Genomic DNA, 56912 nt, shown 5'->3' on the forward strand with positions numbered 1-56912 from the left:
CGGAAGGCGCCCTGCCCGGTGGCGTCGGCGAGCCGCTGGGCGACCCCGAGGGCGGCGGCGGTCAGTGCGGCGACGCCCTCCGGCTCGACGCCGGAGGTGTCCTGGGCGAGGACCAGCCCGTCGACGCTGGCCGCGAGCGCCCCGGTGACCTGGGGCACCCGGACTCTCAACCGCTGTAGTTCGCCGAGGACTTCGGCCTCGTCCGCCATCGGCGGTCTCCCTTCGGAGAGGTCGGAGGATGCTGCGGGGCCCCTGGTGCTGCGGCGGAGGCGGATCACAGGGCCTCCAGGGCGTTGCGAAGACGGCGCAGCAGGGCCACGTCGGGGTCGTCGACGGCGGCCTTCGCCAGCCACTCGGGCGGGGCGGTGACGGCGGCCGGTGCCGGGGGCGCGGTGGTGACCAGACCGCCCGCGGCGAGCCGGCGCAGGTCCACCAGCGTGTGGAAGGCGGGCCGGCCCAGGGTGAGGGCGATCTGGGAGGCGGTGCGCTCGCCGTCCACCAGATCGAGGACGCGGCGCCGGCGCGGCGGCACCCGGATGTCCTGGGCGCCGGCCCGGGTGAGCGGCGCGGTGTCGGTGTCCGGCTCGGGCCAGATCCGCTGGAGCAGATCGCGGCGGCGCAGCGTCTCCCGCTCGACGGAGGCCACCGGCACCGGGCGCACCACGCCGAACCAGTGCGAGACCCCGTAGCGGAACCGGGTCGGGCCGCTGCTCGGGGCGAGGGTGAAGTACGCGGCGTCGAACAGGGCGCCCAGATGGCAGAGTTCGAGCGCGCCGTCGCTCAGCCCGCCGTGCTCGACGAGATACCGGCCGACGCCGCTCCGGGCCCCGGCCCGGTCGACCGCCTCCCACCAGCCGTCGGCGTGCACGGCACCGCCCGCGGTGAGCAGGACGTCCATCCCGGGTGTCGCCGGGGACTCCGCGTGCACGATCCGGCCGTCGGCGAGGTAGAGGGTGCCGTGCTCCCGTATCAGGGCTCCGGTCGCCTGTTCGGCGGCGAGTCTGCTGAGCATCGGGGAGACGCCGGCCGGCGCGGGAGCGGTGGTCATCCCAGGACCAGGCGGTCGGCGAGGTCGGCCAGGCGTATGCGGGACAGGGCGAGATTGCCCTCGTCGCGATCGAGCCACAGGTGCAGGAAGACGCTGCTGTCGAAGGTGGTCGGTACGAAGCGCAGCAGGTGGTAGCCGTCACGGCTGGTGACGATGACGTCCTCGACCGGCGGGGACTTGTCGCCGGCCGTGGCCTGGGTCCAGTCGTTGCCGTCGGCGGGGGCGAAGGCCCGGTGCTCGGCGGCGAGCCGGGCCAGCTCCGCCGCTTCGGTGGCGGTGGCCTCGTGGTCGCCGTTGGGCGAGTCCCCGATGGTGCCCAGCGCGAGCCCGCTGGTCCAGTCGACGACGGAGGCGCCACGCGCCCCCGGCAGCCGCATGGCCTCGAGCAGGCACTCGTCGATTCCGGGCACGCCAGAAACCCCCCACCTTCGCCGCGTTCTTGTACCGCTGATGCGTGTGTGACGAAGACGCTACGCACGGTACGGCGACCTGGTGAGCGTTCTGGCAATTTCCGGTGGAACATTCGAAGACGGTCTAGAATCCGCCAACCCGCCCTGAACGAAGCGGTGTTCCGCCCGCGCCCGCGACTCAGAGATCGAGCAGCGCGGAGCGCAGGGCACCGCCGGACTCCGCGACGATCTCCGCGGCCGTCTGCGGCTCCCGTACGGTCGCGAACCGGACAGCGCCGCCCGGGTCCGCGGTGAACCCGTAGATCCCGGGCCGGGCCAGCGAGTTGTACGCGTAGTGGTGCGCGAAGCCGTAGGCGCCGGTGTCCAGCGCGGCCACGTGGTCGCCCGCCGCGAGCAGCGGCAGGGTGCGGTCCGCGGCGAGCAGGTCGCCCGCGAAGCAGGCGGGCCCGGCGACGTCCTGCGCGACCTCGGGTTCGTGCGACGGCCGGCCCTGTGCGTCGTACGCGGCGATCCGCAGCGGCCACGCCTCGGGCAGGTACACGGTCCGGGTGGCCACCTGGACCCCGGCGTGGGTCACGGCGATCGGGCGCCCGCCGCTCTCCTTGGCGTACTCCACCCGCGCGAGCGTCGTGCCGTGCTTGGCGAGCAGGGAGCGCCCGAACTCGGTCACCAGGCCGTAGCGCCCGTCGAAGAGCCCCGGCACCCGCTCGGCGAGCAGCCGCGCGTACCCGGCGTGGTCCGGGACGTCCTCGTCGGAGCCGAAGTTCACCGGGAGGCCGCCGCCGATGTCGAGGGTGTCGATCTGGCGGCGGCCCGCCCGCCCGTTGATCTCCTCGGCGAGTTCGTACGCCGCGCGCACCCCCTCGGCCAGCAGCTCCAGAGGGACTCCCTGTGATCCGGAGTGCGTGTGCAGGCGGGTCAGCCACGGCCGGTCCAGGTACGCCTGAACGACCCACGGGCGGGCCCCCTCGTCGCGCAGCGCCACCCCGAACTTGGAGGTGGCGGTCGCGGTGGAGGTGGCGCCGATGGAGCCGGCCCCGGTCTGCGGGTTCACCCGCAGGCCGAGCGGGGAGCGGGTGGGCGCGGAGGAGACGAGGGTGTCGAGGCGGGCCAGCTCCTGCGGGTTGTCGGCGTTCACGGCGATGCCGAGGGCGAGCGCCTCGCGCAGTTCGGCGCCGGTCTTGGCGGGGGAGTCGAGCACGGTGCGGGCGGGCGGCACCCCGGCGGCGCGGGCCAGGGCCAGCTCGCCCGGGCTCGCCACCTCGGCGCCGAGACCGGCGCGGTGCAGCAGCCGCAGCACCGGCACGAGCGGGGCGGCCTTCACCGCGAAGGCGTGCAGGATCTCGGTGCCGGGCGCGGCGACGGCCTCGAAGGCGGCGTGCAGCGCGGCCGCGGAGGCGCGGATGCCGGTCACGTCGAGCAGCCCCGCCACGGGGGCGCCGGGCCCGACGAGGCCCTGCTCGACGGCCGCGCGCACGGCCCGGTCGCGATCGCGCGCGCGACGGTCGGGGAGTCCGGGCAGGGGAACGGTGGACGCGTCCGTGGATGCCATGGGTCCAGGCAACCACCGGAGCGCCGCCCGGGTGAGGTGTTGACTAGATCTATTCAGGTGGCCAGGATGTGAATAGAGAATTCACCGGGTACGCGGACCGGGGAGCGCCCGATGCGAGAGGACGACAGTCAGTGAGCACTCAAGCCCCGTCGGGGGCGCGGGACGGTGGTTCGGGCTTCCTGGAGATGTGGCGGGACCTCCTCCCCGTCGGCCGGGACAAGGACACCCGCGGCTACCGCCGGCACGCCTGGACGGGCGCCGACGCCGACTGCCGCGCCTGGTTCGAGGAGCAGGCGCGGTCCCGCGGCCTGACCTACGAGCTGGACCGCAACGGCAACCAGTGGGCCTGGCAGGGCGACCCGGAGGCCGGCGGCGCCGTCGTCACCGGCTCGCACCTGGACTCGGTCCCCGACGGCGGCGCCTTCGACGGTCCCCTCGGTGTGGTCTCCTCCTTCGCCGCCCTGGACGAACTCCGCCGCAGGGGAGCGGAGTTCACCAAGCCGTTCGCCATCACCAACTTCGGCGACGAGGAGGGCGCCCGCTTCGGCCTGGCCTGCGTCGGCTCCCGCCTCACCGGCGGCCACCTCACCCGCGAGGCGGCACACCGGCTCACCGACGCCGACGGCGTCACGCTCCCGCAGGCGATGGAGCGGGCCGGGTACGACCCCGACGCGATCGGCCCGGACCCCGAACGCCTCGCCCGGATCGACGCGTTCATCGAACTCCACGTGGAGCAGGGCCGCGCCCTGGACCTGTCCGGCGACGCGGTCGGCATCGCCAGCTCCATCTGGCCGCACGGCCGCTGGCGCTTCGACTTCGCGGGCGAGGCCAACCATGCGGGCACCACCCGCCTCGTCGACCGCCGCGACCCGATGCTGCCCTACGCGGAGACGGTGCTCGCCGCCCGCCGCGAGGCCCGCCTGGCGGACGCGGTCGCCACCTTCGGCAAGATCTCCGTCGAGCCGAACGGCGTCAACGCCATCCCCTCCCTCGTCCGCGGCTGGCTCGACTCCCGCGCCGCCGGACAGGACGCCCTCGACCGGACCGTCACCGCGATCGAGAAGGCGGCCCGGGAGTACGCCGACGCGCACGGCATCGACGTCACGCTCACCCGCGAGTCGTTCACCCCGGTCGTCGAGTTCGACCACGCGCTGCGCGGCGAGCTGTCCCGCATCCTCGGTCTGGAAGCGGGCCTTGACGTGCCTGTCCTCGGCACCGGAGCGGGACACGACGCCGGAATCCTCGCCTCGTCGATCCCCACCGCCATGCTGTTCGTGCGCAACCCGACGGGCGTCTCGCACTCCCCGGCCGAGTCCGCCGCCGAGGACGACTGCCTCGCCGGGGTGCGCGCACTGGCCGACGTACTGGAAGGGCTGGCCTGCAAGTGACGACGACGTACTGGTTGGAGCACGCCTGGCTGGGCACGCACGTCGAGCCGAACGTGGCCGTCGACGTGACGGTGGCGGACGGCACCGGCCGCATCACGGCGGTCCGCACGGACGTCACCGCCCCGCCGCCCGGCGCGACGGTCCTGCGCGGCCTGACCCTGCCCGGCCTCGCCAACGCCCACAGCCACGCCTTCCACCGGGCGCTGCGCGCGACGGTGCAGGTCGGCTCGGGCACGTTCTGGACCTGGCGCGAGGTGATGTACGGGGTCGCGGACCGCCTCACACCCGACACCTACTACGCCCTGGCCCGCGCGGTGTACGCGGAGATGGCGCTGACCGGCATCACGGCCGTCGGCGAGTTCCACTACGTGCACCACGCGCCCGGCGGCACCCCCTACGCCGATCCGAACGCGATGGGCGAGGCGCTGATCGCGGCCGCGGCCGACGCCGGGATCCGCATCACGCTCCTCGACACCGCGTACGTCTCCGCCGGTTTCGGCAAGGAGCCCGACCGGCATCAGCTCCGCTTCTCGGACGGCACCACGCACGGCTGGGCCGAGCGCGCCTCCCTGCTGACCGACCGGCCGCACGCCCGCATCGGCGCGGCCGTGCACTCCGTGCGGGCGGTTCCGGCGGACCAGCTGGCGACGGTCGCCGAGTGGGCCGCCGACCGGGGCGCCCCGCTGCACGTCCACCTCTCCGAGCAGACCGCGGAGAACGACGCGTGCCAGGCCGCCCACGGCTGCACCCCGACCCGGCTCCTCGCCGATCACGGGGTGCTGGGCGAGCGCACCACCGGAGTCCACAACACCCACCTCACCGAGGCCGACATCAAGCTGATCGGCGGCTCGTCCACCGGCACCTGCATGTGCCCGACCACCGAACGCGACCTGGCCGACGGCATCGGCCCCGCCGTCCAGCTCCAGCAGGCGGGTTCGCCGCTCTCGCTCGGCTCGGACAGCCACGCGGTGATCGACCTCTTCGAGGAGGCGCGCGCGATGGAGCTGAACGAGCGGCTGCGGTCCCGTACCCGGGGGCACTGGACCGCGGCCGCGCTGCTGCGGGCCGCCTCCGCCGACGGGCACGCGGCGCTGGGCTGGCCCGACGCCGGCGCCATCGAGCCCGGCGCCCTCGCCGACCTGGTCACCGTCACTCTCGACTCGGTCCGCACCGCGGGCGCGCTGCCGCGGCTCGGCGCCGAGACGGCCGTGTTCTCGGCGGGCGGCGCCGACGTCTCCGACGTGATCGCGGGTGGTCGGGTCGTGGTCCGCGACGGCGAGCATCTGTCGGTCGGCGACGTGGCTTCGGCCCTGACGGAAGCGATTGCGGCGCTGAGGTAGGGCTTCGTCGCCGGGTGCGCCCCTGAGGCATGCGCTGACGCGCGGCCTCCCCTGGATGCCGCAGGCATCTCAGGGGCGCGGGGAACTGCGCGACCAGCTCCCACCGGGCCGCACTCTCGAAACAACCGTCCCACCCCCCCGGAGAGGACCCATGACGAACACCACGGCCATCACCAACATCGGCACCCTGGTCACCAACAACCCCGACCTCGGCGCCGGCCCCCTCGGCCAGATCAAGGACGCCGCGCTCGTCATCGAGGACGACAAGATCGCCTGGGCGGGCCCGACGGCCGAGGTCCCGCCCACCGACACCACCCAGGACGCCGAAGGCAGGGCCGTGATCCCCGGCTTCGTCGACTCCCACTCCCACCTGGTCTTCGCCGGCGACCGCACCGAAGAGTTCAACGCCCGCATGTCCGGCCAGAGTTACCGTGCCGGAGGCATCCGCACGACGGTCGCCGCCACCCGCGCCGCCACCGACGCCGACCTCGAGGCGAACCTCACCCACTACCTCGCGGAAGCGCTCCGCCAGGGCACGACCACCTTCGAGACGAAGTCCGGCTACGGCCTCACCACGGCCGACGAAGAGCGCGCCCTGCGCATCGCGAAGGCCCACACCGACGAGGTCACCTACCTCGGCGCCCACATCGTGTCCCCCGACCACGCCGACGACCCGGCGGCCTACGTCGCCCTGGTCACCGGCGAGATGCTGGACGCCTGCGCCCCGCACGCCCGCTGGATCGACGTCTTCTGCGAGAAGGGCGCCTTCGACGGCGACCAGGCGCGCGCGATCCTCACGGCCGGGAAGGCCAAGGGCCTGCTCCCGCGCATCCACGCCAACCAGCTCTCCTACGGCCCCGGCGTGCAGCTGGCCGTCGAGCTGGACGCGGCGAGCGCCGACCACTGCACCCACCTCACGGACGCCGACGTCGACGCCCTCGCGAACAGCGACACGGTGGCGACGCTGCTGCCCGGCGCCGAGTTCTCCACGCGCGCCGAGTGGCCGGACGCCCGCCGCCTCCTCGACGCGGGCGCCACGGTGGCCCTGTCCACGGACTGCAACCCGGGCTCGTCCTTCACGTCCTCGGTGCCGTTCTGCATCGCCCTCGCGGTACGGGACATGGGCATGACCCCCGACGAGGCGCTCTGGTCGGCGACGGCGGGCGGCGCGAAGGCGCTGCGCCGCACGGACGTCGGCCACCTGGCGCCCGGGGCGCGGGCGGACCTGGCGTTCCTGGACGCCCCCAGCCACGTACACCTGGCGTACCGGCCGGGCGTGCCGCTGGTGTCGCAGGTCTGGCGGGCCGGGGTCCGCGTGGCCTGACCCGCCGCGGCGGGCTCAGCGGTGCCCGAGGTAGAACCCCAACGCCCGCTGCAGCACCCGCCCCTGGGGCCCGACGGGCAGCTCCCACTCGCCCAGGTACTCCACGGCCCGCCCGCCGGCCCCGGTCTTGAAGCGGAGACGGCCGAGCAGCCGGTTGTCCTCGGTGAGGAGCGGACTGACGGCCCGCAGGTCGTAGCTGTCCGCGCCCGCCGCCCGCGCCACGCCCAGCATCCGCCACAACAGGGCGTGGTCGGAGTGCACTTCACGCCCGCGGGAGCCGGACGCGGCGTACGAGTGCCAGAAGCGCTGCCCGACGGAGATCATCAGCGCGGCGGACAGCGGCTCGCCGTCGCGCTCGGCGAGATAGAGCCGCAGCCGGTCGCCGTCGTCCGTGTTCAGCGCCTGCCACATCCGGTCGAAGTACGCGGCGGGCCGGGCCTTGAACCCGTCCCGGGCGGCGGTCTCGACGTACAGCCGGTGGAAGGCGGGCAGGTCGGCGACGGAGCCCCAGGTCACCCGGACCCCGGCCGCGTCGGACGCGTCCAGCGCCTCCTGCCAGTGCGGCGCGAGCCCGGAGAGCACCGACTGCGCCGACCGCTCGGCGAGCGGCACCCGGCACCCGTACCGCGGCTGCCCCACGCCGAACCCGGCGTCGTCGCCGTCGGCGCACGGCCGCCACCCGAGCCGCCGCAGCCGCTCCCCGACCTCCAGGGCGGTGCCGTCGATGTGGTCGGCCGCCATGCCGTGCAGATGCCGTACGCCGCCGTCGGCGATGCCCTCCGCGACGGTGGCCGGCTCCCACTGCCGGACGACGAGCGGCGGGCCGATGCGCAGCGAGAACGCCCCGCGCCGCGTCACGTGCGCGACCAGCGGCTCCAGCCACCGGCCGAGCCGCGGGTCGCTCCAGTCGATGGACGGTCCGTCGGGCAGATAGGCGAGCGTGCGCCGGGTCCCGGGCAGTGCCCGGTACAGCACCAGCGCCGCCGCCACCCTGCTCGGCCCCTCGAACCATCCGACGCTCTCCGCCTCCCAGTCGGGCTTCACGGCGCCCCACTCGGGGATCTGGAGGTGGCTCACCCCGGGATACAGGGTGCGGTGGGCCAGATGCTCCGCTCGGGAGACGGCGCGCACGGAGAGCGCGGGCGGGCTGGTCATGGCAGGTGACGGCTCCTGTTCTGCGGCGGCCAGCCTAAGCCCTCCGGAGCGTTCACTGTCATTCATTGCAATGAATGTGATAGCTGCATTGCATTAACCGCAAGCTCAGTTGCAACGAAATGTGTTGCGTGAGCTGGGAGTTCATCGATCAGTAGCAACAAAGGCGTTGAGTAATCCATGAACGCAACGTAGCGTTTCACTCATCGGAAATTGAACTTCCAAGGAGAGCATCATGCAGACCTTCACCACCCCCGCCCCGATCGCCGCCGTCCTCGCCGTCCCCGCCGCCCGCATCGAGATCGTCGCGTCGGACCGCGCCGACACCACCGTCGACGTCCGGCCCGCGAACGCCACCAGGGGCCGCGACGTGACGGCGGCCGAGGAGATCACCGCGGTCTACGCCGACGGGGTCCTGCGCATCACGGCCCCCGAGGCGAAGAACCAGGCCTTCGGCCCGTCCGGCTCCGTCGAGATCACCGTGGAACTGCCCGCCGGGTCCGGCGTCGAGGTCACCGCCGCCGCCGGCGAGCTGCGCGGGTCCGGCCCGCTCGGCGACGTCGTCGTCGAGAGCGCGCAGGGCCCGGTCGTGCTCGCCGAGGCCGCGAGCGCCCGGATCGGCCTCCAGGACGGCGCCGTCACGGTCGGCCGCCTCGTGAACGGCGGCGAACTCGCCACCCGGCGCGGCGACCTGACCGTCTCCGAGGCCGTCGGCGGCACGCTCGCGCTGACCACGCAGAAGGGCGACATCACCGTCGCCGCGGCCGCCGGCACCTCGGCGGCCCTGGACGCGAACACCGCCTACGGCCGGGTCGGCAACACCCTCAAGAACGACGGCACCCCCGCCCTGACCGTCTCGGCGACCACGTCCTACGGCGACATCACCGCCCGCAGCCTCTGAGGCACCACCGCCGACCGCACGCGAAACGGGTCCGTCTCCCGGGGATCAGGGAGACGGACCCGTGCGCACGAGGAACCGTAGTAAGGGGCCGGAGGGCGGGCTCACTCCTCCACCGTCAGCCCCTTGCGCAGGCGTACCAAGGTGCGCGACAGCAGTCGCGACACGTGCATCTGCGAGATTCCCAGCTCTTCGCCGATCTCCGACTGGGTCATGTTCGCCACGAAGCGCAAGGACAGGATCTTGCGGTCGCGCGCCGGGAGTTCGGCGATCAGCGGCTTGAGGGACTCGACGTACTCGATGCCCTCCAGACCGTGGTCCTCGTACCCGATGCGGTCCGCGAGGGCGCCCTCGGAGTCGTCCTCCTCGGGCTGCGCGTCGAGCGAGCTGGCGGTGTAGGCGTTGGACGCCGCCATGCCCTCGACGACCTCTTCGTTCGACAGGCCCAGACGCTCGGCGAGCTCGCTCACCGTGGGCGCGCGGTCGAGCTGCTGGGCGAGCTCGTCGCCCGCCTTGGCGAGGTCGAGACGGAGTTCCTGAAGGCGCCGCGGTACCCGCACCGACCAGGAGGTGTCGCGGAAGAAGCGCTTGATCTCACCCACGATGGTTGGCATCGCGAAGGTGGGGAACTCGACGCCTCGGCTCAGCTCGAAGCGGTCGATCGCCTTGATCAGGCCGATGGTGCCGACCTGGATGATGTCCTCCATCGGCTCGCTGCGGGAGCGGAACCGGGAGGCCGCGAACTTCACCAGGGCGAGGTTGAGCTCGACCAGGGTGTTGCGGACATAGGAAAAGTCGTGGGTGCCCTCTTCGAGGGACTCGAGACGCTCGAAGAGCGTCTTGGAGAGCGCTCGGGCGTCGAGAGGGGCGACTTCGTCGTACGGGGGGATCTCCGGCAGGCCGTCGAGCCCTTCCAGGGAGTCCGTCGCGGTGCCGGAAGCGTCCGAAGCGGTGGCGTCGGCGTCGGCGCGGGGTTCCGGGGGGAGAGTCGACGACGCCTGGTCAGTACGCGATGCGTCGAGCCGGGGTGACATGATGTCCTCCATCGTTCTCGGCATATGGCTGCCGATGCCAATACGTGCACTGTGCGGTGTGCGGCGCCTCCAAAGCCGGCCGTGTCGATTGGTGTCCTTACTAGGCCTACCCGTTTTCCACATCGAGCCGCAAGTGCGCTTGATGGTGAAATGTCCGTTTCTTAGGGGTTGTTCGGGTACCGGGGCACGTAGGGAAGGCGTAGTGTTCGAGGGCGTCAACCGCACGTCGTAAGCAGTGCAGAGCTTGAGCGGGAGAGGGTCGTCATGGACCGCGGGACAGTCGGCAGCGCCAACAGGGGCCGGCTTCTGGTCGAGGTGCGGCAGGAGGGTGCCAGCGCCGTGGTGACGCCGGCGGGTGAGTTGGATCACCACACGGCCGATCTGCTGCGTGAACCCCTGGATGAATGCCTCACGAACGGACTTTCCCGGCTGATCGTCGACTGTTCGCGCCTGGAGTTCTGCGACTCGACCGGGCTGAACGTGCTGCTCGGTGCCCGTCTCAAGGCCGAGGCCGCGGGCGGCGGAGTCCATCTGGCCGGGATGCTGCCGGTGGTGGCCCGGGTCTTCGAGATCACCGGTGCGGAGGCCGTTTTTACCGTGCACGAATCACTGGAATCGGCGCTCGCCGCGGAGTGATGCGAAGGCTCCGAAAGGGTGCGCGCGCCCGAGACGCAGAAGTTACGCTCCGGTTGTCCGTACGTGATCGAGGCGTTACCAGCGTCACAAGGTCTCCATCCGGGTAAGGGGTGTTCCCACCGCCCCTCCGGGCAGGAGACCCCCGACCGAGAACACGGCGTATCCGACAGGGACGTCCCGACCCCACTTTTTGAACTTTGAAGCTGACATTGGTGAATCGGTGAGGTGAAGTGCTGATGAGCACCACCCGGCCTTACTCGCCGGGCGACCACGGCCCCGGGTCCGGCGACGAGCCGGACGCTGGGGGCCGCCGGGTCCGCAGGCTGAGCCTGGGCGGTGAGAGCGGCATCGTGCCGCTGGCCCGCGACTTCACCCGGGAGGCGCTGCACGCCTGGGGCTGGCTGCCGGCCGCGACCGCGGACCGTCGCGCCGCCGCGGAGGACGTTCTGCTCGTCGTCTCCGAGCTGGTCACCAACGCCTGCCTGCACGCCGAGGGTCCGGACGAGATCGCCCTGTTCTACGGGGACTCCCCGGCCAACAAGGTGCTGCGCATCGAGGTCACCGACCACGGCGCGGGCCAGCCGGCCCCCCGCACCCCGCACCGCGCGGGCCGCCCCGGCGGCCACGGCATGTTCATCGTCCAGCGCCTCTGCCTCGACTGGGGGGTCGTGCGCACCCCCGGGGTCACCGGCAAGACCGTGTGGGCCGAGGTCGGCGCCCCCGCCTGACCCGCCGAGCGGGCCCGTCCCGTCCGTGTTTCCGAGCACGCCGGATCGTCTTCGATCCGGCGTGCTCTTTGTCTTCCCTCGGCAAGGTCCCCGGCGTACCTTGAGCCACCCGCATCTGATGAACCGTCAGTAATGGTTTGGCTGAAGGGATTTCGAGGTGTCGTACCGGACGTACCAGAAACGAACCGCCGCGTTCGCGCTGAGCGCGGCCCTGGCCGGCTCGGCGGTGCTGATGGCCGCCCCCACCGCTTCCGCCACGGTGCAGGACGTCAACTATCAGTGCAAAACGCCGATCGGCAACAAGGGGGCCGTGTCCCCGATCGACATGAAGTCGGTCAAGAGCGGCAGCGGCTACAAGATCACGATGTCCTTCCAGAAGGGCGTCTCCTCCAGCCCGGTCGAGCTCGGCAAGGGCGCCATGAAGCCGAGCGCCGTCATCAAGCTGGGCGGCGCGGAGACCGGACAGCTGGCCGTCTCCGGCGCGCCGAACGCGGAGGCGATCCCCGCCAACTCGCCGATCAAGATCAGTGACCTGAGCGGCACGTACACGCCGAAGAAGAGCGGCAAGGTGACGTTCACGGCGGGCGTGCTGACCATCAAGGCGCTGGGCACGACGACGACCTGCACCCCGTCGAACAACCCGAAGCCGTCCCTGGAACTGGACGTCAAGGCCGCGGGTGGCGGCGGCGGTTCGGGTTCGACGGGCTCCACAGGCTCCACGGGTTCGACCGGCTCCTCCGGCTCCGGATCGTCCTCGTCCTCCTCGGGCGGCTCCTCGCTTCCCCAGACGGGCCCGGAGGACTCGGCGGTCGCGCTCGGCACCCTGGGCGGCACGGTGCTCCTCGCCGGAGCGGCCGGCGCACTGTGGCTGACCCGTCGCCGCCAGCAGGCGCCCCGGTAGGGGCGCGGGGAACTGCGCGAGCAACCACATATGAGCCGCACTCGCAGACGAAACCGAGGCTCCTACGGCACGTGGGCGCTCATGGGTGCTGCCTTACTGGTGTGGGGCGGCACCGCGGCCCCGGCGGCGATGGCGGCCCAGCCCCGCTGGACCATCGCCCCGTCGGCCGGCGGCGGCACCCGCCCCGCCGCCGACGACGGCCGCCCCTACATCTACGCGGAGGGCACCCCCGGCACCGTCCTGGAGGACAAGGTGGCCGTCACCAACCCCACCACCGAGCCGCTGCGCGTCACCCTGCGCGGCGCCGACGCCGACAACAGCGCCGACGGCGCCCTCGACCTGCGCGAGAAGGCCGAGGACACCGGCGCCTGGATCACGTTCGCCGAGCGGAGCGTCAGGATCCCGGCCCGCACCCGCGCCGAGGTCCCCTTCACGGTGACCGTCCCCGCGGGCGCCACCCCGGGCGACCACCCGGGCGCGATCGTGGCCAGCGGCGGCGGCCGGGACGCCGGGGTCAGCGTCCGGCTGCGGGTCGCCGGGCCCACCCTCGCCGCGCTCACCGTCGAGCACGTCCGCGTGAAGGACGGCGACTCCATCGCGTACGACGTCGTGAACCGCGGCAACACCACCCTCACCCCGCGCCTGACCGTGCGCGCCGACGGCGTCCTCGGCACCGTCCTGGACCGCCGCGCCCGCACCCTGCCGGTCGAACTGCTCCCGGGCCGCCGCGTCACGCTCACCGAGCCCTGGCCCGGCGCGCCCGCGCTGGACTCGGTCGACGTGAAGGTGACGGTCACCGCGGGCGGCGGCGCGGCGGACTCGGCGACGACGACCGCCCGGTTCGTGCCGTGGGGCGTGCTCGGCGGCGCCCTGGCGGTGCTCGCGGGCGCCGGGTGCGCCGCCTTCTGGTACGTACGCAACCACAGGGACCGAAGGGGATCGACATGAACCGCCGCAGCGCCCGCGCACCGCGGCTGCTGACCGTCCTGGCCCTCGTCGCCGCGCTGGTGGCGGGCGCCGCTCCCTGGGCGTCGGCCGCCGACGGCAAGCCCACCGTCACGCTCTCCAAGTCCCAGGCGGGGACCGGTGGTTCGATCACCGTGAAGGGCAAGGGCTGGGGCCCGAAGGCGCTGCTGATGCTGCTGGTCTGCGGCCGGGCGACCCCCGAGCGCGGGGTCGTCGGCGGCACCAACTCCTGTGCCAACGCGGACGGGCTCGCCGTCACCACCGACGCCTCCGGCACGTTCAGCAAGAAGCTGCCGGTGGCCGAGCCGCCCGCCGCCTGCCCCTGCGTCGTGCACGTGGCGACCGCGACCGGGCCGAAGGCGCAGGCGGACGCCGCCTTCCAGGTCGCCGGGCATCCGGTGAAGCCGCTGCCGAAGGAGTCCGGCACCGGGCGGCTGTCCATGGTCGCCGACACCCGGCTGGACGGTTCGAGCGGCATCCTCACCTGGTTCGGGGCGCCGCCCTCGCGCTCGTTCGTCTTCACGGTCGGCAACGTCGGCTCGACCCCCGTCAAGGACCCGGTCTTCCAAGTCGGCACCTCCCACGGCGTGTTCGCGCCGCAGTGGGAGGAACAGCAGTGGCGCGGCACCGTCGAGCCGGGCCGCAAGGCACGGATCGAGCTGCCCGTCGAGCTGACGGCCGGCGCCCACGGCAGCTATCTGGTGTCCCTGAAGTACGGCGGGAAGGTCCTCGCCGAGCAGCCCTGGGGCGTGGGCCGCCCGTGGGGCGTGACGCTCTTCTGGATCCTGCTGTGCGTCGTCGTGCCCGCCGCCGTCTTCCGGATCGGCATGGCGGTCGTGGACCGGATCAGGCCGCGCGACCGGTACGGCGCGCAGGGCCGCCACCGCGGGCGGCGGCCGGCCGATCCCACCGGCCGCAGGCCGAGGCCGAGCCTCCTCCAGCGCACACCGCCGCCGGTCGAACGGCACCCCGGGACGCCGGCGGACACCACCACGAACACCCTGCCCTGGTTCGCCCCGGACACCGGTCCCGGCGCTCCGGAGGCCGGGCAGCTCTCCGCACCGTCCGACAACAGCCCGACGACGAAAGGAAACCCGTGACCACCCAACGGAGAGTGAGCGCGGCCGGCGTCGCCCTGATGCTCGGCGGGGCGGGACTGCTGTTCCTCGCATCCCCCGCGCAGGCCGCCGACGTCTCGTACAAGACCGAGTGCGTTCCGCCCCCGATCTCCGGCCTCGATCCCGTCGAGGGCACCACGCAGGTGGAGATCACCGCGCCCGCGACGGCGAAGGTCGGCGACGAGGTCGACGTGACCTGGAAGTTCGTGCAGGCCGCATCCAAGAACCCGGACGTCCTCGACCTCGACGCGAACACCGTGCAGCCCACCGGCACGCTGAAGGCGGCCGGGGCGCAGACCTCCGACATCGCGATGCAGGGCCCGCGGGAGAACCCCGCGATCCCCAAGAACAGCCCGATGCAGCTGTCCACCATGAAGGGCAAGGTCAAGCTGACCGCGGCCGGTGATGTGACGCTGACCCCGGGCGCGTACAACATCAACGTCAACAAGCCCATCTCGACGGACACCAAGTGCACGCCGAAGGAGACCGTGAAGCCCGGCGCGACCATCAAGGTCACGGAGGGCGGCGGGAGTTCGGACGGCGGCACCACGAGCGGGTCCGACGGCGGCGCCACCGATTCGGGCGGGACCACCGACTCCGGGGGCACCACGGACAACGGCGGCACGACGACGTCCGGCTCGACGGGCTCCACCGACTCCGGCGGCACGACCGGCGGCTCCGGTGGCCAGACCGACTTCACCGGCAAGGAGGTCTCCGTCCCCTACGCCTGCAAGACCCCCATCGGTGACAAGAACGCCACGTCCCCGGTGCAGATCAACGCCAAGAAGGACGGCGGCAACTACGCCCTGACGGTCCAGTTCAAGAAGTCCGTGATGGACAGCCCGGCCGACATCCCGGCCGACTCGGTCAAGCCGTCGATGGAGGTGAAGCTGGGCGGCGCCGACAAGGGCACCGTCCACGTCGAGGGCCCCACCAACAAGGAGGCCATCAAGTCCGGCGCCCCGATCGCGATCCCGGATCTGACCGGCACCTACAAGCCGGGCGCCGACGGCAAGTCGACGCTGTCCCCGGGCGTCCTGATCGTGGAGGCGCTGGGCACGACCACGACCTGCACGCCGACCACGAACGCGGTCTCCCTGGAGATCGACACCACGGCCGTGGAGGGCGGCGCCTCGGGCTCCGGCTCGGGCTCCGCGGGCGGCTCGGCCTCCGGCTCGGCGGGCGGTTCCGCCGCGAGCGGCGGCCTCGCCGAGACCGGCGCCTCGAACGACGGCGCCCTGCGCGCCCTCGGCCTGGTGGCCGGCACGGTGATCCTGCTGGGCGGCGCGGTCTTCACGTTCCTGCCGCGGCGCCGGGCGGCCCGGAGGTAGGAGGAGGTCCGACGGCAGAAGGGGCCCGGTCCGCATCGTGCGGACCGGGCCCCTTCGGGTGCGGGTCGGGTCAGTTGACGGAGCCCATCAGCTTCTTGACCTTGCCGCGGTACATCCAGAAGCCGAGACCGGCGATGACGGCGATGAGCACCTCGGCCCCGACGGCGCCCTTGGTGTTCAGGTTCACGCCGGCGGTGGAGAGCAGCGCGGTGATCGAGTCGCCCGCGGTGACCGCGAGGAACCAGACACCCATCATCTGGCCGGTGTACTTGGCCGGGGCCATCTTGGTCGTGACCGACAGGCCGACCGGGGAGAGGCACAGCTCACCGACGGTCTGCACGAAGTAGATCGCGACCAGCCACATCGGGGAGACCTTGCCGCCGTTGGTGGCGGTGTCGATCAGCGGGATCAGGAAGACGGCGAAGGAGATGCCCATCAGCACCAGCGACGACGCGAACTTGACCGCCGTGCTCGGCTCCTTGCCGCGCTTGTTCAGCCACAGCCAGATCGAGGCGACCACCGGGGCGAGCGCCATGATCATGATCGGGTTCAGCGACTGGTACCACGAGGTCGGGAAGTGGAAGCCGAGCAGCGTGTTGGTGGTCGACTCCTCACCGAAGATCGACAGCGTCGAGCCGTTCTGGTCGTAGATCATCCAGAAGATGGCGGCGACGACGAAGAACCAGATGTAGCCGGAGACCTTCGACTGCTCGTCGTCCGTCAGGTCCTTGTCGCGCTTCATGCGCGCCAGGACCAGGACCGGGATGACCAGGCCGATGACGGAGAGCGGGACCAGGATCCAGTTCAGCGTGTAGTGGCCGGTGCCCACGACGATCAGGTAGAAGACGGCCGCGCCGATCGCCCAGTACAGCGACTGCTTCAGCGCCTTGGCGCGCTCCTGCTTGGTGGCCGGCTTGACGACGACGTCGCTCTCGGCGCTCAGGTGACGGCTGCCGAGCACGAACTGGATCAGGCCGAGGGCCATGCCGACCGCGGCGAGCGCGAAGCCGATGTGCCAGTTGACGTTCTCGCCGACGGTGCCGATGGTCAGCGGCGCCAGGAAGCCACCGACGTTGATGCCGATGTAGAAGACGGTGAAGCCGGCGTCACGGCGCGGGTCCTGGGGGCCCTTGTACAGGTGGCCGACCATCGTGGAGATGTTGGCCTTGAGCAGACCCGAACCCAGGGCGACCAGGCCGAGACCGGCGAAGAAGGAGCCCGCGGAGGGCAGCGCCAGCGTGATGTGACCGAGGATCACGATGGCGGAGCCGATGATCACGGTCTTGCGGGGACCCCAGAAGCGGTCGGCGAACCAACCGCCGGGCATGGCGAGCAGGTAGACCAGCGACAGGTAGACCGAGTAGATCGCCGTCGCCGTGGCACCGTCCATGTGGAGGCCGCCGGGCGCGATCAGGTAGAGGGGGAGCAGGGCCCTCATGCCGTAGAAGCTGAAGCGCTCCCACATCTCGGTCATGAAGAGAGTGGCCAGTCCGCGGGGGTGGCCGAAGAAGGTCTTCTCGGAGCCAGGGGTACTGGCCGAGTCCTTCGTCAGGCTGGACGCCATGGTCGATCCTTGTGGGGTGTCGGGACGCGCGCCGCGCAGCGGCTGAGCGCCCGGTGGGGGGCGGCCGGCACCGGAGTCCCGCCGACCTCTCCACGCCCGAGGGGAGAGGTGTCACAGCGGGACCCGGGATCCACACCCCGTCCACGCTTCCTTACGTGTTCCAGGGCCCGGCCACAGGTCATTGCTCTTCAAGACTGGACGAGACCAGCCCGCACATGAAAAGGACCTTCGGGCGCAGTGCGCTCCAAAGGTCCCCCAGTAGTGCATCAGGCGTTTGGTCACCATACGACACGACAGTGCGGCATATGGAAGGACTTGAGAGATGGATCACAGGTCCCGACGGAACCGTTCTGCTGATTCCAAGGTTTTCACCAGGATCGCACTTCGAAGTCGGATGACGTAATCGCGGAGGTCCTCGCTCCGCTTCCGCGAGGGCCGTCCGCGGGCCGGGTCCCGGCCGCGTACCGGCGGATCACCCCACGACCCTCGTCCGACGCGGACTACCATCACCCCATGACCCGTGTACTGCTCGCCGAGGACGACGCGTCCATCTCGGAGCCGCTGGCCCGCGCCCTGCGCCGGGAGGGTTACGAGGTGGAAGTGCGCGAGGACGGACCCACCGCCCTCGACGCCGGACTGCAGGGAAGCATCGACCTCGTCGTCCTCGACCTCGGCCTGCCCGGGATGGACGGCCTCGAGGTGGCCCGACGGCTGCGCGCCGAGGGGCACACGGTGCCGATCCTCATCCTGACCGCGCGCGCCGACGAGGTGGACACGGTCGTGGGCCTCGACGCCGGCGCCGACGACTACGTGACCAAGCCGTTCCGGCTCGCCGAGCTGCTGGCCCGAGTCCGGGCGCTGCTGCGGCGCGGCGCCGCCGAGCCCAAGGAGGCCCCGGCCACCCACGGCGTCCGGATCGACGTCGAGTCGCACCGGGCCTGGATGGGCGACGAGGAGCTCCAGCTCACCGCCAAGGAGTTCGACCTGCTGCGGGTGCTCGTGCGGGACGCGGGCCGGGTCGTGACCCGCGACCAGCTCATGCGCGAGGTCTGGGACACCACCTGGTGGTCGTCGACCAAGACCCTGGACATGCACATCTCGTGGCTCCGCAAGAAGCTCGGCGACGACGCGGCGAACCCGCGCTACATCGCCACGGTGCGCGGTGTGGGCTTCCGCTTCGAGAAGAGCTGAGCGACTGTCGGTCCCTGCGGCGATTGAGCGGCGGTGTCCGGGGCGGAGCCCCGTGGCCTTCGCGCCGTAGGGGCTGATCCCTCGGGGCGGCCACTTCATCCGGGACACTGGAACCATGCGCCGCCGACTGATCAATTCCACGCTCGCCGTCGTTCTGGTCGTGATCGCCGTGTTCGGGATCTCCCTCGTCATCGTGGAGACCCGGACCATCACGAACAGCGCCCAGGAGCGCGTGCAGTCGGAAGCGGTCCGGCTGGCCTCCATCGTCGACAGCCGGATGCTCAGCGACGAGCTGATCAGCGGCGACGTCCTGAAGAACCAGGTCGCGGGGGAGCGCTACGCGCTGATCGAGATGCCCGGCGACAAGCCCATCGAGATCGGCACCCGCCCGGACGGCGAGGTCATCAAGTACACCGCCGACGGCGAGCAGGGCGAGAAGGTCACCGTCGAGGAGCCCCGCTCCGAGGTGACCGCCGAGGTCGGCCGCACCCTGCTGCTCATCGCCGGGGTGGCGCTGCTCGCCATCGTCGCCGCCGTGCTGCTCGCCGTACGGCAGGCCAACCGCCTCACCTCCCCGCTCACCGATCTGGCCTCCACCGCGGAGCGCCTGGGCTCCGGCGACCCGCGCCCGCGCCACAAGCGCTACGGCGTGCCCGAGCTGGACCGGGTCGCCGACGTGCTGGACGGCTCGGCCGAGCGCATCGCCCGGATGCTGACGGCCGAGCGGCGGCTCGCCGCCGACGCCTCGCACCAGCTGCGCACCCCCCTCACGGCGCTCTCGATGCGCCTGGAGGAGATCACCATGACCGAGGACCTGGCCGAGGTGAAGGAGGAGGCGACGATCGCGCTGACCCAGGTGGAGCGGCTCACCGACGTCGTCGAGCGGCTGCTGACCAACGCACGCGACCCGCGCACCGGCTCGGCCGTCACCTTCGACCTGGACGAGGTGATCAAGCAGCAGCTGGAGGAGTGGCGCCCGGCCTACCGCAGCGCGGGCCGCGCCATCGTCTCCTCCGGCAAGCGCCACCTGACGGCGGTCGGTACCCCGGGAGCGGTCGCCCAGGTGCTCGCCGCGCTGATCGAGAACTCGCTGATGCACGGCGGCGGCACCGTCGCCCTGCGCACCCGCGTCACCGGCAACCAGGCGGTCATCGAGGTCACGGACGAGGGCCCGGGCGTCCCCTCGGAGCTGGGCTCGCGGATCTTCGAGCGGACCATCAGCGGCCGCAACTCGACGGGCATCGGCCTCGCGGTCGCCCGCGACCTCGCCGAGGCGGACGGCGGACGCCTGGAGATGCTCCAGGCGAGCCCGCCGGTCTTCGGTCTGTTCCTGTCCCGTACGCCGCTGAAGAAGCAGTCCGGGAGCACCGGGGATGCGGAGACGATCCGCTAGAGCCGGCCCCGGCCTACTTGAGGCGCGTGACCGGCGGCGTCGGGTCGTCCAGGAACGATTCCGCGCTGGCCACGGCCTCCTTGGCCGGCAGCGCCCGGAACACCCAGGTGCGGTAGGACCAGAAGCGGAAGAGGGTCGCGAGGCCCATGCCGAGGAACTTGAAGATGTTGCTCTGCAGCGAGCTGTCCCAGTGGAACCAGTAGGTCGCCGCGTACAGGACGCCGTTCTCGATCACCAGGCCGACCACGCTGAACAGCAGGAACAGGGTGAGTTCCTTGGCGCGGCCGCTCTTGTCGCGGTCACGGTAGGTGAAGTAGCGGAACCCCACGTAGTTGAAGACGATGGCGACGACGGTCGCGATGACGCTGGCCCGCACCACCTGGAGGTCGGTGCCGTGCCGCATCAGGTTGAAGACCGCGAAGTTCACGAGGACGCCCAGGGCGCCGACGACGCCGAACTTGGCGATCTCCCGGGCCAGGGCGGCGAACCGCACCCGCAGTGCGCCGATGCCCTTGGCCGGCCGGCCGGTCGTCACGCTCATAATCGTCGCCTCTACCCCCGTCGTCCCCGTGCGTTCGGTCACGCGGCCCCGGCAGGAGCCACCCCCGTCATGCTAACCACGGCCCCTCGCGGGCGCCTGCGGACGACGTCGATGGTCTTACCTCGTTCTTTCCTACAGAAAGAGGGGCGCGCGGGAACCAGTCATTTGGCCGATACCCTGGAGATGTGACGTTTCCGGTAGTCGGCATGGTCGGCGGTGGCCAGCTCGCTCGTATGACACACGAGGCGGGCATCCCGCTCGGCATCAGATTCAAGCTCCTCAGTGACACCCCGCAGGATTCCGCGGCACAGGTCGTCGGCGACGTCGTCGTCGGCGACTACCGCGACCTGGACACACTGCGTGAGTTCGCACGCGGCTGTGACGTGATCACTTTCGACCACGAACACGTACCCACCGAGCATCTGCGGGCCCTGGAGGCGGACGGCATCCCCGTCCGCCCCGGCCCCGACGCGCTGCTGTACGCCCAGGACAAGGGCGAGATGCGCGCGAAGCTCAGCGCGCTCGGCGTGCCGTGCCCGCGGCACCGGATCGTGCGCGACCCGGCGGACGTGGCCGCCTTCGCCGAGGAGGGCGACGGGTTCCCCGTCATCCTCAAGACCGTGCGCGGCGGCTACGACGGCAAGGGCGTGTGGGTCGTGCGCTCCGCGGCGGACGCGGCCGACCCGTTCAAGGCGGGCGTGCCGGTGCTCGCCGAGGAGAAGGTCGACTTCGCGCGGGAGCTGGCGGCCAACGTCGTCCGCTCGCCGCACGGCCAGGCCGTCGCCTACCCGGTCGTCGAGTCCCAGCAGGTCGACGGCGTCTGCGACACCGTGATCGCCCCGGCCCCCGGTCTCGACGAGGCGCTGGCGGGCGAGGCGCAGGAGCTGGCGCTGCGCATCGCCAAGGAGCTGGGTGTGGTCGGACACCTCGCGGTGGAGCTGTTCGAGACCCGAGGACCCGACGGGAAGAACAGAATTCTGGTCAACGAACTGGCGATGCGGCCGCACAACTCCGGCCACTGGACCCAGGACGGCGCGATCACCTCGCAGTTCGCCAACCACGTGCGCGCGGTCCTGGACCTGCCGCTCGGCGACCCGCGCCCGCGCGCGAAGTGGACCGTCATGGGCAATGTCCTGGGCGGCGACTTCCCGGACATGTACAGCGCGTACCTGCACTGCATGGCCCGCGACCCGCAGCTGAAGATCCACATGTACGGCAAGGACGTGAAGCCCGGCCGCAAGGTCGGTCACGTGAACACCTACGGCGACGACCTGGACGACGTACTGGAGCGCGCTCGTCACGCAGCCGGATACCTGAGGGGAACGATCACCGAATGAGCCCTGTGGTTGGCATTGTGATGGGGTCCGACTCGGACTGGCCCGTCATGGAGGCCGCGGCCAAGGCCCTCGACGAGTTCGAGATCCCCTACGAGGTCGACGTCGTCTCCGCGCACCGCATGCCGCACGAGATGATCTCCTACGGCGAGCAGGCCGCCGAGCGTGGCCTGAAGGCGATCATCGCGGGCGCCGGCGGCGCCGCACATCTGCCCGGAATGCTCGCCTCGGTGACGCCGCTGCCGGTGATCGGCGTTCCGGTGCCGCTGAAGTACCTCGACGGCATGGACTCGCTGCTGTCGATCGTGCAGATGCCGGCCGGGGTGCCGGTCGCGACCGTCTCGGTCGGCGGCGCGCGCAACGCGGGGCTGCTCGCCGCGCGCATCCTCGCCGCGCACGACGAGGACCTCCTCGCCCGCATGAAGGAGTTCCAGCAGGAGCTCAACGACCAGGCCACCGAGAAGGGCAAGCGGCTGCGCGCCAAGGTCGAGGGCGCGGGGTCCGGTTTCGGTTTCGGAAAGTGAGCGCGATAGCCGTATGAGTACGTCTGTGGAGCGGGCCCGCGAGCTGCTCGCCGAGTTCCCCGTCGTCGACGGGCACAACGACCTGCCGTGGGCGCTGCGCGAGCAGGTCACCTACGACATCGACGCCCGGGACATCGCCGCCGACCAGAGCGCGCACCTGCACACCGACCTGGCCCGGCTGCGGGCGGGCGGGGTCGGCGCGCAGTTCTGGTCCGTGTACGTCCGTACGGATCTGACGGGTGACGCGGCGGTCAGCGCGACGCTCGAACAGATCGACTGCGTCGACCAGTTGATCGCGCGGTACCCGGGCGATCTGCGGGCCGCGCTGACGGCGGCCGACATGGAGGACGCGCGCCGGGCCGGGCTCATCGCCTCGCTCAAGGGCGCCGAGGGCGGCCACTCCATCAACAACTCCCTCGCCACGCTGCGGGCGTTGTACGCGCTCGGCGTGCGCTACATGACCCTCACCCACAACGACAACATCGCGTGGGCGGACTCGGCGACGGACGAGCCGGGGGTCGGCGGTCTGTCGGCCTTCGGCCGCGAGGTCGTGCGCGAGATGAACCGCGAGGGCATGCTCGTCGACCTCTCGCACGTCGCGGCGACGACCATGCGCGCGGCGCTGGACGTCACCGAGGCGCCGGTGATCTTCTCGCACTCCTCGTCGCGGGCCGTCTGCGACCACCCGCGCAACATCCCGGACGACGTCCTGGAGCGGCTGCCGGGCAACGGGGGAGTGGCGATGGCGACCTTCGTCCCGAAGTTCGTCCTCCAGGCGGCGGTCGACTGGACGGCGGCCGCCGACGAGAACCTGCGCTCGCACGGCTTCCACCACCTGGACACGTCCCCGGCGGCGATGAAGCTGCACCGCGCCTTCGAGGAGGCGCGGCCGCGTCCGGTCGCGACGGTCTCCACCGTCGCCGACCACCTCGACCACATGCGCGAGGTCGCGGGCGTCGACCACATCGGCATCGGCGGTGACTACGACGGCACGGCGTTCACCCCGGACGGGCTGAACGACGTCTCGGGCTACCCGAACCTGATCGCCGAACTCCTCGACCGCGGCTGGTCCAAGGACGACCTGTCGAAGCTGACGTGGCGCAACGCCGTGCGGGTTCTGGGCGCCGCCGAGGACGTCTCCCGGGACCTCCGCTCCCGCCGGGCCCCGTCGAACGCCACCCAGCCCCAACTGGACGCCTAGCCCTCCGCCCCGCCGCCTTGGGCAATCTGCCGCCAAGGGCGGCAGGGTGGGCAAGGCGGCCCCCGGCGCGGGGCGAGCGCTTCAACGGGCTTTCACTACAGCGCCGTTCGCGGGTGCGGCCCCGGTGGGGCTTCTCGCGCAGTTCCCCGCGCCCCTTACGGGGCGGACAGCAGCCCGCGATCCGTGTGCGGCAGGCACCCCGTTTGGCCGAGCCCGCCGAGCCCGGCAGGGCACCGCGTGGGACGGTGGACCGAACGCTGTCCCACCGTTTTCCGGAGCCTGCCATGGCAGACCTACAGGGCGAACTCACCGCCCCCGCAGAGGCGGGCGAGCTCGACCAGCCCGCTCCCACCGTTTCCGTCCCCGCCCCAGCCCCCGACCCCCACACCCTCCTGGCCCGCCACCCCGTGGCCGACGGCTATTGCGGCCTGCCGGAAACCCTGCGGACCCTGCCCTGGCACGACCTCGAACTGGGGGAGACCTCCGTCGAGAGCGACCTGCCACGCCTGCGCGCCGGCGGCACCGGCGCCCTGCTGTGGGCCCTCGACACGGCCGAGGACCGCCCCCTCACGACGGCCCTGGAACAGATCGACCTGATCAACAACGTCGTCGCCCGCTACCCGGAGGGCCTGCGGCTGGCCCGCTCCGCGTCGGAGACCGCCGACGCCCGCGCCCACGGCCGCATCGCCGTCGTCATCGGCCCGGCCCCGGCGGCCGCCACCGGCGACTCCCTGGGCACCCTGCGCGCCCTGCACGCCCTCGGCCTGCGCGCCCTCACCCTCTCCGGCGCGCCCTGGGCGGAGTGCGAGCGCGGACTGACCCGGTTCGGCGAAGAGGTCGTACGGGAGATGAACCGGCTCGGCATGGTCGTCGACCTCACCGGCGCCTCCCGGGCGACCGCGGCCCGCACCCTCGCCGTGTCCAAGGCCCCCGCGCTCTTCACCCGGTCCGGCGCCCGCGCCCTCAACCACCACCCGGACAACGTCCCCGACGACCTGCTGGCCGAACTCGGCGAGCGCAAGGGCCTGTGCCTGGTGCCCTGTTCGGCCGCGCGGACCGGCCCCGAACTGCGCGACGTCGCCGACCACCTCGACCACGTACGCGACGTGGCGGGCCCCGAGTCGGTCGGCCTGTCCGGGATGTACGACACCGGGGACGCCCACCCCGCGGGCCTGGGCGACGCCGCCGGTTACCCCGCGCTGATCGCGGAGCTGCAGAGCCGCGGCTGGCCCGAGGACGGCCTCGCCCTGCTCACCTGGGGCAACGTCCAACGGGTGCTGCGCGTCGCCGAGTTCACCGCCCGGGCCGCCCGGCGGCGCAGGGGGCCGTCGACGGCACGGCCCTGACGGACGCTCAGCTGAGGCACAGGCAGAAGGGGTGCCCGACCGGATCCGCGTAGACGCGCCACGAGCGGGTCCGGTCCTCGTTGTCGAGCACTGTGGCACCGAGCGCCAGGACCTCCTTCTCCCCGGCGTCCAGATCCCCGACCGCCAGGTCGAGGTGGAACTGCTGCGCGCCGCCCACCGAGGGCCAGGGCGGCGGCACGTACCCGGGCGCCTCCTGGAAGGCCAGTGCGGGCCCGCCCGGCACCTTCAGGTCGACCCAGTCGGCCTCCTCGGGGTCCGGGGCCGGGGTGCCGCCGAGCAGCTCCGCGTAGAACCGCGCGAGCGCGAGCGGGTCGGGGCAGTCCAGAACGATGGCGCCCAGCCGTGCGATGGCCATGACTCCTCCAGGAGATCACCGATGAGTTACCGATAGAACTGGTCAAGAGGTAACGCTACCGTTACCGCATCCTGCCCCACCGGGGGTAACGTCGCAACGATGAACGACCGCGAGCCCGCACCCGGGGGCCTGGCCCTCGTGGCCGCGCTGGTGAACACGCTGGACATCGGGACGGGCACGGACGCGCTGGACACGGCGGAGGGCCGCGCGTCCTTCGGCATCGTGGCGGCCGACGTGCCGGGCGCCCGCGAGCTGCGCGAGTCCCTGCGCGCGGTGTGCCTGGTCCACGCCGGGCACGCCCCGCACCGTGAAGTGACGCCGCTGGGCGAGCTGTTGGCGCGGGCGCCGCTGCGGGTGGCGGTCGACGCGGTCGACGGCTCGGCGCGGCTGGTCCCGGTGCACGGGGACGCCCTCGCCTCCCGGGTGGCTGCCGCCGTCGCGCGGGCCCACGCGGCCGGCACCTGGGCCCGCCTCAAGGCGTGCGAGGCGGACGACTGCCACGGGGCGTACTACGACCGGAGCCCCGCGGGCCGCGGACGCTGGTGCGACATGGCGGTCTGCGGGGCCCGGGCGAAGATGCGCCGGTACCGCGCGAAGGGCAAGGAGCGGACCGGCTAGGCCGGGTCCGGTTCGCGCAGGGCCGTCGACAGCAGGACCGCCGCCACCGGCACCGTGGCGAGGACCAGCAGTGCGCCCCGGGGTCCGTGGTGGGTGGCGACGATGCCGAGGAGCGGCATGAACAGCCCGCCCGCGCTCATCGCCAGCCCGAGGGTGACCCCGGCCGCGGTGCCGGGACGGCTGGGCAGATAGTCCTGGCCGAGCTTGATGAGCACGGCGAACGGGATGTTGGAGACCAGCCCGGCCAGCAGCGCCAGCGGCAGCGCCACGTACTTGTCGTCGCAGACCAGCACGGCCCACAGCGCGGGCAGCAGCGCCGCGTTGCCGATCTGCACCGTACGGACCATGCCGATCCGGTCGGCGAGCCGCCCGCCGAGCAGGGTGCCGAGTACTCCGCCGCCCAGTTCCAGGGTCAGGGCGAGACCGCCGAGGCCGCTGCTCGCGTCCAGGTGCCGGATCCAGTACAGCGAGATGAACGTGTTGAGGCCGATGGAGATGGTCGAGCGCACGATCTCCACGGCGGTCAGGGCCGCGAACAGGCCGGGCCGGTCCCGCCCTTGGCGCCGCACCTGTCCGGCCGCCCCTCCGGCGCCGCGGTGGCGGTGGCGCAGCAGGACGAAGCCCATCAGGACGGCCGGCGGCACGAACAGCGCGGTCGCGGTCATCCCGAGGCGGTCCAGGGCCGGTGTGACCAGTGCCGGGGCGACGAAGAAGCCGACGCTGCCGCCGGCGGCGAAGTAGCTCATCGCGGTGGCGCTGCCGCCGGCCGCACGGCGCGCGTCGCGCCCGGCGGGTGGATGGAACATCGCGATGCCCACACCCGCCACCAGCAGCAGCGCGAACACCACGGGATAGGAGGGGAAGAGCCCGGACAGGCCCGCCCCGGTCCCCGCCAGACCGATCCCCAGCGGCGACATCCACCGCAGCCGGTACCGGTCGGCCAGCAGCCCGATCGGCACCTGCGGAAGGGCGCTGCCCAGCGTCGCGGCGAGCGCGAGACCGGACGCCTGTACGTAGCTGAAGTCGCGCTGCAGTACGAAGTATGGGACGGCCGCGGGCACCAGGCCCTGGTAGAAGTCGTCGACGGCGTGGGCACCGGCCCAGATCCGCATCCGGCGCCAGGGCCCGGGCGGACCGGCCGCCTCGGGGTGGGTGCTTGTCTCCTGGATCGAAGTCACCCGACCACGATGGCGAGCGGCACCCCGGGCGCGCTTCCCGTATTCTGCCGACCCATGTCGCAGATCCGCCACACGGCCGTCGCGCCGACCAGCACCCAGTCACGCGGCGGCGGCGACACCATCGACCGGCACCGCCACGACGACCACCAGCTCATCTACGTGAGCGCGGGCGTCCTCGCGATCACCACGGAGCACGGGTCCTGGATCGCGGGCGACGACCGGGCCGTGTGGATCCCGGCGAACACCTGGCACGAACACCGCTTCTACGGGCAGAGCCGCTTCCACACCGTCGGCTTCCCCGCCCGGGACCGGCCCCCGCTGCCGTACACCGAGCGGCCGACCGTCATCGCCGTCGACGCGCTGGTCCGCGAACTGCTGATCGTCAGGTCCGGCGCCGCGCTGCCGCCCGCCGAGATCCGGCACATCGACGCGGTGCTGCGCGACCGGCTGCGCCGGGTGACGGCCGAGCCGGTCGCCCTGCCCGCCGCCCGCGACCGGCGCCTCGCCGACGCCTGCGCGCTCGTCGAGGGCGATCTGCGCACGCCCCGCACGCTGGCCCGGCTCGCCGCCCACGTCCACACCGGCGAGCGCACCCTGTCGCGGCTGTTCCGCGAGGAGTTCGGCATGACGTATCCCCAATGGCGCACCCGCGCGCGCCTGTTCACGGCGATGGTCATGCTCGCCGAGGGCGCGGGTGTCACCGACACCGCGCACGCCTGCGGCTGGGCGACCGCCAGTGCGTTCGTCCACACCTTCGCCCAGGCCGTGGGCAGCACGCCGGGCGCCTACCGCGCGGGCGTGCGCACGGCGGCCGGGCCGTAGCCGGTGGGTCAGGCGGCGGGGCGCCCCATCGCGCGGAACGTCCAGCCGGCCGACCGCCACAGCGCGGAGTCCAGCGCGTTGCGCCCGTCGAGGATCAGCCGGTCCGAGACGACGGCGCCCAGCTCCGCCGGGTCCAGCTCGCGGAACTCCCGCCACTCGGTGAGGTGCAGCACGACATCGGCGCCGCGCACCGCGTCGAGGGCCGTCTCGGCGTACCCGAGCGTCGGGAAGAGGCGGCGCGCGTTCGCCATGCCCTTGGGGTCGTAGACGGTCACCTGGCCGCCCTGGAGGTGGATCTGCCCGGCGACGTTCAGCGCGGGCGAGTCCCGGACGTCGTCCGAGTCGGGCTTGAAGGTCGCGCCGAGCACGGCGACCCGCTTGCCGAGGAAGGGGCCGCCGCCGAGCGCCTCGCGGGCCATCTCGACCATCGCCCCGCGCCGCCGCATGTTGATGGAGTCGATCTCGCGCAGGAAGGTGAGCGCCTGGTCGGCGCCCAGCTCACCGGCGCGCGCCATGAACGCCCGGATGTCCTTGGGCAGACAGCCACCGCCGAAGCCGATGCCGGCCCGCAGGAACTTGCGCCCGATCCGCTCGTCGTAGCCGATCGCCTCGGCCAGCTTCACGACGTCGCCGCCCGCGGCCTCGCACACCTCGGCCATGGCGTTGATGAAGGAGATCTTGGTGGCCAGGAAGGAGTTCGCCGCGGTCTTCACCAGCTCGGCGGTGGGGAAGTCGGTCACCACGAACGGCGTGCCCTCCCCGAGCGGCGTCGCGTACACGTCGCGCAGCAGCTTCTCGGCCCGCTCGCTGGTCACGCCGACCACGATCCGGTCGGGGTGCAGGGTGTCGTCGACGGCGAAGCCCTCGCGCAGGAACTCCGGGTTCCACGCCAGCTCGACGCCCTCGGGCAGCAGCTCGGCGAGGCGCGCGGCCGAGCCGACCGGCACGGTCGACTTGCCGACGACCAGGGCGCCCGCGCTCAGGTGCGGGGCGAGCGAGGCGAAGGCGGCGTCGACGTAGCTCATGTCGCACGCGTACTCGCCGTGCTTCTGCGGGGTGTTCACGCACACGAAGTGCACGTCGCCGAAGGCGCCGGCCTCCGCGAAGTCCATGGTGAAGCGCAGCCGCCCGCTGGACCCCTCGATCCCGGCGACGTGCTTGCGCAGCATCTCCTCCAGACCGGGCTCGTACATGGGGACCTCGCCCCGCGTGAGCATCTCGATCTTCTCGGGCACCACGTCCAGGCCGAGCACCTCGAAGCCGAGCTCGGCCATGGCCGCGGCGTGCGTGGCGCCGAGGTAGCCGGTGCCGATCACGGTGATCTTGGGGGCCATGCGGTGCTCCAGAGGTCTGGGGGCTGATCTGCGCTGCCTGAGCATAGTCGGGCGTGCCGGAGCTGCTCACGGGGCACATTCCCGCTGTCGTATAGCTCACGTATCCCCTGCGCGGGCAGACACCTAAAATTCGGGTTACTTAACAGTAATTAGCGTCGCTTGGAGCGTGAGAACCTTGGCCGGATCGGCTGATTTCGACCTCTACCGCCCGTCCGAGGAGCACGACATGCTCCGCGACACCGTCCGCGCGCTGGCCGAGGCGAAGATCGCCCCGCACGCGGCCGCGGTCGACGAGGAGGCCCGCTTCCCGCAGGAGGCGCTGGACGCGCTCGTCGCTGCCGACCTCGCGGCCGTGCACGTACCGGAGGAGTACGGCGGCGCCGGCGCCGACGCGCTCGCCACGGTCATCGTCATCGAGGAGGTCGCCCGCGCCTGCGTCTCGTCCTCCCTCATCCCCGCGGTGAACAAGCTGGGCTCGCTCCCGGTCATCCTCTCCGGCTCCGAGGAGCTGAAGAAGAAGTACCTGGGCCCGCTGGCCAAGGGCGACGGGATGTTCTCGTACTGCCTGAGCGAGCCGGACGCCGGTTCGGACGCGGCGGGCATGAAGACCCGCGCGGTCCGCGACGGCGACGACTGGGTGCTGAACGGCGTGAAGCGCTGGATCACCAACGCCGGCGTCTCCGAGTACTACACGGTCATGGCGGTCACCGACCCCGAGAAGCGCTCGAAGGGCATCTCGGCCTTCGTCGTCGAGAAGTCGGACGAGGGCGTCTCCTTCGGCGCCCCGGAGAAGAAGCTCGGCATCAAGGGCTCGCCGACCCGCGAGGTCTACCTCGACAACGTTCGCATCCCCGCCGACCGCATGATCGGGGCCGAGGGCACCGGCTTCGCCACGGCGATGAAGACCCTCGACCACACCCGCATCACGATCGCCGCGCAGGCGCTCGGTGTCGCGCAGGGCGCCCTCGACTACGCCAAGGGCTACGTCCAGGAGCGCAAGCAGTTCGGCAAGGCCATCGCCGACTTCCAGGGCATCCAGTTCATGCTCGCCGACATGGCCATGAAGATCTCCGCCGCCCGCGCCCTGACCTACCAGGCCGCGGCCGCCTCCGAGCGTGGTGACGCCGACCTGACGTACCTGGGCGCGGCCGCCAAGTGCTTCGCCTCGGACACGGCGATGGAGGTCACCACGGACGCCGTCCAGCTCCTAGGCGGCTACGGCTACACCCGTGACTACCCGGTGGAGCGCATGATGCGCGACGCCAAGATCACCCAGATCTACGAGGGCACGAACCAGGTCCAGCGCATCGTCATGGCGCGCAACCTGCCGTAACCACGAGCACGCGCGCGAAGGGGCCCCGCCGATCCCGGCGGGGCCCCTTCGCGCGGTTCCGGACGGGCTCAGTTGCCCGACACGGTGACCTTCTCGTCGTTGTTGAACTGCTCGACGAGCTGCTTGACCTTGGTCTTGTCCCAGACCAGATTGCCGCCGACGCTGCCGCTGACCGGCATGTTCATGGACTTTCCGTCACCGCCGGACACCGACTTCATCGCCATGAACATCGAGCCCAGGTTCCACAGGCTCATGTCCTTGTCGACGACGAGCGAGTCCAGGCCCGCGCCCAGCGTCGGATAGAGCGTGAACGGGTTCATGACGGTGCTCGGCGAGGCCACCTTGTGGGCGAGCGCGGCCAGGAACGCCTGCTGGTTCTTGGTGCGCTGGAGGTCGGACGCGGCGAAGGCGTGCCGGGTGCGGACGTAGGCGAGGGCCTGCTGGCCGTCGAGGGTCTGCTTGCCGGCCTTGAAGTCGGCGCCGGACCACTTGTCCTTGAAGCCCTCCTTCAGGTTCATCTCGACCCCGCCGACCGCGTCGACGATGCCCGCGAAGCCGCCGAAGCCGATCTCCGCGTAGTGGTCGATGTGCAGGCCGGTGTTGTACTCGACGGTGCGCACCAGCAGCTCGGGGCCGTCCTCCGCGTAGGCGGCGTTCAGCTTCGTCTGGCGGCCCGTGTTCGGGTAGAGCTTGCCGGACTCGGCGCCCTTGAAGCTCGGGATCGTGACGTTCGAGTCGCGGGGGAGCGAGACGAGCGTGTCCCCGTTGCTCCCGACGTGCAGGATCATCATCGTGTCCGTGCGCTTGCCCTCGGCGGAGCCGGTGTGCAGCTTCTTCTTCTCCTCGGCGGACATGCCCTGACGGCTGTCGGTGCCGACGATCAGGTAGTTCGTGCCGTCGCCCGCCTCGGGCCGGTCGATCACCTTGGCCAGGTCGACGTCGCGGTTCAGCTTGGAGTCGGCCCAGAAGTAGGTGACGACGCTGGTCACCACGAGCACCGTGACCAGCGTGATCGCCGTCCACTTGATGCGCTTGCGCCAGTTCGGGGTGCGTGCGGGGCGGCCGGTCGGCGGCCCGTAGCCGTCACCGCCGTCGCCGCCCGCGCGGCTGGGCTGGCCGTAGACCTGCCCGGTGTTGTACCCGCTGTCGTAGCCGTTGCCGGCGTTGTTGCCGTAGCCGCCGTCGCCGTATCCGTCGTCGTACGCGGGCTGCTGCTGCTGGGGCACCTGGCCCCGCTGCACCTGCCGCATGACGCGGGCTCCCTCGGGGCGTGCGCTTCCGCTGCCACGGCCGTACCCGCCGCGGCCGCCGCCGCTCTGCCTGTCGCTCCGCCCGTCGGGCCAATCGCTCATTGGAACAGTGTGCAGGGCGCCGCTGTGTGCCCCACAAGAGCGTGTGATAAATCGGACCAGGGCTGTTGCAGACCTGACACATAGGCGGCCGCCCCGGTCGGCGGGCCATACAGTTGAACCATGACTGATCACGCCATATCGCCTGGAGCGGCTCCGGAGGACACCCTTCCCGGCAAGCCGGTCTCGGCCTCCCGCACGACGCTGAGCCACATCATGACGGCCGCCGAGACCAATCTGCTCGGCACCGTGCACGGTGGCGTGATCATGAAACTCGTCGACGACGTCGCGGGCGCGGTCGCCGGCCGCCACTCGGGCGGCCCCGCCGTCACCGCATCCATGGACGAGATGGTCTTCATGGAGCCGGTCCGCGTCGGCGACCTCGTGCACGTCCGCGCGCAGGTCAACTGGACCGGCCGTACGTCCATGGAGATCGGCGTCCGCGTCCTGGCCGAGCGGTGGAACGAGTCGACGCCGCCCACCCGCGTCGGCTCCGCCTACCTGGTCTTCGCGGCGGTCGACGCCGACGGCAAGCCGCGCCCGGTGCCCCCGGTCCTCATGGAGACGGAGAAGGACCGCCGCCGCAACCAGGAGGCCCAGATCCGCCGCCAGCACCGCCTGGCCCGCCGCCGAGCGATCAAGGAACTGCGGGAGAAGCGCATCGCAGAGGGCCTGAACGACGACCTCTAGGACGTTCTCTCAAGCCCCTCCGGGAACTCTCAAGCCCCTCCGGGAACACTCAAGCCCCTCCGGCGATTGAGGAGCGGGGTCCGGGGCGGAGCCCCGAGTCCCGCACCCCAGCGCCCGGTCACGAGGAACAGGAAACCTCGTCCCCGGTGACGGCCCCGAACTCCCCCTCGGACGCATCCTCGGCCCGCACCGCCCGCACCCCGCGATAATCGCCCCCGGCAACGACCTTCAACACGGCCCCCTGCCCATTGACGGCCTGCATCCGGGCCCCCGGCAACGCGGCGGCCAGCGACTTGGCCGACCGGTCCCAGCGCGGGTCGTACTGCACGACGGTGTGCGCGGCGGTGCGCTCCTCCGCGTTGACCGGCGCCCCCGTCGTACGGAACCCGGTCCCCTTCAGCGCGGCGTCCACCTTCTTGCCGAGCCCGGCCGTCACCGTCGCGTTCACCACCTGGACGCGGATCTGCTGCGGGGCGACATCGACGACGGTCGCCTTCTTCCGCGCCCGGTGCGGGGCCAGCGGCTTGTCGTCGCGCAGCGCCTGGAACAGCTTCTCCGACTTCTTGTCGTCCCACTTCACGGTGGAGCCGATGCCCTTGACCGGGTAGCTGATGTTGCCGATCGGCACCGTCGTGAACTCCGACGACGAGGGCGAGAAGCCGCGCATCGCCCGCGCCAGCTCGACCATCTGGTCCGAGCCGAAGCCCTTGTCGGCGCGGACCGAGCCGAGCAGCGTGCGGGCCACGTCACGGAAGCGGACCGGGTTGAGCAGCACCCCGGACGAGGTCGTCTTCGCGATGAGGGAGGCGAGGAAGCGCTGCTGGCGCTGCATCCGGCCGAGGTCGCCCGCGCCGTCCAGATGCCGGGCCCGTACGTACTGCAGGGCCTGCCCGCCGTCCAGGTCGTGGGTGCCCACGCCCAGGTCGAGACCGGTGTACGAGTCCCTGAGCGGGCGGGTGGTGCACACCGTGACGCCGCCCAGCTCGTCGACCGTCTTCATGAAGCTGGTGAAGTCGACCTCCAGATAGTGGTCGATCTTCACGTGCGTCATGTGCTCGACGGTGCGCACGGTGAGCTGCGGGCCGCCCTCCGCGTACGCCGCGTTGATCTTCACCGGGTGGGCGTGGTGCTCGTCGCCGCTGTTCATGTCGGTGTGCGGCGGGATCTCCGCGTAGGAGTCGCGGGGGAGCGAGACGACGGAGGCGCGCTCGTGGTCGTCCGAGATGTGCACGATCATGATCGTGTCCGTGCAGTGGCAGGGGGAGCCGCCGAGCCGGTACTTCTGCCGCTCCTCCTCGGTGATCTTGTCGCGGCCGTCGGTGCCGACGAGCAGCACGTTCATGCCGTGCCCGGCCGCCGGACGGTTCTTCATGTCCTTGAAGGGGTCGATCCGCTGGATGCCGGTGTCCAGGCCGGTGACGAGCGCGTGCCCGATCCCGGCGGCGGCCAGCACCGTCACCGAGAACGTGGTCGCCACCCGCATCACCCACCGGGGCTTCCGCTTGCGCGGCGGCCGGACCGGACGGCGGCTCTGCCCCGGCCGCGGTGGACGCTGCGGACGGGCGGGGGAGCGGGGCGGCGTGGGCACCGGGGACACCTCCGAGAAGGTGGGCGGGGGATCGCGAGCACCGTAGGCCGATACGATCTGCGGCCCGCGGTAGTGAGGCGGGCGGCGCGCGCCGGTGTCCCCCATTAGCGGTAACGTGACGTCCGATGAACGCAACCGCCAACACTGCCGGGCAGCAGCTTCCGGCCGTCTCCGTGATCATGCCCATCCTCAACGAGGAGCGGCATCTGCGCGAGGCCGTCGAGGCCATCCTGGCGCAGGAGTACGACGGCCCGATGGAGGTCGTGCTCGCCCTCGGCCCGTCCGCCGACCGTACGGACGAGATCGCCGCGCAGCTGGTCGCCGAGACCGCCTCCGCCGACAAGCGCGTGCACACCGTGCCGAACCCGACGGGCCGCACCCCCGCCGCGCTGAACGCCGCGATCAAGGCCTCCCGCCATCCGATCGTGGTCCGCGTCGACGGCCACGCCGCGCTCTCCGCCGGGTACATCGCCACCGCCGTCCGCCTCCTGGAGGAGACCGGCGCGATGAACGTCGGCGGCATCATGCACGCCGAGGGCACCAACGCCTGGGAGCAGGCCGTCGCCGCCGCGATGACCTCGAAGATCGGTGTCGGCAACGCCGTGTTCCACACCGGCGGCCAGGCCCAGCAGGCCGACACGGTCTACCTCGGCGTCTTCCGGCGCGAGGCGCTGGAGCAGCAGGGCGGGTACAACGAGGAGTTCATCCGCGCCCAGGACTGGGAGCTGAACTTCCGGATCCGCGAGGCCGGCGGGCTCATCTGGTTCTCGCCCGAGCTGAAGGTCTCGTACCGCCCGCGGCCCTCGGTGAAGGCGCTCGCCAAGCAGTACAAGGACTACGGCCGCTGGCGGCACGTCGTGGCCCGCTACCACTCGGGCTCCATCAACCTGCGCTACCTCGCACCGCCGACCGCGCTCTGCGCGATCGCCGCGGGCATCGTCGTGGGCGCCGCGCTCACCCCGTGGGGCTTCGTGATCCCCGCCGGGTACCTGGCGGCGATCGCCGCCGGTTCCGTCCCCGCGGGCAAGGGGCTGCCGCTCAAGGCGCGCGCCCAGATCCCCGTCGCCCTCGCCACCATGCACATGACGTGGGGCTGGGGCTTCCTCACCAGCCCCAAGTCGCTGGCGAAGAAGGTCATCGCCTCGCGCCGCCCGGCGGTGCTCGCCGCGAGCTGACGGTTCGCCATACGGCATGAGGGGCGCGGGAATTCATCTCCCGCGCCCCTCATGCCGTGTGGCGGGCTACCAGGTGTAGCCGGGCTCCACCTTCATGCACGTGGAGTCGTCCGCGCCGTTCTGCGTCTGCTCCTTGTCGAGCGCCTTGCCCGCGTCCTCGTCGGCGGACGACTTCGGATAGGCGTTCCCGGTCTTCCAGTCGGCGCCCACGATCAGCGTCACCCCGGACACGTCCGCCGACTTCTTCACCGAACTCAGCGGAATCCCGAGGGACTTGGCGACCGCCTGCGCGTCGCCCTCCAGGTCGTCCGACGGATAGCGCAGCACCGTCCGCTCCTCGGTGGGGGACTGCGACTGGTCCCGCACCGACTTGGTGAAGCCCTTGGCCACGAGCGCCTGCGCCACCTGCGAGGCCCGGCCGGGCACCGCGGCGGTCGCCGTCGTACGGGTGCCGTTGAGCACCTGCACCGCGATCTTGTCGTCGGGGGCCGCCGGATCGTCGGAGACCTCGTCGTCGGCCTTCTTCTTGTCCTTGTCCTTGCCGTCGAGTGCGACGTCTTCCTTGATCAGGCGCCACAGCGCGTCCGCGTCGTGCTCCTTCGGCGCCACCCGTGCGCCCACGTACACGAACGGCATCGTCGTCATCGTGATCCGGTCCGGCTCGGGCTTCTTCAGCTCGTTGCTCAGGTCGTACAGCTTCTTGACCGTGTCGAGGCCGTCGTCGACGTGGAGCGCCTTCGTCGCCTTCTCGGCGAGGGTGCGCAGCTTGTTGGGGTGGCTGAACGTCGCGTTCTTGCGCAGCTCGCGCACCATCGAGCTCATGTACATGTGCTGCGCCTTGGCCCGCGCGATGTCGCTGCCGTCCTCGAAGCCGTGCCGGGTCCGCAGCCAGGCCAGGGCCTGCTCGCCCTTGACGGACGTCGTGCCCTTCTTCAGCTTCAGGCCGGAACCCTCGCCCCGGCTGTTACGCGAGTAGACATTGGCGCTGACACACACCGGTACGCCGCCGACCGCGTCCGCCATCGACACCACACCGGAGAAGTCGACCATCATGAAGTGGTCGATGTGGATGCCGGTGATCTCCTCCCAGGTGGCGACCGTGCACCCCGGACCGCCGCGGCCCAGCGAGGTGTTGACCATCTGCCGGGTGACCGTCGCGTCGTAGACCTTGCCGGTCTCCGGGTCGGTGCACTTGGGCAGCTGGGCGAGGGTGTCGCGCGGCATGCTCACCACCGACATGTTGGTGCGGTCGGCCGACAGGTGCACCAGCATCTGGACGTCGGCGAGCGGGGCGGCGCCGACGCTCTCCTTGGACCCGCCGAGCTTCAGGTTCTCCTTGCTGTTACGGCTGTCGGAGCCGATCAGCAGGATGTTCAGCGGGGTCTGGCCCGCCGCGTTCGGCGTGGGCTTCGCGGCCCGGTGCTCGCCGATGTTGAGCTTGTCCGTCTTGATGTTGCTGTTCAGATGCCGGTACCAGAGATAGCCCGCACCCGCCGTCGCGAGCACGAGGACCGCGAGCGTGCCCGCGGTCCAGCGCAGTATTCGAAAGCCTCTGCGTTTCGCGCGCGTGCCTTTGTGCCGGTGACCCTGCGGTCTTCGGCCGTCCGGTCCGGGATCGCCGCCCCCGGTGTCCTGGTACAGGGACTCGTCCCAGCCCAGCTCACCGGCGCGTGCCGCCGCCCCACCGCGGTCACTCGGTCGTGAACGCTCCCCGCGCACACCACTTCGCCCCATGTCCTCCCCGCCCTCCCCGCCCCCGCGCCCATGTCTCGGCCGCCCCTCGTCTGTCGGTTAGACAGTCAAAGGGCGGCCGAGGTTGGTCACGACGCGCACACAGTCTTGTCCGCAGTCTGCTGCCCATCGACCTTCGGCGCCTTGGCCGAGGCGCCGTCGATGGGTGTGCCCGCACCCTGGAAGTCCTGGCCGAGGACGAGGATCATCGCCGGCAGGCCCTGGTCGTTCTTCTCGCTCTTGCCCGGCTTCATCGCGGACGCGGGCAGCCCCATGATGTCGGCGAGCCGCCGGGCCTGGTCGGCCTGGTCGGGCGAGTACTCGAGCGTCGTCTTCTTCTGCGTCGGCTTGTTGCCCAGCTGACTGGACTTGGTGACGCCCTCGTTGTTCTGCAGCCAGGTGAGCGTCTCCTGCGCGGCGCCGGTCTTCAGGCTGCCGTTGTAGAGGTCGACGCGGACCTCGGATGCCTCCGACTTCGTGCCCTTCAGCTTCGCCGACTCGGCGGACTTCTTCTTTTTCTTCGTCTCCGTCAGCGACACGTCGTTCTTGATGGCGTTGAAGACCTCGGGCGCCTTCGCCTCGTTGAGGACGACGGTGGCCTTGACCTTCTCCGCAGGGTTGTCCAGGACCGGCGTGGTGACGAACGAGATGTTCTTCGGCGGAACCTTCTTCAGCTCCAGGGCCACGTCCTTGAGCTTGTTCAGAGTTCCTATGCCCTGGTCGACCGAGAGCGCCTTGGTCGCGGCCTCGGCGAGGCTCGTCAGCTTCGACGGGCTGGTGAGGGTGTCGCCCGAGCTCATCTTGCGGGCGAGCGAGCCGAGGAACTGCTGCTGCACCTTGATCCGGTCCAGGTCGCCCTGGTTGCCGAAGCTGTGCCGGGTGCGCAGGAAGGCGAGGGCCTGCTCGCCCTCGACGGTGGACTTGCCCCGGGGGAGCTTGAGGTGCGACTCCTTGTCGTCCACGTTCTTGGCGACGCAGACCTGGACGCCGCCGACCGCGCTGGACAGGGTCTTCACCGCGTTGAAGTCGGCCATCATGAAGTGGTCGGGGGTGATGCCCGTGACCGTCTTCACCGTCTTCATCGTGCAGCCCGCGTCGCGTTCGTCCTGCCCGAGGCTGGTGTTGAAGCGGACCTGGCTGGTGCCCGAGATCACCTTGCCGTCGGCGCCCGTGCAGTCCGGGACGTCCACGATGAGGTCGCGCGGGATGCTCAGCGCCGTCGCGTTCGTCCGGTCCTTGGAGACGTGCAGCAGGATGTTGGTGTCGGCGTGCCCGACGCTGCCCTTGTCGCCGTACCCCTCGTTGCCCTTACCGGTGCGCTTGTCCGTACCGATGATGAGGAGGTTGAACGCCTCGTCCTTGCTGAAGCTGTTCTTCGCCTCGGGGGTGTCGGTGACGGTGAGGTTGCCGTTGAGGTGCTCGTAGTAGAAGTAGGCGCCGCCCGCGGTGGCGAGCACGACGAAGGCCAGGCCGCCGCTCGTCCAGAGCAGGATCTTCTTCGCCTTGGGCTTCTTCTTCGGCTTCGAGCGGCGGCGGCCCGCCCCCTGCGCCGGCTGCTGCGGCTCGCGCCGCCTGCGTTGCGCCGGTACCTCCTGCTGCTGCCCGCGCCGGGGCGCGCTGCGGCGGGGACCCGGCACCGCCGACTGCCCTCCGGAAGGAGTCAGTCGCAGTTCGTAATCGCCAGTCTGGGGATTGAGCACCCACTGGTCTGCGGGGTCGACATTGTTGTCAGCCCGCCCACGGCCTTGCGCGTCCACGGTTTTCTGCATCCTCCGTCGGGGCCACGCGGCGCCCCACCCCCCTCAAAGCGGGCGCCCGGTCTAAGTCGGTAAGCAGTGCGCGACCCCGCCGACGAAGTATCGAGGCATGGCCGGGTGCACCGGATCGCTCACACTATCCGCCCAGTTCAGCGTCAAGCGACGACGGTGACAAATTCCACTCCCCTACAACTGGGCAATCCGGACCAATTCTCGAAACCTGTGTGCCCGCTGATGACTTGACCTTTACCCGCAGGCGTCCTGGGCGGCTGTGTTGCCCCGGAACGTAGGGGTGGGAGAGGGGGAAGGGCCCTCGGCGCCGGGGTCGTGGGCGCCGGGTTTGCCGTCGTCGCCGTAGTCCTCGTCGTCGCCGTAGTCCTCGTCGTACGCGTCCTCGTCCGACATTCCGGACTCATCCGAACTGTCGTATCCCTGCTGGCTCTCGGCCCGTACCTCTGCGGGGGTCTCCTTCGAGATCTTGACGGGGGCGTCGGTACGGATCCGGGTGAAGAGCCGGTCGGCGGCGGGCTGGACGAGCTGGTCGCGGTTGGCGTTGTAGACGTACGACTCGCGGGGCACGGTCAGGAACTGGATCCGGTCGGCCGGGATGTCGCGCATCCCCCGTACGAGGTCGTAGAGACCGCGCAGACTGGCGAGCCCCGGGTCGGTGGTCAGCGCGGAGGTGGCGGCGTCGAGCACCGGGTACAGCTTCGCCGGGTTCAGCAGCACTCCGCTGCTCTGCATCTTGGTGGCGAGCGCGCCGAGGAAGCGCTGCTGGCGGTCCATCCGGTCGGTGTCGCTGCCGTTGCCGAGACTCTTGCGGGCGCGTACGTAGCCCAGGGCCTGCTCGCCGTCGAGGCGCTGGCGTCCGGCGGCCAGCTTCAGGTGGGCGTCCTTGTCGTCGATCGGTTTGTCGAGGCAGACCTCGACCCCGTCCACGGCGTCGACCATGTTCTTGAACCCCTGGAAGTCCACGACCATGTGGTGGTCGATCCGGACTCCCGTCATCTTCTCCACGGTTCGGATCGTGCAGGCCGAACCGCCCACCTCGAACGCGTAGTTGAACATCGCGAACATCGGTTCGATCTGCGAGTCGTCGGACCTGTGGCAGGCCGGTACGTCGACCATGAGGTCGCGGGGGAAGGAGACGGCGGTCGCGCTCTTCCGGTCGGCGGCGACGTGCAGCAGGATCGTCGTGTCCGAGCGCTGGGTGCCGTCGTTGTGCCCGTACTTCCCGTTGCCGCCGGCCCGCGAGTCGGACCCGATGAGCAGCAGGTTCTGCGCCCCGTGCACCAGGACGGTGGGCCGCTCCTTGTCGTAGCGGGCCAGCTCGGTGGCGGCGTCCTCGTCCGCGGTGATGTTCCCGTTCAGCTTGTCGTACGCGACCCAGCCCGCGCCGCCCGCCGCGAGCACCAGCAGCGCGACGGCGATCGCCGCGTTCCGCAGCCATCTTCTGCGCCGCCGCCCCCGCCAGGCGCCGGTGGGCGACGCACCGGAACCGGGTCCGGTCGGCGGCGTGGCGGCAGAGTCGGTCACGTGCGGATCCCCCTCGGCGACGTAGAAGACATGGAACGCGTCTCTACGACCATGGACCCGTCGGCGATGCGCGGCCGGGGGAGCTGAGCCGAACGGGCTACCTCGCGGTCGCCGTGACCCGTTCACTCTCCACGCGCTTGGCCAGGCCCGCGTCGTCGAGCCGGTCGAGATGTCGGCAGAGCACCACCGAACCGCCGGTCGCCAGCGGTGCGAAGAGCCCGGCGGCGAGGCCCTGCCAGGTGTCGTACCCGAGCCCGGACAGCAGGCGCTCGCCCGGAGCGGTGGCCTCGGCGCGGGCCTTCGCCACGACCTCGGCGCCGGTGAGCTCGACACCGTCGACGACGAGCGCGACCTCGTCGGGATCGACCGGGACGAAGGGGGCGAAGCGGTCGCCCTGGCCCGGTACCTCCACCGCGTAGTCGAGGAACCCCTCCGGCGGCTGCGGGAACCGCCCGCCCAGCGGCCGCAGCGCGAGCGCGACCCGCTCGCCGGAGCAGGCGCGCGCCGCGTCCAGCGTGTCGGGGCCGGTGACGACGAGGTCGGCGCGGGCCGGGTCCCCGCCGACGTCGGCGACGACGCCGACCTTCGAACAGGCGAGCAGCCACACCGCGGTCTGCCAGTGCGCGGGCAGCAGCACGGCGACCCGGTCGCCGGGCTCGGCGCCCAGATCGCCCTGGAGCAGATTGGCGGTCTTGGCCACCCAGTTGGCCAGCGTGGCCACGGACAGCTCCACCCGCTCGCCGGTGGCGTCGTCGTAGAAGGTGACGAGGGGCCGCCCGGGATCTCCCCGCAGCGCCTCGTCGAGCACCCGCCCAGCCGTCAACACAACATCGTTCACACCCCCACCCTAGGCCCCGCCCCACCCCGCCCCCGCCTCGGGCAATCCGCCGCCAAGGGCGGCAGGGTGGGCAAGGCGGCCCCCGGTGCGGGGTGAGCACCCGTCAGGCCCGAGCCCCGGCGCCGCGCCCCCGCCTCCGACGCCCCGTCACCCTCCATCCCGGCAACCGACTTCCCGGCACCCATATGACCCGCCCCATTGGCCGGAATGACCCACCTATGTCCACGATCGTGGTCATGCGTGGTCTTCTTGCTTCCTCGATCGGCGTCACCTGTGCGGCCGCCCTCACCCTCCCCCTCACCCTGCCCACAGCCGCGCACGCGGCGAAGCCCGCGGCGCAGGAATCCGTCCCGGGCACCACCCAGTCCCTCCCCCTCACCCCCCTGGCGGTGCCCGGCACCAGCACCCGCTCCGCCGCCCCGCAGCAGCGGGAACAGGGCCTGCCCCGTCGCGACGTCCACCCCTTCTCCCTCGTCGGCGTGGTCTGGGACAACCCGAACACCCAGCTCCACGGCCAGGTCCAGGTCCGCACCCGCACCACGGGCACGTCCACCTGGTCCACCTGGCAGGACGTGGAGACCCACAGCGACGACGCCCCCGACCCCGACACGGCGGAGCACACGTCGAGCACGGTCCGCGGCGCGACGGCCCCGCTCTGGGTCGGCGACTCCGACGGCGTGGAGGTACGGGTCAAGGCCGAGGAACCCGCGACGGGAACGCGCGCGGCGGACCCGAACGCCGAGCCGCTCCCCAAGGGCCTGCGCCTGGAACTCGTCGACCCCGGCCAGGAGCCGGCCGCCGGCGCCGAGGCCGACAGCCCCCGGGCGACCCTCGGCGCGGAGACCGCCGCCGCCTCCGCCGTCAACGCCGACCTCGCCCCGCTCGGCGCGAGCGCCATCCCCGCCCTGACGAAGCGGGAGACGGAGGACGAGGTGATCGCGGCCCGCGGCGGCGACGCCGACGCGACCAAGGCCCGCCCCTACGTCGGCCCGCGCCCGCGGATCATCACCCGCAAGGGCTGGGGCGCCGACGAGAAGCTGCGCGAGCGGCAGTTCGGCTACACGAAGACGGTGAAGGCGGCCTTCGTCCACCACAGCGCCTCCGGCAACAACTACCGCTGCTCACAGGCCTCTTCCGTCATTCGCAGTATCTACCGCTACCACGTGAAGAGCAGCGGCTGGCGGGACATCGGCTACAACTTCCTCGTCGACAAATGCGGAAACATCTACGAGGGCCGGGCCGGTGGCGTCACGAAACCGGTCATGGGCGCCCACACTCTCGGCTTCAACACCAACAGCATGGGCATCGCCGTCCTCGGCACCTTCGGCAGCTCCACCCCGCCGGCGGCCGCGGTGAACGCCATCGCACGCCTCACGGCCTGGAAACTCGGCCTGTACGGGGCGAACCCTCGTGGCACGACGTATCTGAAGTCGGGCGGTGGCAATCTGTACAAGAAGGGAAAGAATGTACGGCTGAAGGTGATCTCCGGTCACCGGGACGGGTTCGCAACCGAATGCCCGGGACGCCGTCTCTACAAGAAGCTCGGCACGGCCCGTAGCAGCTCGGCCCGTCTCCAGGGTCGCTGACGCCGGCTCCCGGGCTGCTCGAACGGTCTGCATACACTGGCCGGCCGAAAGACAGTTCGGCCGGCCCCAGCAGGAAGCAGAGACGACAGGTGACAGAAGCGATCCTCCTGGTCGGCGGCAAGGGCACCAGACTGCGCCCCCTCACCGTGAACACGCCGAAGCCGATGGTTCCGGCGGCGGGCGTCCCGTTCCTCACGCACCAGCTGGCGCGCGCGAAAGCGGCGGGCGTCGACCACATCGTCCTGGCCACCTCCTATCTGGCCGAGGTTTTCGAGCCGTACTTCGGCGACGGCTCCCGCCTCGGCCTCCATCTGGAGTACGTCACCGAGGTGGAGCCCCTCGGCACCGGCGGGGCGATCCGCAACGTCGCCTCGCACCTGCGCTCGGGGCCGGACGACCCGGTCCTGATCTTCAACGGCGACATCCTGACGGGCCTGGACATCCCGGCCCTGGTCCACGAGCACGAGTCGACCGGCGCGGACGTCTCCCTGCACCTGTCCCGGGTGGAGGACCCGCGCGCGTACGGCCTGGTCCCCACGGACGCGACGGGCCGGGTGACGGCCTTCCTGGAGAAGCCGCAGACCCCGGAAGAGATCGTGACGGACCAGATCAACGCGGGCGCGTACGTCTTCCGCCGCTCGGTGATCGACACCATCCCGACCGGCCGCCCGGTCTCCGTGGAGCGCGAGACGTTCCCGGACCTCCTCTCCTCCGGCGCCCACCTCCAGGGCATGGTCGACTCCACGTACTGGCTGGACCTCGGCACCCCGCAGGCGTTCGTCCGCGGCTCGGCCGATCTGGTGCTCGGCCGCGCCCCGTCCCCGGCGGTCCCCGGCCGCTGCGGCGAGCGCCTGGTGCTCGACTCTGCCGTGGTCGCCCCGGACGCGAAGCTCACCGAGGGCACGGTCGTCGGCGCCGGGGCGCGCGTGGGCGAGGGCGCCCGGATCTCCGGCTCCACCCTCCTGGACGGCGCGGTCGTCGAGCCCGGCGCGGTGATCACGGACTCGCTCATCGGCAGGGGAGCCACCATCGGCGCCCGCACGGTCCTCACCGGCGCGGTGATCGGCGACGGCGCCCACGTGGGCGCCGACAACGAACTCCGGGCCGGAGTCCGCATCTGGTGCGACGCCACCCTCCCGCCGGCCTCGGTCCGCTTCTCCTCGGACCAGTAGCCCCGACTCTCGTCCCGCCCCACGCCCCTGAAGGCCACAGGCCCCTCAGGGGCGCGGGGACCTGCACGAGAAGCGTCCACCGGCCCGCAGCTCGCGACGGGCCCCTGCGGGGCAGACGCGGTTCTTCCGGGGGCGCGGGGACCTGCGCGAGAAGCGTCCACCGGCCTGCAGCTCGCGACGGGCCCCTGCGGGGCAGGCGCGGATCTTTCAGGGGCGCGGGGAACTGCGCGACCAGCCCCCACCGGGCCGGCACCCGACGACTCACGCAGCGATGCCCCGACCCCCTACCCTCTAAGGGCACACCCCCGACAGAGGACCCCAGTGGCAGGCCGCCGATACACCCCCCGCACCCAGGCACCCACCCGCACCACCGTGCGCGGCGGCGCCCCCGCCATCCCCGGCCCCGCCACACCCCCCCTCCCCGCGACGGAGTCGACCCGCACCTACACGCCCCCGTCCCCCCTCCACCTGGGCCTCACCCTCGGCCCCCTGCGCCGAGGCCCCGCGGACCCCACCTTCCGCGCCACCGCCGACGGCACCCTCTGGCGAGCGAGCCGCACCCCCGAAGGCCCCGGCTCCCTCCGCCTGACCGCCACCGCCCCGGACGGCACGGTACGAGCCGACGCCTGGGGCCCGGGCGCGACCTGGTTCCTCGACCGCCTCCCGGCCCTGCTCGGCGAGGGCGACGACCCGGAACCCTTCGTCCCCCGCCACCGCCTGCTCGCCGAATCGGCCCGCCGCCGCCCCGGCCTGCGCCTGACGAGCACGGGCCTGGTCCTGGAGTCCCTGATCCCGTCGATCCTGGAGCAGAAGGTCACGACGGACGAGGCCTACCGCGCCTGGCGTCTCCTGCTCCACAAGTTCGGCGAGCCGGCCCCGGGCCCGGCGGGCGGCCAGGACCTGCGCATGCGGATCCCCCCGGACCCGTACACCTGGACCCGTATCCCGTCCTGGGAGTGGCACAAGGCGGGCGTCGACAACAAGCGGGCCTCGACGATCATCCGCGCGGCCCAGGTGGCCCGCCGCCTGGAGGAGGCGGCGGCGATGACCCCGGCCGAGGCGAGGGCCCGCCTGGAACTCGTGCCCGGCATCGGCCCCTGGACCTCGGCCGAGACGATCCAGCGCACGAACGGCGCCCCGGACGAGGTCACGACCGGCGACCTGCACCTGCCCGGCATCGTCGGCCACGCCCTGGCGGGCAACCGCGACGCCACGGACGACGACATGCTGGAGCTCCTGGCCCCGTACGCGGGCCAGCGCCACCGGGCGGCCCGCCTCATCCTGCTGTCGGGCGTCTCACCCCCGCGCAGGCACCCGAAGATGCGCAAGGTGAACATCGCGGAGTGGTGAAGCGGCGCGAGCGACCGCGCCGCACCCGGCAACGCTCCTACCGGACCTTGACGAACTCCGAGACGACCCGGGCCGGCCGCTCACCGGGCGCCACAGCCGGATGCCCCACGGCGACGGCCCCCATCGGATCCCAGTCGTCCGGAAGCCCCAGCACCCCGCGCACGACATCCCGGCAGAACATGGTCGACGAGACCCAGGCGGAGCCGAGCCGCTCACCGGCCAGCGCCACCAGGAAGTTCTGCACCCCGGCCCCGGTGGCCACGACGAACATCTCCCGCTCGGCGGCGTCCCGCCGCTCGTCCCCGTACGTGTGCGACCCGTCCATCACGAGACACGGCACCACGAGGTACGGCGCGTTGCGCAGCACGTCCCCGCGCCGCACCCGCTTGGCGATGGACTCCTCGCTCTTGCCGTCCCGCCGCAGGTCGGCGACCCAGGCGTCCCGCATCGCGTCGAGCAGCCGCGTCCGCGACTCCGCGGACTCCAGCAGCACGAACCGCCACGGTGTCGTGTGATGCGGCGCGGGCGCGGTCACGGCGGCCGCGACGGCCCGCCGCACGGCCCCCGGATCGACCGCCTCATCGGTGAACGCCCGCACGGTACGCCGCTGCGTCACGGCCTCCCGCACGGCTTCGGAGGTCCCGAGCCGGAACATGTCGTCCCGCGCGCTGCGCACCAGCTCGCGCGCGCCGCCCTGCTCGGCCGCCACGGCCTCGCCGAGCCCGCGCACCACGGCGACCGGCAGCCCGCCGGCCTTGCCCTTCACGAGATCCCCGGCCCCGGCCAGCTCGTCGGCGGTGGCCACCACGGTCGCGCTCAGCGGATTGCCGTACGCGTCCGTGCCGCCGCGCAGATCCTCCAGGACGCGCACACCGGCGGCCCCGATGGCGATGTCGGTCAGCCCGTTGCGCCAGGGGCGGCCGAAGGTGTCGGTGACGACGACGCCGACCTCGACGCCGAGCGCGTCCCGCAGCCCGGCCCGGACGGCCTCGGCCGACGCGTCGGGGTCCTCGGGCAGCAGCAGGACGGTCCCGGCCGGGGTGTTGGAGGCGTCGACCCCGGCCGCGGCCATCACCAGGCCCTGCCGGTTCTCCACGATCCGGAGCGTGCCGCGCCGTGCGACGACCCGCACGGTCTCGGCGTCGATGGCGGCCTCCCGGTCGTCGGCGCGGACCAGCCGCCCCTCCGCCTTGGAGACGATCTTCGAGGTGACGAGCACGATGTCGCCGTCCACGAGGCCCGGCTCGGCGGCGGCGATCAGCTTCGCCAGGTCGTCGCCCTCGCGCACCTCGGGGATCCCGGGCACGGCCCACACGCGCAGTTCGCTCACGCGCCCCGCACCTCCTCGGCGAGGGCGAGGGCGACGCGGGCCATCTCGGCGGCGGCGGTGCCCACCTCCGGGTCGGTCATCATCAGCGGCACGGCCCGGCAGCGGATTCCGGCCGCTTCGACGCGCTCCACGGCGCCTTCGTCCACGGTGTCGACGAGCCAGCCGTCGAGCAGCCCCGACCCGTAGTGCTCGGCGACGGCGGCGGCACTGGACTCGACGCCGACCGCGGAGAGCACCTTGTCGGCCATTCCGCGCACCGGGGCGTCGCCCACGATCGGAGAGAGCCCGACGACCGGCACTCCCGCCTCGGCGATGGCCTCCCGGATGCCGGGCACGGCGAGGATGGTTCCCACGCTGACCACGGGGTTCGACGGCGGGAAGAGGATGACGTCGGCCTCGGCGATGGCCTCCAGGACGCCCGGCGCGGGCTTCGCCTGCTCGGCCCCGACCGGGACGACGGCCTGCGCGTCCACGGACGCCCGCAGCCGCACCCAGTACTCCTGGAAGTGAACGGCCTTGCGCTCCCCGTCGACATCCACCGCCACATGGGTCTCGACGCGGTCGTCGGACATGGGGATGAGCCGTACGCCCGGCTGCCAGCGCTCGCACAGCGCCTCGGTGACGGCGCTCAGCGGGAAGCCCGCGGCCAGCATCTGCGTACGGACGATGTGGGTGGCGAAGTCCCGGTCGCCGAGCCCGAACCACTCCGGCCCGACCCCGTACGCCGCCAGCTCCTCCTTGACCTTGAAGGTCTCGTCGGTGCGGCCCCAGCCCTGCTCCTCGTTGATGCCACCGCCCAGGGTGTACATCACCGTGTCGAGATCCGGACAGACCTTCAGGCCGAAGAGATGGATGTCGTCCCCGGTGTTGCCGATGACGGTGATGTCCGCGTCCGGAGCCGCCAGCTTCAGACCGCGAAGGAACCGGGCACCACCGATGCCGCCTGCCAGAACCACAATGCGCATGCGCCCAGCATCGCAGGCAGCACCGACAACACGTCAGCCGGTCTCAGGCAGTGGCCTCGGCGGCGACCGAGCACGCGGCGGTGTGCATCGGCATGTCGGTCAGGCCGGGGTAGTAGATGTGCAGGCTGACGGCGGGTTCGAGGGAGTCGTTGACCACCTCGTGGACGTACCCCGGCGCGAAGACCCGCTGCGCGCCCGCCGCGAGCGTCCGCACCCCCCGCTCCGAACGCTCCGTCAGTTCTCCCTGGAGCAGCGTCAGCACGCCGGACGAGCGGCCGTGGTCGTGCAGCCCGCTGCCCTGCCCGGGCACCCAGGACAGCAGCCACACCTCGTAGCCGGGGCCGGTGCGCAGCCGGTGGTACCAGCGGGTCGTCGCGTCGAACTCGACCAGGTGCGCCCACTGGGAGCGGTCGGCGGCGAGCGAACGGGCGAGCCCCACGAACTCGGCCACGGTCTCGGGGTGTTCCCGCGCGGGCTGGAGCAGGTGGGGGACTTCGAGGATGTCGCCGGCGATCTGGAGGTCGCTGTCGCTGTTCATCGAGTGTGGGGTTCCTCAGTCGTACAGGTCGATCAGACGGGTCGTTTGCCTTGCAGACGGGCCATGCAGCATGTGGAGAGAGGTCATGCGGTGGTCGTGCAGAGGTCACGCGGAGGAGGAGACGCGGTCGGAGCCCACAGGCTCAACGACTCAACAGCTGGAACAGCAACAGCTGTGGTGCGCGCGGGCAGCACAGACGGACCCGGCGGTGCCGGTCGTCGTCATGAGTGCGAAGTTCGCGAGCATGCCCACCAGAACACCGGTTCATGCCTCCCCTGTCAACCCAATGTCCGGAATGCGAGATATCTTTAGCCCTTTCCGGTTGTTCTGTTTGGCGAAAGGTTTGTTCAGGGCAGGGCGCGGACACTTGGCGCAGTGAACCGGCGCGCAAACGTCGTGGCGATCCTGTGATCCGAATGTGATCAGGTTCGCTCCGCGGGCGCCGCCGGAACGAGATCCAACTCCGCGGCGTCCCTTCTTGTGTGGCGACTCCATGGGCTCGGGCGGCCGGGATCAGCTGAATGGGCCGCTGGCAAGTGTCACGGTTTTTGCCGATTTGCGCACTTTCCGCATAGCCTTGGTTCCGCAGAGTGAATAAGGGGCCCAATAGCAGATCCCGGCTTGACTGCCCCGGATCGGCACACTTGTAATTTCACTCGTGTCGTTCAGCCGAAATCGGTAACGGCAACATCACGGGGACGCACGGACAGACGAGGGGCGCACTATGACCGAGTCGTTTTCGGATCTGCTGGTCGAGGACGCGGAAGAGGAACTCGGCTGGCAGGAGCGCGCGCTGTGCGCCCAGACCGACCCCGAGTCCTTCTTCCCCGAGAAGGGCGGCTCCACGAGGGAGGCCAAGAAGGTCTGCCTGGCGTGCGAGGTCCGCTCCGAGTGCCTCGAGTACGCGCTCGCCAACGACGAGCGGTTCGGCATCTGGGGCGGCCTGTCCGAGCGCGAGCGCCGGCGGCTGAAGAAAGCCGCTGTCTAGTCCCCATATTTGCGGTACGTACGGCCCGGCGCAGGTGGGTTATCCACAGGCGGCGGGCCGCTGTTGTCGGCAGCCGTTAGTGTGAGGTCCCGTCCGAGACACCCCAGCGCCCCCGTGCGCCACGGGTGTCCACCGCAGTCCAACGAACCGGGGCCCGTACCTCGATGTCCGTGCACAGCCACTCGGCAGACCAATTCGGCACTGCCGCCGCCGCGTTCAACCCGGGGCACGCCGCAGGGCTCGACCCGAGCAGCGCCCCCGAGTTCCCCAGGCATGTCGTCACCGCCGTCCTCGTCTCGCACGACGGCGCGCGCTGGCTGCCCGACGCCCTGTCAGGAGTGCTCGGCCAGGAGCGCCCGGTGCAGAACGCGGTGGCGGCCGACACCGGCAGCGCCGACGACTCCGCGGCCCTCGTCGCGAGCGCGATCGGCGACGAGCGCGTCCTGCACCTCGCCCGCCGCACCGGCTTCGGCCAGGCCGTCGAGGAGGCGGTGCGCAGCGCCGGGATCCTCACGCCCGAAGAGCTGCCGTACCTGAAGCGCCCCAGCGGCTGGGACCCCGTCAGCCGCTCCTGGCGCGACGACGCGTACGACCTGCCGGACCTCCCGCACGGCGAGCCCGAGCAGTGGCTGTGGCTGCTGCACGACGACTGCGCGCCCGAACCCGACGCGCTCGCCCAGCTGCTCGCCGTCGTCGAGGCGGAGCGCGAGGCGGGCTCAGACGTCGCGATCGTCGGCCCCAAGCTGCGCGGCTGGTACGACCGCAGGCAGCTGCTCGAGGTCGGCGTCTCCGTCGCCCACTCCGGGCGCCGCTGGACCGGCCTCGACCGCCGCGAGCAGGACCAGGGACAGCACGACCACGTGCGGCCCGTCCTGTCCGTGTCCACCGCCGGCATGCTGATCCGCCGGGACGTCTTCGAGCAGCTCGGCGGATTCGACCGCCGGCTGCCGCTGATGCGCGACGACCTCGACCTGTGCTGGCGCGCCCAGGCCGCCGGCCACCGCGTCGTCGTCGCACCCGACGCCGTCGTGCGGCACGCGGAGGCGTCCTCGCGCGAGCGCCGCACCGTCGACTGCGTGGGCCGCACCGCGTCCTCCCCGCACAAGGTCGACAAGGCGGGCGCCGTCTACACCCTGTTGGTGAACGCGCGCACGGCGACGCTCCCCTGGATCCTCGTCCGGCTCCTCGTCGGCACCGTGCTGCGCACCGTCGCGTACCTGGTCGGCAAGGTGCCCGGACAGGCCTTCGACGAGATCACCGGTCTGCTCGCGACGCTGCTGCGGCCGGGCCGGATCATGGCCGGGCGACGTCAGCGCGGCAAGGGAGTCGTCGACCCCAAGGAACTCAGGCCGCTGTTCCCGCCGCCGGGCGCGACCGTGCGGCTCACCGTCGAGCAGGTCGCCGGCAATCTCTTCGGCGCCGCGGACCCCGAGACCACGACCGCCGGACGGCACGGCGGCGGCGGCCTCGAATCGGGGCCGGGCGACGACGAGTTCTTCGAGGTCGAGCAGTTCGCCCGGCTCAAGCGCATCGCCCGCAACCCCGGACCGCTGCTCTTCGTCGTCCTGCTCTTCGTCTCCCTGATCGCCTGCCGCGGTCTGCTGGGCGGCGGGGCGCTCGCGGGCGGCGCGCTGCTGCCCGCCCCCGGTGACGCCTCCGATCTGTGGGGGCGCTACCTCGACGCCTGGCATGCCACCAGCACGGGCGGCACCCAGGCCGCGCCGCCCTACCTGGCCGTCGTCGCCGCGCTCTCCACCGTCCTGTTCGGCTCCACCGGACTCGCGGTCACCGTGCTGCTCATCGGCTCGGTGCCGCTCGCCGGATTCACCGCGTACTTCGCGTCCCGGCCGCTGGTCGAGTCGCGGCTGCTGCGCGCGTGGGCCGCCGTCGCGTACGCGTTCCTGCCCGCCGCCACCGGCGCCCTCGCGGGCGGCCGGGTCGGCACCTCGGTGCTCGCGATCCTGCTCCCGCTCATCGCCCGCGCGGGTGCCTCGGCATCCGGGCTCATGAACGACCGGGGAGCCCGCGGCAGTTGGCGCGCCACCTGGGCGTACGCCCTCCTGCTGACGGTCACGACGGCCTTCACCCCCATCGTGTGGCCGATGGCCCTCGTCCTCGGCCTCGCGCTCCTCGTGGTGCGCCGTGACGACATCACCGCCTACGGACTGCGCTTCCTCGCCGCGCTCGGCACACCGCTCCTGGTGCTCGCCCCGTGGTCGCTGTCGCTGCTCCCGCTCGGCTTCTTCACCGAGGCCGGACTCCCGTTCGGCAAGGGCTCGGCCGGCGCGCTCGGTCTGCTCGGCGCCTCCCCGGGCGGCCCCGGCACCATGGGCAGCCTGCTGCTCATCGGCCTCGTCCTGGCCGCGCTCGCCGCGCTGCTGCGCCAGGAGCGCCGCCTCGCGGTCCTCGCCGCGTGGACAGTCGCCCTCGTGGCCCTGGTCTTCGCGGTGCTCTCCAACAGCTCGACGTGGGCCGGCCCCGCCACCCTCGTCTACGGCATCGCCCTCCTCGCCGCCTCCGCGCTCGGCGCCGACGGCGCCCGCACGCGCGTGGCCGAGCAGAGCTTCGGCTGGCGTCAGCCGGTGGCCGCGCTGATCGCGTTCGCCGCTGCCGCGGGCCCGCTGCTGCTCGCCGCGGGCTGGATGATCCGCGGCGCCGACGGCCCGCTGGAGCGGCGCGACCCGGTGCAGGTCCCGGCGTTCGTCGCCGAGGAGGCCGGCACGCGCGACCAGGCCCGCACGCTCGTCCTCGACGGCGACACGGGCGACGTGTCGTACGCGCTGGTGCGCGGCGCGGGCGCCCGCCTCGGCGACGGCGAACTGACCGACGCGGCGGGCGAGAACGGCCGCCTCGACAAGGTCGTCGCCAACCTGGTCGCGGGCTCCGGCGCCGACCAGGCGGACCAGCTCGGCGGCTTCGCCGTGCGCTACGTCCTCCTGCGGGACGGTGCGCCGCGCGAGATGGGCCGCGTCCTGGACTCCACCCCGGGCCTGACCCGGCTCAGCCAGCAGGACGGCACCGCGCTGTGGCGCATCGACCGCCAGGTGGCGCGGGCGGTCGTCCTGCCCACGGCGGACTCCGGGTCCACCTCGGACGCCGCCCTGCCGGTCGCCGCGGGCCCCGTCGACATCCACACGACCGTGGGCGCGGGCAAGGACGGCCGCGTCCTGCGCCTCGCCGACCAGGCCGCCGAGGGCTGGACCGCCACCCTCGACGGCACCCCGCTGACGAAGACGACGGTCGACGGCTGGGCGCAGGGCTTCGAACTGCCCGCGTCGGGCGGCCGGCTGGACGTCACCTACGACACGCCGTTCACCCACACCGCGTGGCTGTGGGCGCAGGGCCTGCTCGCGATCGTCCTCGTGGTCCTCGCCCTGCCGGGCCGCCGCAAGGACATCGACGACGACCTCCCCGAGGAGCCCGTCGTGCCCGCCCAGGCCGTCGAGGGCGAGGGCCGCAGGGCGCGCAGGCTGCGCGCCCAGGCGGAGGCGGAGGCCGAGCAGTCCGCCCCGGACGCGCAGGCTCCCGCCGAGGACGCGGCCCAGGTCGCGGACATCCCGCAGCAGCAGTCGTACGGCGAGTGGGAGCAGCCCAGTTACGCGGGCGCCGAGTACGGCGCGTACACCGCGGGGGAGCAGCAGTACCAGCAGCAGGGCGGCTACGGGTACGACCAGCAGGCCGACCCCTACCAGGCCGGCCAGTACGACCCGTACGCCTACGGAAGCGGCTACGACCAGCAGGTCCCGTACGACCAGCAAGCCGGTTACGACCAGCAGGCCGGGTACGACCAGCACGGCGGGTACGAGCAGCAGCCCGCGTACGACCAACAGGCGCCGTACGACCCGACGTACGAGCAGCAGCAGCCGCAGCGCGGCACCGGCGCCGACGGTGAGCACCCCGACGGGAGCCAGCAGTGAACCGCACGACCCTGTCCCTGATCGCCGCCGCGACCGCCCTGGCCGCCGTCACGGGGTTCGCCTCCGTCCGGTCCGGGGGCGAGGACGGCACCCCCGTCAAGGCGGCGGCCCGGCTGCCCGTCGAGCGCTCCAGCCTGCTGTGCCCGCAGCCCGGCCAGTCCGACCTCGCGGAGACGGCGTACACCTCGTACACCCCGAAGTCCGCGGGCACCGAGGGCAAGGGCACCGCGCAGCTGATGCCCGCAGGGACGAGCGCGACCGACAGCGGTGACGACGGAGGCAAGAGCAAGAAGGCCAAGCCGGTCGTCACTCCGAAGGAGCCCGGCAAGCCCGCCACGGGTGACGCCTCGGGAGGCGACGCGCCGGCCCTGGTCGGCACCGCCGACGGCGCCCTCGCGCCCGGCTGGACCGTCCAGCAGACCACCACGGTGGACGTGGGCACGGGTCGCGGCCTGCTCGGCGTGGACTGCTCGCAGCCCGACACCGACTTCTACTTCCCCGGTGCCTCCACCGCCAAGGACCGCAGCGACTACATCCACCTCACGAACCCGGACGACGAGCCCGCGGTCGTCGACGTCCAGCTGTACGGCCCGGACGGCGCCATCAAGTCCGAGGTCGGCGAGGGCATCCAGATCGCGGCGCACTCCAGCGTCCCGGTGCTGCTGTCGACCCTGACCGACACGGCGTACTCGAACCTGACGCTGCACGTCACCGCGCGCAGCGGCCGGGTCGCGGCCGCCGTCTCCGCCGCCGACGCGAAGCTGGGCGGCGACTGGCTCCCCGCCTCCACCGACCCGGCGCCCTCCCTGGTGCTGCCCGGCATCCCTAAGGACGCCACGGACGTCCGCCTGGTGGCCTTCGCGCCGGGCCAGGACGACGCCGACCTGAAGCTCCAGCTCGCCACGTCCAGCGGCAAGATCACGCCCGCCGGGCACGACACGCTGCACGTGAAGTCCGGCATGACGACCGCCGTCGACCTGAAGGACGTCACCCGCGGCGACCCGGGCTCGCTGATCCTGACCCCGAGCGAGGACTCCGTGCCGGTGGTGGCCGCGCTGCGCGTCACGCGCGGCAAGGGCGCCGACCAGGAGACCGCGTTCATCCCGGCGACCGGCGACATCGGCACGCGCGCGACGGTCGCCGACAACCGTGCAAAGGGCTCCACGCTCGCCCTGACCGCGCCCGGCGCCACCGGCAGGGTGAAGGTCACCGCGTCGGCGGGCTCCGAGGGCGGCACCCCGGTCACGAAGGAGTACACGGTCAAGGGCGGGACGACCCTGTCGGTCACCCCGCCGGTGCCGAGCGGCCTGAAGGGCGCGTACGCACTGACCGTCGAGCCCGTGTCGGGCGGCAAGGTCCACGGCTCGCGGATGCTGGAGGAGAAGCAGGACGGCGTCCCGGCGTTCACGATCCAGACGCTGCCGGACGACCGCGGGACGGTCTCGGTGCCCCAGTCGGACGAGAACCTGTCGGTGCTCCAGCAGTAGCCGGGGCGCGGGGCGGGCCGGTCAGTCCTCCTCGTCCCCGTAGCGGGGATCGACGGTCTCCGGGGTGAGCCCCAGGACCTCGGCGACCTGCTCGACGACCACGTCGTGCACCAGGGCCGCGCGCTCGTCGCGGCCCTTGGTGCGGATCTCGATGGGCCGCCGGTAGACCACCACGCGCGCGGGGCTGTCCTCCCGCGCCGGGATCGTGCCGCCCAGCGGCACCGAGTCGCCGCCCCACGCCTCGTCCTCGGCCGTCAGCCGCGGCACCTCCAGGACGAGGAAGTCGACCTCGGCCAGCTGCGGCCAGCGCCGCTCCAGGCGCTCCACGGAGTCCTGCACGAGGTCCGCGAAGGTGTCGGCGCGGCTCGCCGACAGCGGCACCTGCGGGGGCGCCACGGGCCCGCGCATGCCCCGGCCGTGCCGGTCACGGCGGCGCGGTGGACGCGGCTCGCCGGGGGATCGTGGCGCCTGACTCTCTGACCTTTCCATCACCGACGCAGCGTAGTCCGTGGAGACGCCGGAGCGGTGCACGAAGCGGGACAGTCCCGGGCGGGCCGTCGCATGTCGCTTCCCGACCGATCAAGCCATTCTTGGGCCGGATTCCGTATCTCTCCCGGACCGTTGAACTCGTGAAAATCGACGCCATTTGTCCCGAGTGGTGACCGCTTTCAACTGCGCCGCAGGGCGTACGACCCCGGGTCGCCGCAGGTCACGAAGGAGCCCGTGCGAGCCGGTGTGCGCCGTCTCACACCACGACACGGTGGGGTGACCTCGGGGAGAGTCGTCGCGGCCCGCTCAAGAGTGCGGTACCGTCCAACGCTGTGAGCCCTGTACGTCGCTGTTCGCGCACCGCTTGCGGCCGTCCCGCCGTCGCGACGCTGACGTACGTCTACGCCGACTCGACCGCGGTCCTCGGCCCCCTCGCCACCTACGCCGAACCTCACTGCTACGACCTGTGCGCCGAGCACTCCGAGCGCCTCACCGCGCCGCGCGGCTGGGAGGTCGTCCGCCTCACCGACGGCAGCGCTCCCGCCCGCCCCAGCGGCGACGACCTGGAGGCCCTCGCCAACGCCGTGCGCGAGGCGGCCCGCCCCCAGGAGCGCGCCGCCGAGGCCGGTGGCGGCCCGCGCACCGCCGACCCCATGGAGGTCGCCCGCCGCGGCCACCTCAGGGTCCTGCGCTCGCCCGACAACTGACCGCATACGGGGGCACAGCGCGCCCCCGGCAGTCGCCTTCACCGGATCTTCGCCACCATCCGCGTCCCGAGCGTTGACGCGCGTTTGTTGTGGACAGAACATTTTCGCCACCCTGTCCATGGGAATCCGGGATTCCGGGAGGCGCCCGTGTTCGTCCAGCAACTGGAGCCCGTAGGCGGCTCCCTCGGCCTGTCCGCCCTCGTCGCGGCCCTGCCCCTCGTCACCGTCCTCGTCCTGCTCGGCGCCGTGCGCATGAAGGCCCACCGCGCGGGGCTCATCGGCCTGGGCGTCGCCGTCCTGGTCGCCTGGCTCGCGTACGGCATGCCGCTCGGCCAGACCCTCTCCAGCGGCGCGCAGGGCGCGCTCTTCGGGCTCTTCCCCATCCTGTGGATCGTCGTCAACGCCCTGTGGGTGTACCGGATGACGGTCCGCACCCGGCACTTCGACATCCTGCGCCGCTCCTTCGGCCGGCTCTCCGACGACCCGCGCATCCAGGCCCTCGTCATCGCGTTCTGCTTCGGCGCGCTCCTCGAAGCCCTCGCCGGATTCGGCGCGCCCGTCGCGATCTGCTCGGTGATGCTCGTCGCGCTCGGATTCGACCCGGTGAAGGCCGCGGTCGTCTCCCTGGTGGCCAACACCGCGCCGGTCGCCTTCGGCGCCATGGGCACCCCGGTCGTGACGCTCGCCCAGGTCACCGGACTGCCCCTGGACTCCGTCGCCTCCGTGGTGGGCCGGCAGACACCGCTGCTCGCGCTCGTCGTGCCGCTCGTCCTCGTCGGCCTGGTCGACGGGCGGCGCGGGCTGCGCGAGACCTGGGTGCCCGCGCTGGCCTGCGGAGTCGCCTTCGCCGCCGTCCAGTTCGCGGCCTCCAACTACGTCTCCGCGCAACTCGCCGACATCGGAGCCGCGTTGATCGGCGCTGCCGCCCTGGTCGCCGTCCCGCAGGCGCGCAGGCCCGCCGCCGAGCCGGTGCGCGCCGCGGTCCTCACCGGCGTACGCAGCGAAGACCTCGACGAGGAGGACCCGCGACGCGAAGTGCTGCGCGCCTACGCCCCGTACGCGTTCATCGTCGTGATCTTCTCCCTCGCCCAGATCCCGGCCGTCAAGGACCGGCTCGCCGAGGCGAACCGCGTCTTCG

The 56912-nt window shown here is 72.0% G+C and carries 50 protein-coding genes (2 of these 50 cut by a window edge); 29 read left to right on the top strand and 21 right to left on the bottom strand.

What is annotated here, in order from left to right:
* The 4 genes from ABT127_RS02270 to ABT127_RS02285 all read right to left on the bottom strand — a co-directional run.
* Positions 1–209, bottom strand: partial view of a roadblock/LC7 domain-containing protein gene (locus tag ABT127_RS02270; protein WP_351443973.1) — the 5' end (the start) only. Its footprint begins 328 nt before the window's first position; the window shows 209 of its 537 coding nt (coding positions 1–209); its start codon is at positions 207–209; its stop codon lies beyond the left edge, outside the window.
* A 65-nt stretch (positions 210–274) separates the two neighbouring features.
* Complete coding sequence (locus ABT127_RS02275; protein WP_351443974.1) at positions 275–1048, bottom strand: transcriptional regulator; 774 nt, start codon at positions 1046–1048, stop codon at positions 275–277.
* A complete protein-coding gene (locus tag ABT127_RS02280; RefSeq protein ID WP_351443975.1) occupies positions 1045–1458 on the bottom strand; it encodes a hypothetical protein in 414 nt (137 codons plus the stop codon). Before ABT127_RS02280 ends, ABT127_RS02275 begins: the two co-directional genes overlap by 4 nt.
* A 178-nt stretch (positions 1459–1636) precedes the next feature.
* A complete protein-coding gene (locus ABT127_RS02285) occupies positions 1637–3010 on the bottom strand; it encodes a type III PLP-dependent enzyme domain-containing protein (protein WP_351443976.1) in 1374 nt (457 codons plus the stop codon).
* Positions 3011–3195: 185 nt separating this feature from the next.
* Between ABT127_RS02285 and ABT127_RS02290 the strand changes: the two genes are divergently transcribed.
* The 3 genes from ABT127_RS02290 (at position 3196) to hutI (ending at position 7062) form a co-directional block, all read left to right on the top strand.
* On the top strand, positions 3196–4398 hold the full coding sequence (locus tag ABT127_RS02290; protein WP_351444057.1) for an allantoate amidohydrolase: 1203 nt from the start codon (positions 3196–3198) through the stop codon (positions 4396–4398).
* On the top strand, positions 4395–5738 hold the full coding sequence (locus tag ABT127_RS02295; protein ID WP_502971610.1) for a formimidoylglutamate deiminase: 1344 nt from the start codon (positions 4395–4397) through the stop codon (positions 5736–5738). The genes ABT127_RS02290 and ABT127_RS02295 overlap by 4 nt, the downstream gene beginning before the upstream one ends.
* 151 nt (positions 5739–5889) lie before the next feature.
* Positions 5890–7062: an imidazolonepropionase gene (gene hutI, locus ABT127_RS02300; RefSeq protein WP_351443977.1), complete on the top strand. Its 1173-nt coding sequence runs from the start codon at positions 5890–5892 to the stop codon at positions 7060–7062.
* A 15-nt stretch (positions 7063–7077) separates the two neighbouring features.
* On the opposite strand, the gene ABT127_RS02305 is transcribed toward hutI, so the two are convergent.
* Complete coding sequence (locus ABT127_RS02305; protein WP_351443978.1) at positions 7078–8217, bottom strand: lipid II:glycine glycyltransferase FemX; 1140 nt, start codon at positions 8215–8217, stop codon at positions 7078–7080.
* A 232-nt stretch (positions 8218–8449) separates the two neighbouring features.
* On the opposite strand from ABT127_RS02305, the gene ABT127_RS02310 reads away from it, so the two are divergent.
* Positions 8450–9115, top strand: a complete 666-nt coding sequence (locus tag ABT127_RS02310; protein ID WP_351443979.1) for a DUF4097 family beta strand repeat-containing protein — start codon at positions 8450–8452, stop codon at positions 9113–9115.
* A 101-nt stretch (positions 9116–9216) separates the two neighbouring features.
* Here ABT127_RS02310 and ABT127_RS02315 read toward each other — a convergent pair whose 3' ends face one another.
* Complete coding sequence (locus tag ABT127_RS02315; protein WP_351443980.1) at positions 9217–10146, bottom strand: RNA polymerase sigma factor SigF; 930 nt, start codon at positions 10144–10146, stop codon at positions 9217–9219.
* Positions 10147–10410: 264 nt separating this feature from the next.
* On the opposite strand from ABT127_RS02315, the gene ABT127_RS02320 reads away from it, so the two are divergent.
* The 6 genes from ABT127_RS02320 to ABT127_RS02345 all read left to right on the top strand — a co-directional run bounded on the left by ABT127_RS02320 (position 10411) and on the right by ABT127_RS02345 (position 15826).
* On the top strand, positions 10411–10782 hold the full coding sequence (locus tag ABT127_RS02320; RefSeq protein WP_351443981.1) for an STAS domain-containing protein: 372 nt from the start codon (positions 10411–10413) through the stop codon (positions 10780–10782).
* Positions 10783–11018: 236 nt separating this feature from the next.
* The gene (locus ABT127_RS02325) at positions 11019–11510 is read left to right on the top strand and encodes an ATP-binding protein (protein WP_351443982.1); all 492 of its coding nucleotides are present in this window, start codon (positions 11019–11021) and stop codon (positions 11508–11510) included.
* Positions 11511–11667: 157 nt separating this feature from the next.
* Positions 11668–12411 (top strand): LPXTG cell wall anchor domain-containing protein, encoded by a 744-nt coding sequence (locus ABT127_RS02330; RefSeq protein ID WP_351443983.1) that lies wholly within the window; start codon positions 11668–11670, stop codon positions 12409–12411.
* A gap of 81 nt (positions 12412–12492) precedes the next feature.
* Positions 12493–13359, top strand: coding sequence for a hypothetical protein (locus tag ABT127_RS02335; protein WP_351443984.1), 867 nt, complete (start codon positions 12493–12495; stop codon positions 13357–13359).
* Positions 13356–14477 carry a hypothetical protein gene (locus ABT127_RS02340; RefSeq protein ID WP_351443985.1) on the top strand — a complete coding sequence of 374 codons (1122 nt, stop codon included), beginning with the start codon at positions 13356–13358 and terminating at the stop codon, positions 14475–14477. The genes ABT127_RS02335 and ABT127_RS02340 overlap by 4 nt, the downstream gene beginning before the upstream one ends.
* 38 nt (positions 14478–14515) lie before the next feature.
* Positions 14516–15826 carry a hypothetical protein gene (locus ABT127_RS02345; protein ID WP_351444059.1) on the top strand — a complete coding sequence of 437 codons (1311 nt, stop codon included), beginning with the start codon at positions 14516–14518 and terminating at the stop codon, positions 15824–15826.
* Between the two features lie 70 nt (positions 15827–15896).
* Here ABT127_RS02345 and ABT127_RS02350 read toward each other — a convergent pair whose 3' ends face one another.
* A complete protein-coding gene (locus tag ABT127_RS02350; RefSeq protein WP_351443986.1) occupies positions 15897–17390 on the bottom strand; it encodes a peptide MFS transporter in 1494 nt (497 codons plus the stop codon).
* 513 nt (positions 17391–17903) lie between these two features.
* Between ABT127_RS02350 and ABT127_RS02355 the strand changes: the two genes are divergently transcribed.
* The gene (locus tag ABT127_RS02355; RefSeq protein ID WP_018529729.1) at positions 17904–18581 is read left to right on the top strand and encodes a response regulator transcription factor; all 678 of its coding nucleotides are present in this window, start codon (positions 17904–17906) and stop codon (positions 18579–18581) included.
* 115 nt (positions 18582–18696) lie between these two features.
* Positions 18697–19974: a sensor histidine kinase gene (locus ABT127_RS02360; protein WP_351443987.1), complete on the top strand. Its 1278-nt coding sequence runs from the start codon at positions 18697–18699 to the stop codon at positions 19972–19974.
* Between the two features lie 13 nt (positions 19975–19987).
* Here the strand turns inward: ABT127_RS02360 and ABT127_RS02365 are convergent, their stop codons facing one another.
* Positions 19988–20515 (bottom strand): GtrA family protein, encoded by a 528-nt coding sequence (locus ABT127_RS02365; RefSeq protein WP_351443988.1) that lies wholly within the window; start codon positions 20513–20515, stop codon positions 19988–19990.
* A 185-nt stretch (positions 20516–20700) separates the two neighbouring features.
* Here ABT127_RS02365 and ABT127_RS02370 point away from each other — a divergent pair, with 185 nt between their 5' ends.
* The 4 genes from ABT127_RS02370 to ABT127_RS02385 all read left to right on the top strand — a co-directional run bounded on the left by ABT127_RS02370 (position 20701) and on the right by ABT127_RS02385 (position 24920).
* On the top strand, positions 20701–21852 hold the full coding sequence (locus tag ABT127_RS02370) for a 5-(carboxyamino)imidazole ribonucleotide synthase (protein ID WP_351443990.1): 1152 nt from the start codon (positions 20701–20703) through the stop codon (positions 21850–21852).
* Positions 21849–22373: a 5-(carboxyamino)imidazole ribonucleotide mutase gene (gene purE, locus ABT127_RS02375; RefSeq protein ID WP_351443991.1), complete on the top strand. Its 525-nt coding sequence runs from the start codon at positions 21849–21851 to the stop codon at positions 22371–22373. Before ABT127_RS02370 ends, purE begins: the two co-directional genes overlap by 4 nt.
* Before the next feature lie 13 nt (positions 22374–22386).
* On the top strand, positions 22387–23574 hold the full coding sequence (locus ABT127_RS02380) for a dipeptidase (RefSeq protein WP_351443992.1): 1188 nt from the start codon (positions 22387–22389) through the stop codon (positions 23572–23574).
* A gap of 284 nt (positions 23575–23858) precedes the next feature.
* Positions 23859–24920 (top strand): dipeptidase, encoded by a 1062-nt coding sequence (locus ABT127_RS02385; protein WP_351443994.1) that lies wholly within the window; start codon positions 23859–23861, stop codon positions 24918–24920.
* A 7-nt stretch (positions 24921–24927) separates the two neighbouring features.
* Here ABT127_RS02385 and ABT127_RS02390 read toward each other — a convergent pair whose 3' ends face one another.
* The gene (locus ABT127_RS02390; protein WP_351443995.1) at positions 24928–25296 is read right to left on the bottom strand and encodes a VOC family protein; all 369 of its coding nucleotides are present in this window, start codon (positions 25294–25296) and stop codon (positions 24928–24930) included.
* A gap of 99 nt (positions 25297–25395) precedes the next feature.
* On the opposite strand from ABT127_RS02390, the gene ABT127_RS02395 reads away from it, so the two are divergent.
* Positions 25396–25914 (top strand): CGNR zinc finger domain-containing protein, encoded by a 519-nt coding sequence (locus tag ABT127_RS02395; protein ID WP_351443996.1) that lies wholly within the window; start codon positions 25396–25398, stop codon positions 25912–25914.
* On the opposite strand, the gene ABT127_RS02400 is transcribed toward ABT127_RS02395, so the two are convergent.
* Positions 25911–27026 carry an MFS transporter gene (locus tag ABT127_RS02400; RefSeq protein ID WP_351444060.1) on the bottom strand — a complete coding sequence of 372 codons (1116 nt, stop codon included), beginning with the start codon at positions 27024–27026 and terminating at the stop codon, positions 25911–25913. The two genes, ABT127_RS02395 and ABT127_RS02400, sit on opposite strands and share 4 nt — an antisense overlap.
* 120 nt (positions 27027–27146) lie before the next feature.
* Here ABT127_RS02400 and ABT127_RS02405 point away from each other — a divergent pair, with 120 nt between their 5' ends.
* A complete protein-coding gene (locus tag ABT127_RS02405) occupies positions 27147–27914 on the top strand; it encodes an AraC family transcriptional regulator (RefSeq protein WP_351443997.1) in 768 nt (255 codons plus the stop codon).
* Positions 27915–27922: 8 nt separating this feature from the next.
* On the opposite strand, the gene ABT127_RS02410 is transcribed toward ABT127_RS02405, so the two are convergent.
* Entirely contained in the window at positions 27923–29248 is a 1326-nt protein-coding gene (locus tag ABT127_RS02410) for a UDP-glucose dehydrogenase family protein (protein ID WP_351443998.1), read from the bottom strand.
* 175 nt (positions 29249–29423) lie between these two features.
* Here ABT127_RS02410 and ABT127_RS02415 point away from each other — a divergent pair, with 175 nt between their 5' ends.
* Positions 29424–30581, top strand: a complete 1158-nt coding sequence (locus ABT127_RS02415) for an acyl-CoA dehydrogenase family protein (protein WP_351444061.1) — start codon at positions 29424–29426, stop codon at positions 30579–30581.
* Positions 30582–30649: 68 nt separating this feature from the next.
* Here the strand turns inward: ABT127_RS02415 and ABT127_RS02420 are convergent, their stop codons facing one another.
* Positions 30650–31933 (bottom strand): LCP family protein, encoded by a 1284-nt coding sequence (locus ABT127_RS02420; RefSeq protein ID WP_351443999.1) that lies wholly within the window; start codon positions 31931–31933, stop codon positions 30650–30652.
* Positions 31934–32053: 120 nt separating this feature from the next.
* Here ABT127_RS02420 and ABT127_RS02425 point away from each other — a divergent pair, with 120 nt between their 5' ends.
* Positions 32054–32620: an acyl-CoA thioesterase gene (locus tag ABT127_RS02425; protein ID WP_351444000.1), complete on the top strand. Its 567-nt coding sequence runs from the start codon at positions 32054–32056 to the stop codon at positions 32618–32620.
* A 118-nt stretch (positions 32621–32738) separates the two neighbouring features.
* On the opposite strand, the gene ABT127_RS02430 is transcribed toward ABT127_RS02425, so the two are convergent.
* Positions 32739–34208: an LCP family protein gene (locus ABT127_RS02430; protein ID WP_502971611.1), complete on the bottom strand. Its 1470-nt coding sequence runs from the start codon at positions 34206–34208 to the stop codon at positions 32739–32741.
* 125 nt (positions 34209–34333) lie between these two features.
* On the opposite strand from ABT127_RS02430, the gene ABT127_RS02435 reads away from it, so the two are divergent.
* Positions 34334–35383, top strand: a complete 1050-nt coding sequence (locus ABT127_RS02435; protein WP_351444001.1) for a glycosyltransferase family 2 protein — start codon at positions 34334–34336, stop codon at positions 35381–35383.
* Between the two features lie 66 nt (positions 35384–35449).
* Here the strand turns inward: ABT127_RS02435 and ABT127_RS02440 are convergent, their stop codons facing one another.
* The 4 genes from ABT127_RS02440 to ABT127_RS02455 all read right to left on the bottom strand — a co-directional run bounded on the left by ABT127_RS02440 (position 35450) and on the right by ABT127_RS02455 (position 41245).
* Positions 35450–37117, bottom strand: coding sequence for an LCP family protein (locus ABT127_RS02440; protein WP_351444002.1), 1668 nt, complete (start codon positions 37115–37117; stop codon positions 35450–35452).
* A gap of 86 nt (positions 37118–37203) precedes the next feature.
* Positions 37204–38871: an LCP family protein gene (locus tag ABT127_RS02445; protein WP_351444003.1), complete on the bottom strand. Its 1668-nt coding sequence runs from the start codon at positions 38869–38871 to the stop codon at positions 37204–37206.
* A 246-nt stretch (positions 38872–39117) separates the two neighbouring features.
* On the bottom strand, positions 39118–40407 hold the full coding sequence (locus tag ABT127_RS02450) for an LCP family protein (RefSeq protein WP_351444004.1): 1290 nt from the start codon (positions 40405–40407) through the stop codon (positions 39118–39120).
* Positions 40408–40504: 97 nt separating this feature from the next.
* Positions 40505–41245 carry a TIGR03089 family protein gene (locus tag ABT127_RS02455; RefSeq protein ID WP_351444005.1) on the bottom strand — a complete coding sequence of 247 codons (741 nt, stop codon included), beginning with the start codon at positions 41243–41245 and terminating at the stop codon, positions 40505–40507.
* Between the two features lie 236 nt (positions 41246–41481).
* Between ABT127_RS02455 and ABT127_RS02460 the strand changes: the two genes are divergently transcribed.
* From ABT127_RS02460 to ABT127_RS02470, 3 genes are all read left to right on the top strand, one after another.
* Entirely contained in the window at positions 41482–42831 is a 1350-nt protein-coding gene (locus tag ABT127_RS02460; protein ID WP_351444006.1) for a peptidoglycan recognition protein family protein, read from the top strand.
* Between the two features lie 89 nt (positions 42832–42920).
* Positions 42921–44003 (top strand): mannose-1-phosphate guanylyltransferase, encoded by a 1083-nt coding sequence (gene manB, locus ABT127_RS02465; protein WP_351444008.1) that lies wholly within the window; start codon positions 42921–42923, stop codon positions 44001–44003.
* Positions 44004–44324: 321 nt separating this feature from the next.
* Positions 44325–45353: a DNA-3-methyladenine glycosylase family protein gene (locus tag ABT127_RS02470; RefSeq protein WP_351444009.1), complete on the top strand. Its 1029-nt coding sequence runs from the start codon at positions 44325–44327 to the stop codon at positions 45351–45353.
* 37 nt (positions 45354–45390) lie between these two features.
* On the opposite strand, the gene ABT127_RS02475 is transcribed toward ABT127_RS02470, so the two are convergent.
* From ABT127_RS02475 to ABT127_RS02485, 3 genes are read right to left on the bottom strand one after another with little or no spacing between them, the layout of a single operon-like run.
* The gene (locus tag ABT127_RS02475) at positions 45391–46683 is read right to left on the bottom strand and encodes a coenzyme F420-0:L-glutamate ligase (protein ID WP_351444010.1); all 1293 of its coding nucleotides are present in this window, start codon (positions 46681–46683) and stop codon (positions 45391–45393) included.
* Positions 46680–47648 carry a 2-phospho-L-lactate transferase gene (gene cofD, locus ABT127_RS02480; protein ID WP_351444011.1) on the bottom strand — a complete coding sequence of 323 codons (969 nt, stop codon included), beginning with the start codon at positions 47646–47648 and terminating at the stop codon, positions 46680–46682. The genes ABT127_RS02475 and cofD overlap by 4 nt, the downstream gene beginning before the upstream one ends.
* A 43-nt stretch (positions 47649–47691) precedes the next feature.
* Entirely contained in the window at positions 47692–48186 is a 495-nt protein-coding gene (locus ABT127_RS02485) for a cysteine dioxygenase (protein WP_351444012.1), read from the bottom strand.
* A 724-nt stretch (positions 48187–48910) separates the two neighbouring features.
* Here ABT127_RS02485 and ABT127_RS02490 point away from each other — a divergent pair.
* The 3 genes from ABT127_RS02490 (at position 48911) to ABT127_RS02500 (ending at position 54578) form a co-directional block, all read left to right on the top strand.
* The gene (locus tag ABT127_RS02490; RefSeq protein WP_351444013.1) at positions 48911–49174 is read left to right on the top strand and encodes a WhiB family transcriptional regulator; all 264 of its coding nucleotides are present in this window, start codon (positions 48911–48913) and stop codon (positions 49172–49174) included.
* A gap of 164 nt (positions 49175–49338) precedes the next feature.
* Positions 49339–53091, top strand: a complete 3753-nt coding sequence (locus ABT127_RS02495; protein WP_351444014.1) for a glycosyltransferase — start codon at positions 49339–49341, stop codon at positions 53089–53091.
* Complete coding sequence (locus tag ABT127_RS02500; protein ID WP_351444015.1) at positions 53088–54578, top strand: DUF5719 family protein; 1491 nt, start codon at positions 53088–53090, stop codon at positions 54576–54578. The genes ABT127_RS02495 and ABT127_RS02500 overlap by 4 nt, the downstream gene beginning before the upstream one ends.
* A gap of 21 nt (positions 54579–54599) precedes the next feature.
* Here the strand turns inward: ABT127_RS02500 and ABT127_RS02505 are convergent, their stop codons facing one another.
* Complete coding sequence (locus ABT127_RS02505) at positions 54600–55067, bottom strand: metallopeptidase family protein (protein WP_351444063.1); 468 nt, start codon at positions 55065–55067, stop codon at positions 54600–54602.
* Positions 55068–55399: 332 nt separating this feature from the next.
* On the opposite strand from ABT127_RS02505, the gene ABT127_RS02510 reads away from it, so the two are divergent.
* Together ABT127_RS02510 and ABT127_RS02515 are read left to right on the top strand one after the other, a co-directional pair.
* Positions 55400–55774 carry a DUF3499 domain-containing protein gene (locus ABT127_RS02510; RefSeq protein ID WP_351444016.1) on the top strand — a complete coding sequence of 125 codons (375 nt, stop codon included), beginning with the start codon at positions 55400–55402 and terminating at the stop codon, positions 55772–55774.
* 147 nt (positions 55775–55921) lie between these two features.
* On the top strand, positions 55922–56912 hold the 5' portion of the coding sequence (locus tag ABT127_RS02515; protein WP_351444017.1) for an L-lactate permease. Its footprint extends 626 nt past the window's final position; 991 of the gene's 1617 nt are visible here — the first part of the coding sequence; its start codon is at positions 55922–55924; its stop codon lies beyond the right edge, outside the window.

The organism is Streptomyces sp. NPDC001904 (genome assembly GCF_040297005.1).
In the GTDB taxonomy this organism is placed as follows: Bacteria; Actinomycetota; Actinomycetes; order Streptomycetales; family Streptomycetaceae; genus Streptomyces.

What these genes read in the sequence shown, in the direction of transcription:
- ABT127_RS02325 (WP_351443982.1), top strand. Translation starts at nt 11,019, where the DNA reads ATGAGCACCACCCGGCCTTACTCGCCGGGCGACCACGGCCCCGGGTCC.
- hutI (WP_351443977.1), top strand. Translation starts at nt 5,890, where the DNA reads ATGACGAACACCACGGCCATCACCAACATCGGCACCCTGGTCACCAAC.
- ABT127_RS02490 (WP_351444013.1), top strand. Translation starts at nt 48,911, where the DNA reads ATGACCGAGTCGTTTTCGGATCTGCTGGTCGAGGACGCGGAAGAGGAA.
- ABT127_RS02365 (WP_351443988.1), bottom strand. Translation starts at nt 20,515, where the DNA reads ATGAGCGTGACGACCGGCCGGCCGGCCAAGGGCATCGGCGCACTGCGG.
- ABT127_RS02340 (WP_351443985.1), top strand. Translation starts at nt 13,356, where the DNA reads ATGAACCGCCGCAGCGCCCGCGCACCGCGGCTGCTGACCGTCCTGGCC.
- ABT127_RS02380 (WP_351443992.1), top strand. Translation starts at nt 22,387, where the DNA reads ATGAGTACGTCTGTGGAGCGGGCCCGCGAGCTGCTCGCCGAGTTCCCC.
- ABT127_RS02305 (WP_351443978.1), bottom strand. Translation starts at nt 8,217, where the DNA reads ATGACCAGCCCGCCCGCGCTCTCCGTGCGCGCCGTCTCCCGAGCGGAG.
- ABT127_RS02420 (WP_351443999.1), bottom strand. Translation starts at nt 31,933, where the DNA reads ATGAGCGATTGGCCCGACGGGCGGAGCGACAGGCAGAGCGGCGGCGGC.
- ABT127_RS02505 (WP_351444063.1), bottom strand. Translation starts at nt 55,067, where the DNA reads ATGGAAAGGTCAGAGAGTCAGGCGCCACGATCCCCCGGCGAGCCGCGT.
- ABT127_RS02360 (WP_351443987.1), top strand. Translation starts at nt 18,697, where the DNA reads ATGCGCCGCCGACTGATCAATTCCACGCTCGCCGTCGTTCTGGTCGTG.
- ABT127_RS02460 (WP_351444006.1), top strand. Translation starts at nt 41,482, where the DNA reads ATGCGTGGTCTTCTTGCTTCCTCGATCGGCGTCACCTGTGCGGCCGCC.
- ABT127_RS02485 (WP_351444012.1), bottom strand. Translation starts at nt 48,186, where the DNA reads ATGAACAGCGACAGCGACCTCCAGATCGCCGGCGACATCCTCGAAGTC.
- ABT127_RS02355 (WP_018529729.1), top strand. Translation starts at nt 17,904, where the DNA reads ATGACCCGTGTACTGCTCGCCGAGGACGACGCGTCCATCTCGGAGCCG.
- ABT127_RS02495 (WP_351444014.1), top strand. Translation starts at nt 49,339, where the DNA reads ATGTCCGTGCACAGCCACTCGGCAGACCAATTCGGCACTGCCGCCGCC.
- ABT127_RS02410 (WP_351443998.1), bottom strand. Translation starts at nt 29,248, where the DNA reads ATGGCCCCCAAGATCACCGTGATCGGCACCGGCTACCTCGGCGCCACG.
- ABT127_RS02335 (WP_351443984.1), top strand. Translation starts at nt 12,493, where the DNA reads ATGGGTGCTGCCTTACTGGTGTGGGGCGGCACCGCGGCCCCGGCGGCG.
- purE (WP_351443991.1), top strand. Translation starts at nt 21,849, where the DNA reads ATGAGCCCTGTGGTTGGCATTGTGATGGGGTCCGACTCGGACTGGCCC.
- ABT127_RS02440 (WP_351444002.1), bottom strand. Translation starts at nt 37,117, where the DNA reads ATGGGGCGAAGTGGTGTGCGCGGGGAGCGTTCACGACCGAGTGACCGC.
- ABT127_RS02400 (WP_351444060.1), bottom strand. Translation starts at nt 27,026, where the DNA reads ATGCGGATCTGGGCCGGTGCCCACGCCGTCGACGACTTCTACCAGGGC.
- ABT127_RS02315 (WP_351443980.1), bottom strand. Translation starts at nt 10,146, where the DNA reads ATGTCACCCCGGCTCGACGCATCGCGTACTGACCAGGCGTCGTCGACT.
- ABT127_RS02405 (WP_351443997.1), top strand. Translation starts at nt 27,147, where the DNA reads ATGTCGCAGATCCGCCACACGGCCGTCGCGCCGACCAGCACCCAGTCA.
- ABT127_RS02395 (WP_351443996.1), top strand. Translation starts at nt 25,396, where the DNA reads ATGAACGACCGCGAGCCCGCACCCGGGGGCCTGGCCCTCGTGGCCGCG.
- ABT127_RS02275 (WP_351443974.1), bottom strand. Translation starts at nt 1,048, where the DNA reads ATGACCACCGCTCCCGCGCCGGCCGGCGTCTCCCCGATGCTCAGCAGA.
- ABT127_RS02385 (WP_351443994.1), top strand. Translation starts at nt 23,859, where the DNA reads ATGGCAGACCTACAGGGCGAACTCACCGCCCCCGCAGAGGCGGGCGAG.
- cofD (WP_351444011.1), bottom strand. Translation starts at nt 47,648, where the DNA reads ATGCGCATTGTGGTTCTGGCAGGCGGCATCGGTGGTGCCCGGTTCCTT.
- ABT127_RS02320 (WP_351443981.1), top strand. Translation starts at nt 10,411, where the DNA reads ATGGACCGCGGGACAGTCGGCAGCGCCAACAGGGGCCGGCTTCTGGTC.
- ABT127_RS02350 (WP_351443986.1), bottom strand. Translation starts at nt 17,390, where the DNA reads ATGGCGTCCAGCCTGACGAAGGACTCGGCCAGTACCCCTGGCTCCGAG.
- ABT127_RS02290 (WP_351444057.1), top strand. Translation starts at nt 3,196, where the DNA reads ATGTGGCGGGACCTCCTCCCCGTCGGCCGGGACAAGGACACCCGCGGC.
- ABT127_RS02390 (WP_351443995.1), bottom strand. Translation starts at nt 25,296, where the DNA reads ATGGCCATCGCACGGCTGGGCGCCATCGTTCTGGACTGCCCCGACCCG.
- ABT127_RS02285 (WP_351443976.1), bottom strand. Translation starts at nt 3,010, where the DNA reads ATGGCATCCACGGACGCGTCCACCGTTCCCCTGCCCGGACTCCCCGAC.
- ABT127_RS02425 (WP_351444000.1), top strand. Translation starts at nt 32,054, where the DNA reads ATGACTGATCACGCCATATCGCCTGGAGCGGCTCCGGAGGACACCCTT.
- ABT127_RS02310 (WP_351443979.1), top strand. Translation starts at nt 8,450, where the DNA reads ATGCAGACCTTCACCACCCCCGCCCCGATCGCCGCCGTCCTCGCCGTC.
- ABT127_RS02435 (WP_351444001.1), top strand. Translation starts at nt 34,334, where the DNA reads ATGAACGCAACCGCCAACACTGCCGGGCAGCAGCTTCCGGCCGTCTCC.
- ABT127_RS02345 (WP_351444059.1), top strand. Translation starts at nt 14,516, where the DNA reads ATGCTCGGCGGGGCGGGACTGCTGTTCCTCGCATCCCCCGCGCAGGCC.